This window comes from Aeromonas sp. 1HA1, assembly GCF_029237385.1.
GTDB classification, from domain to species: domain Bacteria; phylum Pseudomonadota; class Gammaproteobacteria; order Enterobacterales; family Aeromonadaceae; genus Aeromonas; species Aeromonas popoffii.
On the sequence record NZ_JAACGC010000039.1, the window covers coordinates 1 to 40,820 of the forward strand.

The window sequence follows — 40,820 nt, forward strand, 5'->3', positions numbered from 1 at the left end:
GATCCCAGTAACGACCACCAGTTTGTAAAAAAATGATTTAGATGGGTCGTTAGCTCAGTCGGTAGAGCAGTTGACTTTTAATCAATTGGTCGCTGGTTCGAATCCAGCACGACCCACCATCATTTCAGAATCCCAGGTCGTTTAGCTCAGCTGGGAGAGCACCTCCCTTACAAGGAGGGGGTCACTGGTTCGATCCCAGTAACGACCACCAGATCGAAAAGCCCGCAACGATGCGGGCTTTTTTTATGGTTGTTGCTCATCAGATTGTCAGACGATCCAGCTGGGTTGCCTGGGCGGTTGCGGCCTGCGCCAGCTCCTCGCTCAGGCGATGGCTGGCACCCAGGGGCGGCGGCATCCCCCATGCGCATCAGGCAGGCTCTGGTTGATGGTATCGCTGACGGTACTCGGCTCCTTGGCCGCCTGGCGACCAGGTTGATGTGAGCGTGGATCCGCTGGATCTGTGCCACCGCCCGGTTGAGTGCCTCGAAGGAGTGCTCTGTGCCCTCGACCGTACTGGCCGAGCGGGTGATGCCGGTGCTCATCTACTGCTGGTTGCCCTGCACCATGCCGCCCAGCTGATCAGGAAGAGTCCCATGGTGAGCAACCGTTTGGTGTTGAGCGGGCGTTGTTTCATTCGAAAACTCCTTTTGGCAAGAATGACAACGAATCACGTGAGGGTATCTGGACACTTGCGTATCACCGGATTTGTTGATGGGTTTGTGGCCAGCTTCTGGTTATAATTTTTGCCTTTCCGAGCCTTGATGGAACAGTCGCAATGAGCAATGCACTGAGCAGTATCCCTCCGGTGGTCGAGATGGACTACCCGTTCCCGGTCAAACCGGCCCCGCTGACCGCCGAGCAGAAAATGACCCTGATCGCAGACATCAAGGCACTGCTTGAAGCGCGCCAGGCTGTGCTGGTTGCCCACTACTACACGGATCCCGAGATCCAGGCGCTGGCCGAGGCCACTGGTGGTTTCGTCGGTGACTCCCTCGAGATGGCCCGTTTTGGCCGGGATCACGCCGCCCAGACCCTGATCGTGGCCGGGGTGCGTTTCATGGGGGAGACCTCCAAGATCCTGAGCCCGCACAAGCGGGTGCTGATGCCGACCCTGGAGGCCGAGTGTTCCCTCGATCTGGGCTGCCCCAGCGATAAATTCTCGGCCTTCTGCGATGCCCACCCCGACCACATAGTGGTGGTTTATGCCAATACCTCGGCTGCGGTGAAGGCGCGGGCAGACTGGGTGGTGACCTCCAGCATTGCGCTTGAGATAGTCGAACACCTCGACAGCCAGGGTCACAAGATCATCTGGGGCCCGGACAGGCACCTCGGCGCCTATATCGAGAAGAAGACGGGCGCCCAGATGCTGCGCTGGCAGGGCCACTGCATCGTCCATGACGAGTTCAAGGCCCGAGCCCTGCGCGAGCTCAAGGAGCAGAACCCGGATGCGGCTGTGCTGGTGCATCCGGAATCTCCGGCCTCGGTCATCGAGTTGGCCGATGCGGTGGGCTCCACCAGTCAACTGATCAAGGCGGCCAAAGAACTGCCTCAGCAGAAGCTGATCGTGGCGACCGATCGCGGCATCTTCTACAAGATGCAGCAGGCTTGTCCGGACAAGGAGATGGTCGAGGCGCCGACCGGTGGCGATGGTGCCACCTGCCGCAGCTGCGCCCACTGTCCCTGGATGGCAATGAACGGTCTGGTGGCGATCAAGGAGGCGTTGACCGATGGCGCCGAGCGTCACGAGATCCTGGTGGATGAAGCCCTGCGGGTGAGGGCATTGCTCCCGCTGGATCGCATGCTCGATTTTGCCGCCGAGCTCAGGCTCAAGACTCAGGGTAACGCCTGACAAGAGTGGCATGACATGCAAAGAGGGCACCCGCGGGTGCCCTCTTTTGTTATGAGTGCCGTGAAGATCAGAGGATCACGGTAGAGAGGCTGTGCTCCTCATCCGGTGCTATGACTACGCCAGCCTCGGCCGTGATGGCTGCTTCGACGCAGAGCATGGTGCGGTAGCCGTCGTTGCTCATGTCAGCCATGGCGGTGGCACCTTCCTGCCAGGGGGTCCAGACCACAATGCTGTCGTGGTTGCCGCTGACCACCTGAGTAGTGCGATCGCCATCCTCAACCCGGATCATGGCCTCGGGTTGGTGGTAGACCCGATCAATGGCCTCTGTGAGTGTCAGCGCACCCTGCTGCTGCGCATCCTGGCCGGTCAGCATGTCTGCATAAGGCTCACCCAGTCCAATCACGCTGACGGCTTCCGGGGCGCCAATCTGCAGATAGGTGTGCAGGGCGGCATTGTAGGCGATGGGGGCCTTGCCCGTGTTGCGGGTCGTCAGTACCAGCGAGAGCTCCTTGCCGACCAGGACGTCCAGTTCCAACTCGAAGGGGTGGGGCCAGAGGGTACGGGTCGCGTTGTTGCCACGCAGAGAGAGATGGACGAGCGTGCCATCGCCGTGATCAGAGACACCGTCCAGGGTCCAGAGGCTGGTGCGGGCGAAGCCGTGGGACGGTTTGCCGCTGCCGACACGGGCGGGGGCCGGGCCGAACCAGGGCCAGCAGATTGGAACGCCACCGCGGATGGGCTTGCTGCCGTCCAGCACTGCCTTGTCGCTGAGCCAGAGCGAGGCGGGTTCGCCGTGGCGCTGGTAGTGCAGCACCTGGGCACCAAATAGGCTGATCTCGGCCTTTGCATCGCCATTGTCGATGGAGAGCAGGGGCAGGCCAGCGGCATTGTGGCTGAGGATACAGTGGGCAGTCAGAGAGCGTGTCGGTTGCATGAGGACTCCTGTGCTCGCGCACATTCAGAAGAGAGGGTCGGAAAATCCACGGTCCAGAATACAAAAAAGCGGCCAATGGCCGCCTTTTTCAAGCTACTTGATTGCGCATCCCAAATTACTTGGAGATGTGAGCGATCAGGTCCAGAACCTTGCTGGAGTAGCCCATTTCGTTGTCGTACCAGGATACAACTTTAACGAACTTGTCGTTCAGAGCGATACCGGCTTTGGCATCGAACACGGAAGTCTGACGCTCGCCCAGGAAGTCAGTGGAGACCACTTGATCTTCGGTGTAGCCCAGCACGCCCTTCATGGAACCTTCAGAGGCTGCTTTCATGGCTGCGCAGATTTCAGCGTAGGTAGCCGCTTTCTTCAGGTTGACGGTCAGGTCAACAACGGATACGTCCGGAGTCGGTACGCGGAAAGCCATGCCGGTCAGTTTGCCGTTCAGTTCCGGGATAACAACGCCAACAGCTTTGGCAGCACCGGTAGAGGACGGGATGATGTTCTGAGCCGCACCGCGGCCACCGCGCCAGTCTTTGGCAGACGGACCATCAACGGTCTTCTGGGTAGCAGTGGTAGCGTGGACAGTGGTCATCAGGCCGGATTCGATACCGAAGGTATCGTTCAGAACCTTGGCGATCGGGGCCAGGCAGTTGGTGGTGCAGGAAGCGTTGGAAACGATGTCCTGACCAGCGTAGGTCGCGTCGTTAACACCCATGACGAACATAGGGGTGGCGTCTTTGGACGGGCCAGTCAGAACAACTTTCTTGGCGCCGGCAGCGATGTGCTTGCGAGCAGTCGCGTCGTCCAGGAACAGACCGGTGGCTTCGGCAACAACGTCAACACCGATGGCATCCCACTTCAGGTTTGCCGGGTCACGTTCAGCGGTAACACGTACGGTTTTGCCGTTGACAACCAGGTTGCCGTCTTTGACTTCAACGGTGCCTTTGAAGCGGCCGTGAGTGGAGTCGTACTTCAGCATGTAAGCCATGTAGTCAACGTCGATCAGGTCGTTGATACCAACCACTTCGATGTCAGTACGCTCAGCGGCCAGACGGAAGACGAAACGGCCGATGCGGCCAAAACCGTTAATACCTACTTTGATAGTCATATTTGGTTACCTAACTGTTCAGTAGTCAAAGAAAATTCCGTTTGTAAATTTACTAGAACTCCCCCATGAGTCAACCAACATTCTGTCTGAAATTGCGCTAAATCATGAAAAACTGTGAAATTTATTTTCGGTTTATGTAACTGACTACCAACTTTTGTCGAAAATGTCATCGGTTGGTTCGCGTCACAGAGATCAACAATAGTGCCTGTTCGGTCACACAACCAGCTAGGCAGATGTGTAAAAATGTGCGCGGTTCAGCATGGCCAAAGAGCCATTGTTCAAGTACCACCCATAAAAAATTAATCAAAATAGTATAGATAGAATCCACAGCGGGAATTCTCAAACTATGACCACCCTGATTGAACATCTGGCTGCCGCCAAAGGCATTGCCAGTGAGTATGTTGACGCCTGGGGCCACTCGGCCCAGGTATCCGAAGAGAGCAAGGCCGCCATGCTGGGCGCAATGGGTTATCGCGTCGATGACGAAGTAGCCCTGACGCAGCAGCTGGAGCAGGAGCATCGCCAGCATTGGCTGCGCGCGCTGGATCCCGTGATGGTGGTTCGCAGCGGTGAGCCCATTACCCTCGACGTACGCTTGCCCATCGATTTCGTCAATGACGCCCTCAGCTGGCAGCTTGCGCTGGAGCAGGGGACTGTGTTGTCCGGCCAAATCACCCCCATCGAGGGTGAGCTGGTAGGCGTCGCAGAATTCGAAGAGATGGAGTGCCAGGCCTATCGTGTGGCGTTGAATGTGCAGCCTGAACTGGGTTATCACCAGCTGACCCTGCTGGAGGAGGGCAACGATGAGCCGCTCGCCAGCATGCGTCTCATCGTCGCGCCCAAATCCTGTTACAAGCAGGCTCCCATCGCCGCTGGCCGCAAAGTGTGGGGCCCGAGCGTGCAGCTCTACTGCCTGCGCAGCCGCCACAACTGGGGCATAGGCGATTTCAGCGATCTCGGCCAGCTGGTCGAGAAAGCCGCAGCCTGGGGAGCCCACTTCGTCGGCCTGAACCCCATTCATGCCCTCTATCCTGCCAACCCTGAGAGTGCCAGCCCTTACAGCCCCTCGTCCCGTCGCTGGCTCAATGTGGCCTACATCAACGTGGAGGTGGTGCCCGAGTTTTTGGCCAACGATCATCTCAAGGCTGAGGTAGCCAACCCGGCGTTCCAGCAGCACCTAAGTGAGCTGCGCGCCAAGAGCAACGTGGATTACACCGGCGTCATCGAGACCAAGATCGGTATGCTGCGCAAAGTGTTTGACCAGACAAAGCCTGGCCAAGCGCGACAAACTGCATTCGAAAAGTTTGTTATCGCCGGTGGCGACAGCCTGCAACAGCAGGCGGCCTTTGATGCCCTGCAGGCCTACTTCTATGGCAAGGGCGAAAACGCCTGGGGCTGGCCGGTATGGCCCGATGCGTACCGCGATTACCACAACCCCGAGGTGGCTACCTGGGTCGCCGCGCACCAGCAGGACGTGAACTTCTATCTCTACCTGCAGTTCCTGGCCGATGAGCAGTTGGCGCACGCCGATGCCCGCGCCAAGGCCGCCGGTATGGTGATGGGGATCTATCGGGATCTGGCGGTCGGGGTCTCTGAAGGCTCCACCGAGATCTGGGCCAACCGGGATCTCTACTGCCCGAAAGCCTCTGTCGGGGCGCCACCCGATATCCTGGGTCCGCTCGGCCAAAACTGGGGCCTGCCCCCCATGAACCCGAACCAGTTGTTCGAGGCGGGCTATCAGCCCATGGTGGATCTGTTCCGCGCCAACATGCGCTCCTGCGGCGCGCTGCGCATCGATCACGTGATGGCCTTGCTGCGCCTGTGGTGGGTGCCGCCCGGAGAGTCCGCCGCCAAGGGGGCTTACATCTACTATCCGGTCAACGATCTGTTGGGGATCCTGGCGCTCGAATCCCACCGCAATCAGTGCCTGCTGATTGGTGAAGATTTGGGCACTGTGCCCGAAGGCATAGATGTCACGCTGAAAGAGAACGGCGTTCACTCCTACAAGGTGTTCTTCTTCGAGCGATCCAAGGTCGATGGGGGCTTCATTTCCCCTGCTCACTACACCGAGCAGGCGATGTCGGCCCTGACCACTCACGACATGCCGACCCTCAAGGGCTTCTGGCATTGCGACGATCTGGCGCTGGGCCGCGAGCTGAAATTGTATCCGGATGAAGACGTGCTCAAGACCCTGTATGCTGATCGCCATCAGGCAAAACAGCGGATCCTCGACAGCCTGCACGCTCATGGCGTCATCTCTGACAACGTCAGTCAAGACGTGAACTGGGTTGGCATGAACACAGAACTCAACCATGGGCTGCAACTGCATATGTCCCGCGGCAGCTGCGCCCTGTTCAGTACCCAGCTGGAAGACTGGCTGGAGATGGACAAACCGGTCAACGTGCCGGGTACCAGTTATCAATACCCCAACTGGCGTCGCAAGCTGTCCACCGATCTGGAGGATATTTTTGCCAATGAAGCGCTCAAGGCGCTGGCAGGCAAGATGAGCCAGGCCCGTGATGAGGCCAGTCGTTGAGCCACTGCCGACAAAACGTGACTCACTTACATCCGCTTCGGCCCTGGCCGGAGCGGATGTTCAGCTATGAAAGGAAATCTCGATGCTCGTTGAACGTTTGGTTGCTGCCCGCTGCGCCGATCCCTTCTCTCATTTAGGCCTGCAGACCAACCCGGATGGGCCAGGCCTCAAATTGACTGTCTGGTTACCGGATGCCCTCGAGATGCGCGTCAGGGATCTCAAGTCGGGCAAAATCGTTGCCACCTTGGCACCCTCCGATGAATCGGGCCTTTTTGAAACTGTTTTCACCCGCCGTAAAAATCCCTTTCCCTATCAGTTGATCGCCGACTATGCCGATGCCAAAGCCGAATTTGTCGACCCCTACCAGTGTCAGGATGCAGGTTGGGCCGGTCTGGCAGAACTGACCTCCCAGCCGGACAACATCTACCACACGCTCGGTGCGCAACTGCGCACCGTGGAGCACCTTGGCGTGCAGGTGGAAGGGGTGCGCTTTGCCGTCTATGCGCCGAGCGCCACCGCCGTGAGCCTGATCGGTGATTTCAACTTCTGGGACGGTCGTCGTCACCCCATGCAGCGCAGCCAGTGTGGTCACTGGGTGCTGTTCGTGCCGGGCCTCAAGGCGGGGGATCGCTACAAGTTCGAGCTCAAAGATCCCATGGGCAATCGGCTGCCCCACAAGAGCGACCCGGTCGGTTTCTACTGCGAGCAGTACCCGTCGTTCGCCTCCGTGGTCTACGACCACGAGCAGTACCAGTGGCAGGATGCTGCCTGGCGCGAGAGTCAGCAGAATGACAAGCGGGATCAGCCGCTCTCCATTTACGAGCTGCACGTCGGCTCCTGGAAGCGCCACCCCAACGGTGACAGCTTGAGCTGGCGCGAGCTGGCGGTGGATCTGGTCGCCTACATCAAAGAGATGGAGTACACCCACATCGAGCTGCTGCCGGTCTCCGAGCATCCGTTCAGCGGCTCCTGGGGCTATCAGCCGGTGGGCATGTTCTCCCCCACCAGCCGCTACGGCAGCGCCGACGACTTCAAATATTTCGTCGATCAGTGCCACCAGGCTGGCATCGGCGTCATCCTGGACTGGGTGCCTGCCCACTTTCCGTCCGATGCCCACGGTCTGGCCCGTTTCGACGGCACCCCGCTCTATGAGTACGAAGATCCGCGCCGTGGCTGGCACCCGGACTGGAACTCCTACATTTACGATTTCGGCCGAAATACGGTGCGCCAGTTCCTGGTGGCGAGCGCCCTGTTCTGGCTCGACAAGTTCCACATCGATGGCCTGCGGGTGGATGCGGTCGCCTCCATGCTCTATCTGGACTATTCGCGCAATGCGGGCGAGTGGGTGCCGAACGTTGACGGCGGCAACCACAACTACGAGGCGATAAGCCTCTTGAAGTGGACCAACGAAGAGGTGTACGGCAAGTATCCCCACGCCATGACCATCGCCGAGGAGTCCACCGCCTTTGCCGGCGTCTCCCGCCCGACCTTCCTCGGTGGCCTCGGTTTTGGCTTCAAGTGGAATATGGGCTGGATGCACGACACCCTCACCTATATGCAAAAAGAGCCTATTCACCGTCGCTACCACCACAACGACATGACCTTCTCCATGGTGTATCACTATGACGAGAACTTCATCCTGTCGCTCTCCCACGACGAGGTGGTGCACGGCAAGCACTCCATGCTCTACAAGATGCCGGGCGACGAGTGGCAGCAAGCCGCCAACCTGCGCGCCTACATGGGCTTCATGTATGCCCACCCGGGCAAGAAGCTCAACTTCATGGGCACCGAGATCGCCCAGAGCAACGAGTGGAACCACGATGCCCAGCTGCCGTGGCACCTGCTGCAGTACCCCAAGCACGATGGCCAGCAGCGGTTGATCCGCGATCTCAACCACCTTTACCGTCATGAGCCTGCCTTGTATCAGGCCGATTATGAGCAAGTCGGCTTCCGCTGGCTGGATCACAACGATGCCGACAACAGCATTTTTGCCTGGCTGCGGGCCGACAAGCAGGGGGCCGATCCGGTCATGGTGACCTGCAACTTCACCCCTGTGCCGCGTATCGCCTATCGACTCGGGGTGCCGGCCGCGGGCCGCTATCGCGTGGTGCTCAATACCGACAGCGAGCATTATTGGGGCAGCAACTATGATGTGGGTCTGGCCTTCGTCGCCGAGCCGACTCCCTGGCAGGGAATGGGGCACAGCATAGTGCTGGATCTGCCGCCGCTCGCGACCTTGTTCATCAAACAGGAGTCTTGATGTTTGCAATGGAAAAGGGGCAGGACCACCCGCTGGGTGCGCTGCTCGATGAGACAGGTTGTCACTTCTGTGTGTGGGCCCCGCAATCGGACAAGGTGGAGCTCTGCCTGTTCGACGAACAGGAGCAGGAGCTGGCCCGGCTGGCGCTGCCCGGCCGTCGGGGTCAGTACCGCTTCGGCTATGTGCGCGGCGTCAAGGCCGGTCAGCGTTACGGCTATCGGGTGCATGGCACGCCCCAGGAGGGGATGCTGTTCGATCCGCAGAAGCTGCTGATCGACCCCTACGCCAAGGCGCTCAGCCGGGCGACCCATTGGGACGACAAGCTGTATGAGGGCGACAGTGCAGAGATGATTGCCAAGTCGGTGGTGGTGGATGACGCCTTCGACTGGCAGGGGATTGGCAAGCCCGGGATCCCATCAGAGCGCACCGTCATCTACGAAACCCATGTCAAGGGCTTCACCCGCCAGCATCAGGGGGTGCCGAGCGAGCTGCGCGGCACCTACCTCGGCATCTGTCATCCGTTGATCCTCGAGCACATGAAGAGCCTCGGTATCACCTCGGTGCAGCTGATGCCGGTGGCGGCTTTTATGTCGGAACCCCGACTGGAGCAATTGGGACTGACCAACTACTGGGGCTACAACCCCATCGCCTTCTTCGCCCCGGAGCCGCGTTACAGCACCAAGGCAGACGAGGCGGTGACCGAGTTCAAGACCATGGTGCGTGAGCTGCACCGGGCCGGGCTCGAGGTGATACTGGACGTGGTCTACAACCACACAGCCGAATCCGGCTCCGATGGCCCCATGCTCTCATTCAAGGGGTTCGACAACGCGGGTTACTACGCCTTCGAGACGGGTGCCCACGGACCCGAATATGGCCGTCACGCCAATGTCACCGGCTGTGGCAACAGCGTCAACCTGGATCACCCCAACAGCTTGCGGCTGGTGCTGGATGCCCTGCGCTATTGGGTGACCGAGATGCAAGTGGACGGTTTCCGCTTCGATCTGGCGGTGACCCTGGCGCGGGAAGCGGGGGAGTTTGATCCCATGGGGGTCTTCTTCAAGGCCATGATGGCGGATCCCGTGCTGGCGCGAGTCAAGCTCATCGCCGAGCCCTGGGATATTGGGCCGTTTGGCTATCGGCTTGGCCAGTTTCCGAGCCAGTGGCTGGAGATCAACGACCGCTATCGCGACACGGTACGCGCCTTCTGGCGCGGTGATGCTGGCAAGATGGGGGATTTCGCCACCCGGCTGGTGGGATCGCGGGATCTCTTCCCCAAGAGCTGGCGTGCGCCCCACACCAGCGTCAACTATCTCTGCTATCACGATGGCTTCACCCTGGAGGATCTGGTCTCCTACAACCAGCGCCACAACCAGGCCAACGGAGAGGACAACCGGGACGGTCATGGCAACAACCTCTCCAACAACCACGGGGTGGAGGGGCCGACTCTGGACCCGCGGGTCAACAACTTGCGCCAGCAGCAGAAGCGCAATCTGATCGCCACCTTGCTGCTCTCTCAGGGCACGCCGCACTTCCTGGCCGGGGACGAGATGGGGCGCAGCCAGCTGGGCAACAACAACGCCTACTGTCAGGACAACCAGATCAGCTGGGTCAACTGGCAATGGCGGCCGGAAGACGAGCGGTTGTTCGCCTTCACCCAGCAGATGATGGCACTGCGGGCAGAATCGACAGTCTTCTCCAATCTGCAATTGAGTGATGACAGCTGGAACGGAACGCCCACCCATTGCCATCAGGTCAACTGGTATCACCCGGATGGCCATCAGCTCACCGATCAGGATTGGCACGCTCCCATGGGGCAGGCATTTGCCATGGATATCGGCATGCAGCTGTGCGAGGGGGAGCGCTGGTACGTGCTGTTCAACGCCAGCGATTACGATATCCAGTTCCGCCTGCCGCCGCCGGGGGAGGGGTTGGAGTGGATCCAGACCATAGACACGGCCACTAACGACGGCCTGCCCTTCCTGCCCGATGACATCAAGCGTCAGGTGGCGGTGGGCCGCGCCCACTCCCTCAAGTTGCTGGAGCGGGTCGCCCTGACGGCGGTGGCGCTGGCCGAAGAGGGGGTCGTTGCCGTGCCGGATGTTGCTGTCGTGTTGTCAACGGGATCACAGTTCCCGCTGGCGGGGTAGAGCAAAGCGGCCTGACTGGCTATGCTGGGCGCCGTGATAAATGGCAAGGAGTCGGTATGAGCAACAACAATTCTGAGCAGTGGCGCAACAAGCTGAGTGCGGAGCAGTTTCGTGTCTGCTGGGAGAAGGGCACCGAGCAGCCCTACAGCGGCGCCCTGCTCCACAACCGCAAGAGTGGTGACTATCTCTGCGTCTGCTGCAAGAGCGTGCTGTTTCACTCAGGAGCCAAGTTTGACTCCGGCTGTGGCTGGCCTTCGTTCGATCGGGCCATCGAGGGCACAGTGACCTACACAGAGGACAGAAGCCACGGCATGAAGCGGGTGGAGATCACTTGTAGCCAGTGCGGATCCCACCTGGGGCACGTCTTTCCCGACGGGCCGACCGAGACCGGGCAGCGTTACTGCGTCAACAGTCTGAGTCTGGATTTCGATCCCGAGGCCTGAGCGACCAGTTTGAACATGAAAAACGGCGCCCCATCACGGAGGCGCCGTTTTTTATGGTGCATCACCCACAATCTGACTCAGGCCAGCAGCATGGCGGCCCCCACCAGCAGTGCGGCAATGGCCAGAATGGGCAGCTTCAATATTCGCAACAGATAGAAGCCGACGGCGGCCAGCGCCAGATCGGTCGGCACCTGTACCGCGCTCTGCCACACCGGTTGATAGAGAGCCGCCAACAGCAAGCCCACCACGGCGGCGTTGATGCCGATCACGGCCCCTGCCAACCGGGGGCGGGCCAGCCAGCCCTGCCAGCAAGGCCCCAGGGCCCACAACAGCAAAAAGCCGGGCAGGAACAGCGCCAGGGTCGCCAGCAGGGCTCCTGCCAGCGGCGTGGTTGGTAGCAGCTGAGCGCCGAGATAGGTGGCCAGGGTGAACATGGGGCCGGGCACCAGCTGGGCCAGACTGTAGCCAGTCAGAAACTGCTGCTCGTTGAGGGTGTGGCCCACGCTCTCTTGCAGCAAAGGCAGCACCACGTGGCCGCCGCCAAACACCAGGCTACCCGCCCGGTAGAAGTCGGCGACCAGCTGGCTGGCGGGGCCAGTGGCCAGCAGCGGCAGGCCGACAAACAGCAGGGCAAACAGCAGCAGGGTGGGCCAATGGGGCTGGCGCATCGATAATGGCTGAGCAGGCGAGGGCTGTGGGCCTTGGGCTTGCGGCTCCCCGACGCGGGCACAGAGCAGGGCGGCGCCGAGCAAGAGGCCGAGCTGGGTCAAGAGCCCGGGTTGCCACCAGAGCGCAGCGGCTGTTGCCACCATGATCCCCTGGGCCAGCGCCGTCTTGCAGAACTGACGACTCATGGTGAGCACAGCATCCGCGACCACCACTAACGCCAGCAACTTGAGGCCGTGCAGGGCGGCATCCAGCCAGAGGTTGGCCGTTAGTTGTCCCACCCCGATGGCGGCGGCCATCAACAGCAGGAAGGAGGGAAGGGTAAAGCCGAGAAAGGCGGCCAGTGCCCCGCCCAAGCCTGCCTTGTGGCGGCCGATGGCGAAGCCGAGCTGGCTGGAAGCTGGACCTGGCAGCAACTGACACAACGCCAGCAACTGGGCGAATTCGGCCTGACTCAGCCAGCCCAGCCGTTCGACGAAGGTGCGCTGGAAATAACCGATATGGGCGGCGGGCCCGCCGAAGCTGACACAGCCCAACCACAGAAATTGAATGAATACCTGCCCCACCTGTTCACCTCCTCGTTGTCTTCATAGACCCGGTTGGGATGATATGACAAAGCGGTGACTTTTTTATGACAAATCGGGGGTGGCTGGCAAAGAGCTGCGTACTGCCAGTCAGCAGGCAATGGTCACTCTGTCGGCTGGCCTGGTTGAGGCAGGTAGCAACGGTCGGCCAGCCAGCAGGCGATTGATTGGCGGCTGGCATCGAAGTGGGGCTCTGGCAGGTCGCGGGGATCGCACCAGACCCAGCCTTCGCATTTTTCCGGCTCCAGCAGTTGCGGCTCCCCTTCCACCCGGGCCAGCAGGGTGACCGAGATGTAGTGCAGCCCGCTCTCGCGCCAGGTCTCCAGGTTGTTGGTGACGGCGATGACGCTGGGATTGTTGATCCTGAACCCCGTCTCCTCGGCCACTTCCCGGATCGCCGCCGATTCGAAGCTCTCACCCAGCTCCAGATGGCCGCCGGCGATGGACCAGTAGGGGGCATGGCTGCCCTTGCGCTTGCCAAGCAACACCTGGCCCTGGCTGTTGGTCAAGATAACGCCGACACCGACGCGGGGATAGGGAGTAGACATAAGAAAAGCTCCTTGCTGAAACGGCGTATTGCACCATAAAAACGGGCCCACCTTAGGGCGGCTGGGCCCGTCATGCAAGTCGCCTGCGGCGTGATGGTTCAGTCCGGTGACTCAGTCCCGCTGGACCCACATTTTGCCGGTGTGACATCCCTCGAACAGACCGAGGAAGGCCTGCGGCATGCTGGCCAGCCCCTGATAGAGAGTCGCTTCAGCCTGGCGTGATCCGGTGTCGACGGCCGGGGACACCTCGGCCAGAAACTCGCCGTAGCGCTGCCAGTGTTCGAATACGATGAGCCCCCGCATGGTGAGGCGTTGGCGGATAAATTCAGGCCAATCCTGAATGTGGAGACTGGCAACTGTTTTGCGTGCAAATTATTCGGTCCCCAATTTTACTGGGGTATACTGGCCCCACTTGTCAGCGAGGTGCCCCCATGAGTGAATTGAAAAAACAGGTCTGTTTTGCCCTCTACAGTGCCTCCAATGCCGTGATGCGCGCCTACCGGCCACTGCTGGACCGGCTGGATCTCACCTATACCCAGTACCTGGTGATGCTGTCGCTGTGGGCACGAGATGAGGTCAGTCTCAAGGAGATTGGCCAGGAGACTGGGCTGGATGCGGGGACCCTGACCCCTATCGTCAAGCGGCTGGAGAGCAAGGGCTGGTTGACTCGCACCATCTCCTGCGAGGATGAGCGGCAAAAATGCATCGGTCTGACCGAGGCAGGGCGCCAGTTGCAGTAGGAGGTCAAAGAGTGCTGTCTGGCGGACAACTTGCGCAATCAGGTGGATTTAGCCGATGCTGAGCTGGCTCAGCTCAAGCAGCTCTGCGATCGTATCTCTGCGCAACTGGGGCGCTGAGTGCGGCCAACCCATACAGTCTGAGGACCTACCCCATGAAAATTCTGTTGCCCCTGTTTACCCTGTTGCTGACAGCCTGTAGTTCCGGCCCCGATACGCCCTTGATGGAGATAGACGATGATGCCTGGCAGGCGATCTGCAAGGACGGTACCCAGGTCCAGGCCCTGGTCGAAGAGGGGATCTGCGCGGAGCATGGCGGAGTGGCCAGTTGGACGAATCAGCCAAGAGGTGGACGGATAGTAGATGATGCCGCCAATCCGTGTGATCCAGACGCCATAAAATGACACCATTGGCCAGCTGACCAGGTTTTTCGCGATCTCGCCTGCACTTTGTCATCTTATTCATGGTGCACTCAGTTTTCTCTTCCCATACTGGCCCCACAGTTCCAAAAGAGGAGAGACAAGATGCAAACATCCTTGGTCGGGCTCTCCATTCTGTGGGGGCTATCCAGTTTTGGTGTTCAGGGGGATTTCATCGAGAGCCGAGATTCCGTAGCGCCATCCTGGCAAGCTGAGTCCAGAGTGGAGATGGAAGGTTATCTGATCGAGCCGCTGGGCGAAGACCGCTGGCTGTTCGACAACGGCAGCGAGAGTCTGCTGGTCTCTCTGCCCCAGGGGCGGAGGGTACCCACTGGCGAGCGGTTGCGGGTGAGCGGTGAGCCCCAGCAGGAGCAGGCAGGCTGGCTGCTGCAGGTGCAGGATGTCAGCCAGGTTGCGGTCTGACAGACGTGCCATCCAGCAAGCAAAAATGAAAAAGAGGAGGCCCTGAGCCTCCTCTTTTTGTTATCGTTTTTGTCGTGATGGCAGAGAGAGTACCGCTCTGCCATCACGGCCGCTGGCGACCCTACCCCATATGATTGAGCGGCAGCGCCGTCTTGTGCTTGATGCGACGCAGTACGAAGCTGGAGCGCACCCCGGTCACGCCCGGAATGTGGGTCAGCTTGTCCAGCAGGAAGTGCTGGTAGTGTTCCATGTCCCGCACCACCACCTTGAGCTGGTAGTCGGCGTCGTTGCCGGTAATGAGGTCGCACTCGAGCACCTCGGGCAGCGCCTTGATTGCCTTGTCGAAATTCTCGAACCGCTCCGGGGTGTGTCTGTCCATGGAGATATGGATATAAGCGGTGAGGGTAAGCCCCAACTGGCGCGCGTTGAGCAGGGTAACGTGGGTATCGATGAGACCGGCATCCTCCAGCGCCTTGACCCGGCGGGAGCAGGGGGAGGGGGAGAGCCCGACCAGCTCGGCCAGCTCCAGGTTGCTGATGCGGCCATTTTCCTGCATCAACTCCAGAATATGCCTGTCTATGCGATCAAGTTTCAGCATTCTCCGTTCCTCGTTGCAATTACTAATTCACTTTTCCTAGATTAAGGGTGAACTATTGCAAAAACAACTGAAAATACATGCTACTTCGCAACCACTCACCGCGCAGGGAGGGATACTATGGTTACATCTTCCGGTGGCAAAGCAGATACCTGACCGGGTCTCTGTGGTGAAGGACCTTACCGGGTCACCAACCCCATCAGCCGTCCGACCTTATCGGGAAACGACGGGCTGGAACGAGAGCACCCCCTCCCCCGAAGGCAACAAAGCAGGCATCCCGGCGCCTGCTTTGTTGTTTCTGGCATTTGGCGATCAAGGGCTCGGCGGCGTGATGCGGTAGAGACAGCGGTGATCCCCGTCCAGCAGGTATTGCTCCCGCTCCACCCCGGCGGGCGCCAGCAGTTGGCGAAACAGCGCCAATTCGCTGCGACAGAAACCGCGGCACGCACGCGCCGCCGCGCAGATCGGGCAGTGGCTCTCCCATAGCAGCCAGCTGCCATCCTCCTCTTGGCGCATGTCCGCCATATAGCCCTCTCGCGTGCGCTGCTCTTTCAGGGCGGCCAGCCTGTCAGCCAGCGCTGGCTGGGTCAGCTGTGCCTGATAACGGCCCAGCTGTTGCTGCTCCCGCTGCTGGATCAGCCGCTCCATGCCCACTTCGCCAAACAGCTGCTGGATATTGTCGATAAGCTGCAGCGTCAGATCGCTGTGGCTATCGGGGAAGCGCTGCCAGGCCTGCTCGGTCAGATGCCACAAGCGCACCGGACGGCCACGGCCGCGCGCCTCATCACGAAATCCCACCCAGCCCTCGGATGCCAGCGCGGTCAGATGCTGGCGGGCGCCCATGGAGGTCATCTGTAATTGCTCGCCCAGCGTGGCGGCGCTCTGGGGCCCGTGACTCTTGAGCAGGAACAGGATCTTGTCGGTGCTGGCGTTCATTGAGGGCTTCCCGTTATCGACAGGTACGCCAAGGATCCGGGGTATCGCAAGAGGATCTGGTCAGTACGAAGGTTCATGGGGCCATTATGGCTAGCCGCTGCATTTAAATCTACTATTCACTTTACTTAATGATGCGCCTTGCTCAGTATAAATAAACAAATAACTTTATTTAATGGGGCTGACATGGAAGGGATCAAGGGACAGGCGACCCTCTGGGTATTGGTGATGACGGTGACGCTGGCGCTGGCGGTGGCGGGTTTCAGCCTGCCCTCGCCCGTGCTGGCGCCACTGATGCTGGATCCGGCGCAGGGTATGCTGACACCAGAGGCGTCTGACTGGAGTCGCAAGGTGTGGCTGGGTGTCATTATGGGGCTTTATCCGCTGTTTCAGCTGGTGGGATCCCCCTGGCTGGGACGGCTTTCCGATCGCCACGGCCGCAAGCCGATCCTGACAGTCTGTCTGGTTGGCGTGCTGGTCGGGTATGCCCTGATGGCGCTCGGGATCGTCTGGCGATCCCTGCCACTCTTGCTGCTGAGTCGGGTGGTAGAGGGATTCTTCAATGGCAACATCGCCATCGTGCAGGCCATGGCGGCAGATATGAGCAGTAGCCAGACCAAGACCCGTAACTTCGCCTGGATCAACATCGGCATGAATCTGGGCTGGGTAGTAGGACCGATGATAGGAGGTTATGCGGCCGTGGTATCGGGGGATTACAGCCTGGCCGCCTGGTTGGCGGTGGCGATGACCCTGTTCAACCTGCTGCTGGTGCTCTGGTTGTTGCCCAATAAGGCCCCGGTTGCCCCCAGCCAGCAGGCGCCATCGCTCTCTTCCCGTCAGCTCTTGCTGCAACCGGCGCTGCTGCCCTACTTCATGCTGACCCTGCTCAGCTACGGGTCGGTGCAGCTCTATTTCACCTACTTCAACGTCTGGCTGGTGGATCGGCTGGCCTGGGATCCGGCCCAGTTGGCGCAGGCCTCGGTGCTGGTGAGCCTACCTATGATGGCGGGCTCCTGGCTCGGTGCCCGGTTCGCTCGCCATTGGCGCGGCAGCTCCCTCGGGATCGTCGGTCATCTGGTGATGGCGGCGGGCATGTTGCTCTTTATCCTGCCCAGCCACTGGTGGGGGCTGGCGCTCACCTTCATCCCGGCCGGCATCGGCATGAGCCTGGGGGAGCTGGCCACTTCGGTGGCGGTCTCCAACCGTAGCCACCCCGAGCAGCAGGGGCAGGCGATGGGGCTCTATCGCGGGTTGGCGGTGGTCGGCTCAATCCTGGCGGTCGTGGTGGGCAGCCTGGCATTGCTGGTGGGTACCGAGTGGCCCTTCTATCTGGCCGCGATCTCTGGCCTGCTCTGTGCCCTCGGTTTCTACGGTCTGCGCAAACAGGCTGATCGACGCCAGCGTCTGGCGAGCTGTGTCGAGCCGGGTTGAGGAGCCGTGGACGCGAGGGACTTGCCGTGTGCCCCAGTCAGATCACAGTTCGGCGATCCGCTATCGGGCAAGGCTTGCATCGGGGCGCCGGGTCTGGGACGGTAAGGCTCTTTGCTGATTTGTTTGAGGCTGGAGGAGCTATGAGTGAGTACAAGGCCATCGCGCTGGATATGGATGGCACCCTGCTGACTCGGGATCACCAGATCTCGTCGGCAACCCGGGCTGCACTGGCGCAAGCTCGCGCCCACGGCATCAAGGTGCTGCTTGTGACGGGGCGCCACTTTATGACGGCACGCCCCTTCCACCACGAGCTGGCCCTCGATACCCCCATCATCTGTAGCAATGGCGCTTATCTCTATGATCCGGCGCAGGATCGGATCCTGGCGGGCGATCCACTGGCCGTCGCGCCGCTCACCGCACTGCTGAGAGAGGTTGAGGCGCAGCAGATGGGGGCCCTGTTTCACCTGAGCGACGGGATCGGCTACCTGGGTTGCGAGGATCACGTGACCCGAATACGCCACTGGTCGGCCAATCAGCCGGATCATCTCAAGATCTCCCTGCTGCCTGCGGACGATCTGGCGAGCTGGCTGAAGTACCCGATCTGGAAGCTGGAGTTGTTCAATCAGGATCCTGCCCGCCTGCACACCTTTATGGGCGAGGTGGTCGAGCAGATGCCCTTTACCCGCGACTAGGCGGCCCCCTATGCGGTGGAGCTGGTGCAACCTGGTTGCAGCAAGGGCAACCGGCTGGCCCGGTGGGCGGCGAGCGAGGGGATAAGGATGGAAAACGTGGTGGCGTTTGGGGATAACAACAACGACATCAGCATGTTCGAGCAGGTGGGGCTGGCGGTCGCCATGGGCAATGCCGCCCCCCATGTCCAGGCCCATGCCGACCTGGTGACCGCCGATCACAACGAGGACGGCATAGCGCTGGCGTTGCAGCGCTGGGTCTTGCCGGCGTAAAGGTCAAGCCGGGCCGGCGCGGCGAACCGTGGCCGAGCCCGCTTGCATTAATTGCCGAAGGAGAACTGGATAACCCGATCCGGGAAACGGATCCGGTTATAGTCGCGGCGCAGCCCCTCGTAATGGCGGATGGCGCGTTCGCGCTGGGCCCGGTAGTAGTCGCGCTGCTTGCTGTCGTTCTCATTGCGGATCTGCCGATCCAGCTGTTCGATATCCCGCTCTGTCCGCTCCATGTCGCTCTTGATCTCGCTGAGCTGCTTCTCCAGCTGGTACTCCTTGCGACCGCGATCGTACTGGGTGAGGAAGCTGGCATCGTTGGGGCAGACCCCCAGATACTCGGCGCCGGACTTGCCTTTGCTGTAAGCGAGCTCGGGAATGCAGTAGAGCTCCAGCCCCTTGGCATAACCCCGCTTCCACTCGGCTTCATCCACCTTGAGGCCATACTCGCCACAGGTCGACACATAGTCACGGGTCGCCTGACGGGTCTTGCCCTGTTCCCCATCCTGATAGCCCAGGTTGTACCAGCTCATGGCACGGCACTCCTCTTCCGACAGCGAGCTGCAACCGGCGAGCAGGAAAGGCAAGGTCAGCAACAGGATTTTGGGGGACATAAACGGGCTCCGGTATGGATGATGGGGGCATTCTAGTGAGGAAGCAGGGTCAGGACAAGGGGTGGGGACGGGTCTTGGTTGACGCCGTTTTATGATGTTTTTGTCACTATTGGTGACGGGCTGGGGCTCACTTTCCTTGTGGTCATGGGCAAGGTAAACTGCGCCACCTTTTAACTGGCCTGTAACAAAAATAATGAAAGTCCTGACCGTCGATTACCGCTCGCCCGATGCGGCGCAGCGCTTCACCGAATCCCTGCGCACCACCGGCTTTGGCGTGCTGACCAATCACCCCATCCCCAAAGAGCTGGTGCAGTCCATCTATGACCACTGGTATCGCTTCTTCATGAGCGAGCAGAAGCAGGATTTCCTGTTCAATCGCGAGACCCAGGATGGCTACTTCCCACCCTCGGTCTCCGAGGTGGCCAAGGGCCATAGCCAGAAGGACATCAAGGAGTACTTCCACCTCTACCCCTGGGGCCAGATGCCGGCAGCACTCAGGGAGCAGGCGATGGAGTACTATCACCTTGCCAACAACCTGGCCGCCGAGCTGCTGGGCTGGGTGGAACAATACACACCGGTTGATATCGCCGCCCACTACAGCTGTCCGCTCTCCTCCATGATCGAAGAGAGCCAGAAGACCCTGCTGCGGGTGCTGCACTACCCGCCGTTCGACGGCACCGAGGCACCGGGCGCCATCCGCGCCGCCGCCCACGAAGACATCAACCTGCTGACCATATTGCCCGCCGCCAATGAGCCGGGCCTGCAGGTGAAGGGAGCTGATGGTGAGTGGATGGATGTGCCGTGTGATTTTGGCACCCTGATCATCAACATAGGTGACATGTTGCAAGAGGCCTCTCGTGGCTACTACCCCTCCACGACCCATCGCGTCATCAACCCCACCGGCGGCAGCGCCAGCAAGTCCCGCATCTCGCTGCCACTGTTCCTTCACCCGAGGCCGGACGTGGTGCTCTCCGAGCGACACACCGCCCACAGCTACCTGATGGAGCGGCTGCGGGAGCTGGGGGTAATCTAGGCCCAAAACGCACACTCATGACAGTCAACACCGGAGCAAACACGCTCCGGTTTTTATTTGTTGGCACGATAGCGCGTTAAATAGAATTTAATTAGGTATTAATGCCAATAAATCGTGTTTTAGCCCGATAAGCGGCGTTGTGATTGCGGGGCCCTGACCGTACTCTGGGTGCCATTTCGGGCCCAGGTTGTGGGCACCTGTATTGGAGTTCTTATGAAGCAGTCCCAATGGTCATCCCGGCTCGGTTATATCCTGGCCGCCGCAGGCTCCGCCGTCGGTCTCGGCGCTATCTGGAAGTTTCCCTACGTGACGGCTGCCAACGGTGGCGGTGCCTTCTTGCTGGTCTTCTTGCTGTTCAGCTTCACCCTGGGGGTGGCCGTACTGATGGGGGAGACACTGCTTGGCAGCCTGAGCCGGCGCGGTGTGGTGGGGGCCTTCGGGGCGCTGATGGGCAAGCGCTGGCGCTGGGTCGGGGCCATGGGGCTGCTCAGTAGCCTGCTCATCTTCAGCTTCTACAGCGTGGTGGGTGGCTGGACCCTGGGTTACACCGGCATGGCGCTGGCGGGTAGTTTGCAGCACGGAGACGGCGCGGCACTGACTGCCCGCTTCAACGACTATGTCGGTGATCCGCTCTGGCCCGTGCTGACCCACCTGCTGTTTGCCGCCCTCACCTGGTGGTTCGTGCAGGGCGGCGTGCAGCAGGGGGTGGAGCGCACCCTGCGCTGGATGATGCCGGCCCTGTTCATCATGATACTGCTGCTGGTGGCCTTCGGCCTCACCCTGCCCAATGCCATGGCCGGGGTGCGCCACTTCCTGATGCCGGACTTCAGCAAACTCGGCATGTCCGGGGTGCTCGATGCCATGGGGTTGGCCTTTTTCTCCCTCTCCATCGGGCTCGGTATTCACACCACCTATGGTGCCTACTTGCCTTCCAGCGACGGGGTTGGCCGTTCCAGCCTCTGGGTGGTGCTGCTGGCGAGTCTCATCGCCGTGCTGGCGGGCTTGATGATATTCCCCGTATTGGCGGCGACCGGCATAGATCCCGCTGCGGGCCCGGGCCTCACCTTCATGACCATGCCGGCGGTGTTCCAGAAGTTGCCATTCGGCCAGGGGCTGGCGGTGATCTTCTTCTCCCTGCTGGTGGTGGCTGCGCTCTCCTCTGCCATCTCGCTGTTGGAGCATCTGCAGTGCTTCCTCTGCGAGAGCTTTGGCTGGTCACGCCGTGCGGCCTGCGGCCTGATCATCGCGCTGGTGATGGTGAACGGTATTCCCGTCAGCCTGTCGTTCGGCCCCTGGGCGGATGTGACCCTGTTTGGCAAGAACATCTTCGAGCTGCTGGATTTTGTCACCTCCAACCTGATGATGCCCATGTTCGGGCTGGCGCTTACCCTGTTGCTGGGCTGGAAACTGGGTCAGCAGGCGTTGCCCCGGGGATTGGCACAACACTGGCGTATCCTAGTGATGGGTTGCTGGCGCTGGCTGGCACCGTTACTGATCGGCGGGATCCTGCTGCGCGGCTTGATATGAGGTTCGATCTTGATGGGGGGGGAGCGAGCCCTTCCCACTTTTCAACCTGACTCTGTCGAGCGCGGACTGCCAACGGGCGATGACTGCATCATCCTGATCCCTGGAAAAGGCGAGATAGAGCCATGATTCGTGAAGCACTACACCTGAGTTTGTCACGATGCGATGTGATAACCCTCGCTGTTCCAAGGTGGCATCCAGCACCATTTCGCCGACTGGAAATGCATCAATTTTGCCCAGTACCAAGCGCTGCAAGGCTTCGTCCACGGTTTGGTAGCGCACCAGATTGGTATATCCCTCGCGGGTGAGTCGTTCGTCATCGGCATTACCCAGCACAACCCCGACCCTTGGCAAGTGACGCAAGCCGTCGAGGCTCTTCAGTTTGTGTCTGGGTGACGGGGGTTGATAGATGATCACTTTATTCAGAAACAGTGGCCCTACCCATTTAAAGAGGGGCTCTCTCTCGGGTGCCCAATGGGTGACAAACAGCGCATATCCTGGCTCAAGCCTGGTCAGTGCCAGGGCCCGTTTGAAGGGATAAATCCGGATGGGATATGTTTCTCCCAGTTCATCTTGTATTTGCTGGATCAGGCGAACGGCGACCCCATCGAGCTGGCCATCATGGTGGTAAGTAAAGGGCACGAGTTCATGGCTGAGCAGGGTCAGCGAGGGTTGTGCCGACAGTGTCAGGCTGAGGCTGAGGAGTGTTCCGATGAGCAGCGTTCGTTTCATGCACTGTCCTGTTGCATAGGCTGAATCAAGTGGCCGAACCAGGCGATCTGCCTGATCGGTGACGGGAGGTCACTGACGCATCAAGATTAAACCAAAGGGCTGGTCACAGGGGCATTATCATGGTCAATCGGGAGCCCGTGATTGATGAATATAGGTTTTTCAATGGAAGTTGAAAATTTTTACTTCTCATTGTGTCAATTTTTCTTTCCATAGTTTAGGCTGTGGCTCCTTTTTGGCGTTCAGGCCATCCTACTCATGTCATCCGTTTTCGCGCTGTCAGGCCGATTTTTCCGCTCGCAGGAGAGGTGACCTTGTACGTGCAGTTTGTCTGAATGTTCATTGCAAGGGTCGCCGACAGGCGGCCTTTTTTGTGGTTGCCCGTTTGATGTTTACCCATGGAGTATCGATTTGATGTTGCGTTCCCCGGAGGTTGTATGAGCCAGGTTCAGTGGTCTTCCCGTCTTGGTCATGTGTTGGCTGCGGCCGGCACGGCGATCGGTCTTGGCGCCATCTGGAAGTTTCCCTATGTGACGGCCACCAATGGCGGTGGCGCCTTCCTGCTGGTGTTCCTGTTGTTCAGCTTCACCCTGGGGGTGGCCGTGCTGGTGGGGGAAACCCTGCTCGGCAGCCGTAGCCAGCGCGGGGTGCTCGGCGCCTTCAACAAGCTGGTTGGACCGAACTGGCGCTGGATGGGCTACATGGGGATATTGTGCGGCTTCTTCATCTACAGCTTCTACAGTGTGGTCGGCGGCTGGACCGTGGGTTACGCGGCGCTTGCTGTGATGGGCAAGCTCAACCTGAGTGAGGGCAGTGCCCTCACCGCCCTGTTCAACGGCTACGTCAGCGATCCCTGGTGGCCCGTGCTGACCCATCTGGTGTTCGCCGGGCTCACCTGGTGGTTCGTTCAGGGTGGCATTCAGAAGGGGATAGAGCGGGCGTTGCGCTGGATGATGCCGACCCTCTTCATCATGATGTTGCTGCTGGTGGGGGTGGGGCTCTCCATGCCCGGCTCCATGGTCGGGGTACGCCAACTGCTGCTGCCTGATTTTTCCATGCTGACCGGCCAGAGTGTACTGGATGCGCTGGGGCTGGCTTTCTTCTCTCTCTCCATCGGTCTTGGCGTGCACACCACTTATGGCGCCTACCTGCCCAACAGCCAAGGTGTGCTGCGCTCCGGGGTCTGGGTGGTGACGCTGGCAAGCCTCATCTCTGTGCTGGCGGGGTTGATGATCTTCCCGGCGCTGGCCTCGACCGGCATAGATCCTGCCGCAGGTCCCGGTCTCACCTTCATGACCATGCCCGCGGTGTTCAACCATCTGCCGTTTGGCCAGGGACTGGGGGTGGTGTTCTTCCTGTTGTTGCTGGTGGCGGCGCTCTCTTCCTCCATCTCCATGCTGGAGCATCTGGTGCGCTTCACCACCGAGGAGTGGGGCTGGTCCCGCCGTGGCGCCAGCCGGCTGCTGACTTTGCTCATCATGGCCTCCGGCATTCCAGTCAGCCTGTCGTTCGGCCCCTGGAGCGAGCTGACTCTGTTTGGCAAGACCCTCTTCGACTTGCTCGACTACCTCACCTCCAACCTGATGATGCCGCTGTTCGGCCTGGTGCTGACCCTGCTGCTGGGCTGGCGACTGGGGGACAGCATATTGCCCGCCGGCCTGTCGCCCGTATTGCGCTTCGGTCTGCTCTGGTGCTGGCGACTGGTGGCGCCGCTGTTGATCGCCGGGATCCTGGTACGGGGTCTGCTGTAAATTGTGCTCTGCCTGGGGGGCTGATAGCAAGGCCCAGCCTGTGCCGGGCTTAGTTGGGGGGAGTGGCGGGCAATTGGGGGTTCAGGTGTGACCTGATCTGCTTCAGCGTCTTCTGGTACAACTCTGCATGGTGTTCCATGAAGGAGGTGCTATGGGTCAGACGCCGCTCCAGGCGGTCAACCAGCAGTGCCACCTTGGGGGCTGGCATGCCGGCGGGCCAGCACAGTTGCAGCAACTCCAGCAGTTGCCAGGCATCGCCGGGCAGCGCCGGAAACTCCTCCTGCAGGATCAAGGCATACTGCACCGCGAGCTGATGCTGGTCGGCCACAATCGCTCTTTGCCGCTCCTGGCGCAGATAGGTCAGGCGCTGTTCACGGCGCTCCAGTTGCAGCATCTGGTCGGTGACCACCTGCTTGAACAGCTGCTGGATCAGGGGGGCCGGGGCCACCTTGGCCTCATATTGGCTGAGCTGTTTCAGGTAGCGCTGGGCGTGGTGGGGCAGGCCTGAGAATTGGCTGACGGCAAAACCGAGCAGCTGGTTGAGATGGTTGTCCCGTGCTGTCTCCGGCGGGTGTCTGGCCAGCAACACCAGGGCTTCGTCGAAGCGGTAATCCAGACTCAGCATCAGGGCCTTCAGCAAGGCATTCTCATGGGCGCGTAGGGCCACGGCATGACTGAGGTACTGATACTCCTGCTGCAGTGCGCTGATCCGGGCGGCCGTGGGGTAGTGCCAGATCACGGCCAGGCTGGCGTTCAGAATGAAATTCTCGATAGATATCCGGAGTTTGTGTTCAGAAAAGAAGCGCAAACTGATGCCGTTGGCCTGCTCAAGCGCCTTCCCCTCGTCTTTGAGTAGCAGGGCCAGCAGGATAGCGGCCTGGCGCCACTCGGGCTGCCTGGGTTGCTCGTGCAGCAGCTGGTTGAGCACCTCCCAGGCAGATTCCCACTTTGACTCGTGCAGCAGGCAGGCCAGCTTCAGCTCCAACTGTATGCTAGGCGGCAGCCGCTCCTGATAGCGGGCCAGATCCTTGTGCGCGCTCTCCAGCTTGTTCAATCCCAGCAGTGAGTGGATCAGTCCCTTGCGCGGCCACCAGGCGTCGTATTCCTTGGTGCACATGGCATAGTGCTGGGTGGCGTGGAAGTGATTCTGCTGCTGCAGCAACATGTAACCCTTGACCCTGTCCAGCAGCGGGCCCAGCCCTTTGTGCTGCTGTTGCTGATAGAGCAGGTCTTCACACAGGGTGCAGCCGATATGCCACTCTCTCAGCTTCATCGGGGCCGGTAGGGGACGGGTCAGCCGGGTCAGCAGCACGAAATCGCGCAGGCAGAGCGTCAACTGCTCTGTGGTGAAGGGCATGGGCAGGTGCAACGGGAAGTAGAGATCTGAAGGGGGATACTGGAGCAGATCATCATCCTCATCCAGCAACAGCAGCACGCAGCCCGGTTCGAGCAAGCCCAGATAGTGCGCCTCTTGCAGCAAGCGGATCCCTTCATGAGCCTGATGGTGATATTGGCGGCAGATGATGGCATCGAACGACTGCTGACGCAGCAGGGTGGGCAGGGTGGCGAGCTCCTTGCAGTGGATCAGTTGGGATGGCGTAATACCGTGCTCATTCAGCCCCTTGTAGAGGACTGAGCTGAGCATGGCATCGTCTTCGATCAACAGGATCTGCATCTTTGGCACTCCTTCGCGGGATCACATTACGAAGAAGTATGGTACGCGGATGGATTCAAAGAGATCTAGTTTTTATCGCCCAGCCACGATCCTGGGTCAATCTCTCCTCCGGTCAAGATCGCGGAGGATTGATGAGAAAGACCACAGCTCCCCCATAGGCGGGCGTCTGTGCCAATTTCGTTTCCCAGGCGGGATCCCACTCTCCCCCCTGGGCCAGTCCACAGCTCGCCCACCGGCAGCTTGCTCGGCGCTATGCCCTGCCCCTGAAAACGCAGGGGCAGGGCCGGATCCAGAGGGCCTGTGCCCAGTGCGGGGGCATAGGCCACCACAGCGCCATAGTCGTTGGTGAGGTAGTCGCGGCTGGCCTGTTCCAGGCCTGGACCTTTGGCGGAGAAGGGGCCGTCGTTCTGGCGGATCAGGCGGGGCCCCACAGATCTGGGCGTATAGGGCCAAACAGTGGCTTATAGCAGGGGATTGGGGGGCGGGGAGCCCCGCAGCAGCTGTGCCAGCCGCTCCAGCCCCTCGGCGACGCGGGCATCCGTGGCCGGTTGGCTCAGGCTCAGCCTTACCCCTTGCGGCGCGGCGAATTGGCCGGCGGCGAAGTGTTCCCCGCTCGCCACCCCGACGTCAAGGGCGTTGGCGGCCTCGGCGAACGCCTGGCTGCGCCAGGGTTCCGGTAGCGGCAGCCAGGCGTGCATGGATCCCGCCTGCCAGTGTGCTCCCGGCAGCAGGTGGCGCAGCAGCTCGCCGCGACGTGCCAGGATCTGCCGCTGCTGCTCGACCAATGGCATGATCTGGCGCTGGCTCACCAGCTTGCAGGCCAGCTCGATCAAGAGTGGACTCACCATCCAGCTCGACAGTCGCATCGCCTGGGCGAAGGCGTTGCGCAGGGCGGGCGGCGCCAGCACGAAGCCGACCCGCAGGCCGCCGCAGGCGATCTTGGCCAGGCTGCCCAGATAGATGATCCGCTCCGGCGCCAGGTTGATCAGGGGCGCCACCGGGATCTGGGGCAGCAGGCCGTTGACGTCATCCTCGATGATCAGCAGATCGTGGCGGCGGGCGATGGCGACGACGGCTTCGCGCCGCGCCTGGCTCATGATGGCGGTGGTGGGATTTTGCAATGTGGGGGTGAGGTAGAGCAGCTTGGCTCGCCGCGTGCGACAGGCGGCCTCCAGCGCCGCGGGGATCAACCCCTCCTCGTCCATCGCCAGTCCCACTACCTGATTCTGCAACTGGCGGGCATTGCCCAACATGCCGGGATAGCTGAGCCCCTCGCATAAAATGGTCTCCCCCACGCAGCCGGTGGCCAGCAGGGAGAGCATGATGCCGTGCTGGGCGCCGTGGCTGAACAGCAGGCGCTCCTCGCTGCCGTGTACCCCCTGCTCGGCCAGCCAGTCGATGAACAGCTGACGCTGACCGGGCTGGCCTGCCTCCTTGTCGTAGCCGAGCAGGGCATTGAGATCCCCGTTGGCCAGCTCCCCCAGCATGGGACGTATGATGGCGGCCCTGTCCAGCTGCACCGGCAGGTTCTGCCACAACTCGATGCGGTGCCCCTCCTCCTTGCGGATCACCCACTCGTTGGCCGGATCCATGCCCGCTTCCTTGACCCAGGTGCCGTGTCCCACCTTGGCGGCCAGCAGGCCGCGTCGCTCCGCCTCGCCATAGGCGCGGGTGACTGTGCCGACCGTGACGCCCAGCCGATCCGCCAGGGCCCTGTGGGTAGGCAAGCGGGTCTGTGGTGACAGGGTGCCATTCTGAATGGCCTGCTCTATGGCTTTCACCAGTTTGAGATAGAGGGGGCCATCGAAGGAGGTCAGGTCCGGGGTCCAGATTGTCATGGTGACAATAAATCCATTGATCCAAATTTGTTCGCAATATAGCGTGAATAAACACTCAATAACAATCAAGAATGGCACATTGTATCGATACAATGTGTGCAATTCAGGAGTCATGATGACGATCGAATGGTATGCCACCCTGTTTGGCTTTGCCGTGCTCACCTGCGGTACGCCAGGCCCCAACAACCTCATGCTGACCGCCTCCGGTGCCAACTTCGGGGTGCGTCGCACCCTGCCACACCTGATCGGTGTGGCGGTGGGCCAGCCTGTGCTGCAACTGGTGCTGGCGCTGGGGCTCTATCCTCTGTTCGAGCGTTGGCCCCTGCTGCGGCTGGGGTTGCAGATCTTCGGCAGCCTCTATCTGCTGCTGCTGGCGTGGCGTATCGCCGTGGCTGGTACACCGGGTGATCCGGCCCGACGCGCCCGTCCGCTGACCCTGCTGGAAGGGCTGGGTTTTCAGTTTCTCAATCCCAAAGCCTGGATGATGGGGATCTCCGCCATCAGTCTGTTCAGCCTGACCGGGGCCAGCTACTGGCCGAGCCAGCTCGCCGTGATGACCATGTTTGTGCTGGTTGCCCTGCCTGTCTGCTTTGTCTGGGTCTTGTTCGGCCATCAGCTGAGCAACTGGATCAGCACGGATCGGGGCTGGCGCCGCCTCAACGGCTCCCTCGGTGTGCTGACTGCGCTCTGTGTCGTCATGCTCTGGTATTGAGCCGCGCTGTGCTGGCGGGCAAGAAAGAGCCATTTCTGACTTGTCGCCACGGGGCTGGCTCTGCATATTAGAAGGCTTGCCGCCGAGCCGGCGTTTGTATCATCAAGAGGTTGAGATGGATCTGAACTGGGTGTTTCCCCTGGCGGGCTTTGCCCTCATCACCTGCGCCACGCCGGGCCCCAACAACATGTTGCTCACCAGTGCCGGGGCGGCGCAGGGGTTTCGCCGCACCATTCCCCTGCTGGTAGGGGTCGTCGGGGGGATCAACCTGATGATCCTGGCCACGGCGCTGGGGCTGGGCGTCATGTTTGAAAAGGTGCCGCTGCTGCACGACGGCCTCAAGCTCATCGGCTCGGCCTACCTGCTCTGGCTGGCCTGGAAGGTGGCGACCGCCAGCGGCCCGGCGCAGAGCAACCGGCCGCTCATCCCTGCCCATCAGGGCGCCATGCTGCAACTGCTCAATCCCAAGGCCTGGATGATGGCGCTTTCCGCCATCAGCGGCTTCACCCTGGCGGGAGAGGCCTACTGGCCCTCCGCGGTCTGGGTGCTCGGCATCTTTTTCGTGACTGGCCTCTATACCGGTGCCTTCTGGGTGCTGTTCGGTGCCCAGGTGCGCCGCATCATCCGCACTGCCCGTGGCTGGCGTCGTTTCAATCTGGGCATGGGGCTCGCCACGGCGGCCTGCGTGCTGATGATCTGGATTTAGTTCGGGCCAGACTGTGAGCCCGGGCCTTTACCGGCTGTCTTGTTGGCCCTGCGGGGCCTTTTTTATTCCATTGGCGGTGCGACGTGACGCGCGCCGCCTTCTGCTCGGTTTGTACAAGGAGATCACATGAAATGCATCGGTCTGTTGGGTGGTATGAGCTGGGAGTCCACCGTCAGCTACTATCAGGCGCTCAACCGGGGCGTGCGCGCTCGGCTCGGCGGCCTGCACTCGGCGCGGGTGTTGGTCAATAGCGTCGATTTTGCCGAGATAGAGCGTCTGCAACACGCCGGCGACTGGCCCGCCACCGCCCGCTTGCTGGCGGCGGCCGCGCGGGATCTGCAAGCAGGCGGTGCCGATTTTCTGCTGATCGGCACCAACACAATGCACAAGGTGGCGCCCGAGATTGAGGCTGCCATCGATATTCCGCTGCTCCATATCGCCGATGCCACCGCCCGTCGCCTGCAAGCGGGCGGGATACAAAGGGTCGGGCTGCTCGGCACCCGCTTCACCATGGAGCAGGATTTCTACAAGGGGCGGTTGCAGGATCAGTTCGGGCTGACGGTGCTGGTGCCCGGCGAGGCGCAGCGGGAGCGGGTGCACCGCATCATCTATGACGAGCTCTGTCTGGGGCAGATCCGTGCATCGTCGCGGGTCGAGTACCTGGCCATCATCGCCGAGCTGGCCGAGGCGGGTGCCCAGGCGGTGATCCTCGGTTGCACCGAGATTGCCCTGCTGGTGGGGGATGCCGAGGCTGCAGTGCCGCTTTATGACACCACGGCCATCCACGCCGAGGCGGCGGTCAGCCTGGCGCTGGCCTGAGGGGTATGATGCCCTGCTGGCAAGCGGACAAGTTGGCGTTTGTCCGTCATCCTGCCCGATAGGGCTTGACCTTGCCATAGGGGGGCTGCTTAGGCTGAAGGTCAGCTTCTGCCAACGAGGATTGACTCATGCAGCGTCGCGATTTTCTCAAACTCTCCACCGCGCTCGGCGCAGCCGGCGCCCTGCCCTGGTGGGGCCGGGCCTTCGCCGCCGAGCGGCCCGCCCTGCCCATTCCCGCCGTGCTCGAACCGGATGAAAGCGGGGTGATCCAGCTGATCGCCCAGCCTGGTCAGATGCACTGGCGGCGTCAGCCGACCCACAGCTGGGGCTATAACGGCAACCTGCTCGGCCCCACGCTGCGAGCCCGGCAGGGGCAGGCGGTACGGATCTGCGTCAGCAACCGGCTGGCCGAGACCAGCACGGTACATTGGCACGGGCTGGAGGTGCCGGGCACCGCAGATGGCGGCCCCCAGGCCAGTATTCCCCCCGGCAAGCAGTGGCGAGCGGCATTTCGCATCGAGCAACCCGCCGCCACCTGCTGGTATCACCCCCATACCCACGGCCAGACCGGTCATCAGGTGGCCATGGGGCTGGCGGGGCTCTTCATTCTCGACGATGAGGAGAGCCTGCGACTGCCGCTGCCGCAGCGTTGGGGGCTGGACGACATACCGCTGGTGTTGCAGGACAAGCGGCTGGACGGCCAGGATCAGCTGGATTACCAGCTGGACGTGTTGAGTGCGGCGGTCGGCTGGTTTGGTGATCTGATGCTGACCAATGGCGTCGAGTATCCGAGCCATGCCGCTCCCCGTGGCTGGCTGAGGTTGCGGCTGCTCAACGGCTGCAATGCCCGCTCCCTCACGCTGGCGGCCAGCGATGGGCGAGCACTCTATGTGATCGGCAGCGATGGCGGTCTGCTGGCGGAGCCGGTGGTGCTAAGCGAGCTGGCGTTGCTGCCGGGGGAGCGGTTCGAGGTGATGGTGGATGCCCGCAACGGCAAGCCGTTCGATCTGATCTCTCTGCCGGTGCGCCAGATGGGGATGACGCTGGCGCCGTTCGATGCCGCCTTGCCCGTGCTGCCCGAGTGGCAGGGGCTGGCGAGCCGTACCCTGACGCTGTCGATGGATCCCGAGTTGGACCGGCAGGGGATGCAGGCGCTGATGAGCCGCTATGGTCACGCTGCCATGGCGGGCATGAGCATGGATCATGGCAGTGCCGAGGCGGGCATGGCGATGGGGGCGATGAAGGGAGCGCAAGGCGATGCCGGTGGTATGGCGGGGATGGACCATGGTGATATGGTCATGCCTGCGGGGGAGATGCAGCACGGCACCATGGCTGGGATGCAAGGCACCATGGCCGGGATGCAGGGTGGCAAGGGCAGTGCCAAGCCGCTGGATCTGCACAGCGGCAACCGGATCAACGGTCAGCCCTTTGCCATGAATGACCCGCAGTTTGCGGTCAAGCTGGGCCAGACCGAGCGCTGGATCATCTCGGGGGAGGGGGACATGATGCTGCACCCCTTCCATATCCATGGCACCCGTTTCCGGATCCTGAGCGAGAACGGCCAGCCGGTGGCGCCCCACCGTGCCGGCTGGAAGGACATTGTGAATGTCGAGGGTGGGCGCAGTTAGGTGCTGGTGCGTTTCGATCACCCGGCGCCCAGGGAACGCGCCTACATGGCGCACTGCCACCTGCTGGAGCACGAGGACACAGGTATGATGGTCTCGTTCACAGTGGAAGCTTGAAAAAATGGCCCGAACGGGGCCATTTGTTCATTTCACTGGTCAGATCTCACTATCTGCGCACATCACATACCCCTTGGCATAAAAGCGTGTAAAATTGCGCCCTGAATTTCCCGGCCAACTCGGTTGGCCGCGGCTCCTTACACGCAAGGCTGACATTGTGACTGAAGTAGATAGATTCGCGGACATTCGCCCCTACCGCGATGAAGAAGTGCCGGCAGCCATAGAACGGCTGATCCAGGATGATGAATTTATCGGCGCCATCGCCAAGTATCGTTTCGGCTCCCTGATGAGCTGGCTTGGCTGGGCCATTCGCCCGCTGATCCGCCAATTCCTGCGCTACAAGTGGTACAAGGTGACCACCATTCATCAGGTGCAGATGGGGGTGACCCATTACATGTCCCGCATGATAGCCACCTCCACCAAGGGCGTGACCTTCTCCGGCCTCGAACACCTCAAGAAAGAGCAGGGCTATCTGTTAGTCTCCAACCACAGGGACATCGCCATGGATCCGGCGTTCGTCAACTGGGGGCTGCACACCCATGGGTTTGATACGGTGCGCATCGCCATCGGTGACAACCTGCTGCGCAAACCCTGCGCCACCGAGTTGATGAAGCTCAACAAGAGCTTCATCGTCAAGCGCTCCGCCAAGGGGCCGCGGGAGATGATGAAAATGCTCGGCGAGCTGTCCGCCTATATCGGCCAGTCGGTGCACGAGGGTCACTCCATCTGGATCGCCCAGAAGGAAGGGCGCGCCAAGAATGGCGATGACAAGACGGATCCGGCCATCCTCAAGATGTTCTATGTGGACGGCAAGAAGCAGAAAATCGACTTCGTCGACTACATGCGCAGCCTCAACATAGTGCCGGTCAGCATCAGCTACGAGGTGGATCCCACCGACAAGGCCAAGGCGCGCGAGTTGTACGAGAAGTCAGTCAACGGCAGCTACGAGAAGGGCGAGTTCGAGGACATCGAAAGCATAGTCGCCGGCATCGTCGGCCAGAAGGGGCGGGTACATGTCTCCTTCGGCGCCCCCATCACCGAGGGCTTCAGCGATCCGGACGAACTGGCGGCGCTGATCGACAAGGCGATCTGGGGCAACTATCGCCTCTTCCCGGGCAACTATCTGGCTGCAGATGTGTCCGGCAAGGCCAATACCATAGAGCAGGCGGCCTTCCTGACCCGTCAGTCAGAGGTACCTGAAGAGCACAAGAGCATCTGGCGCGCCATGTACGCCAAGCCGGTGGAAAACGCCCGCAAGGTTTGAATGACACCGGTTGTGCGAAAAAAACGGGAGCAGATGCTCCCGTTTTTGCGTCTGGTCAAAGTCGACGGCGATGGAGTAGTGAATAATATTGTTTCAGCTGGTACGATCACTGGGCGAATACGCTTGCGCCTCTTGGCAAGCTGCGGATGAGTGTGTAACAGTGCCCTCATCACGCTCGGCACGAGCACATGCTCGACTCTTGTCTGCACGGATTGCAGACGGTGTGACACAAGGACCTGAACAGGGTCCTTTTTCATTTTGCGGCAAAGATGTTGCCGGAATACACCTAAGGATCCGCTCGCCATGATTACCGGCAGTCTGAATACCCTGCAGCGCACGCCGCTGCCCACCCCGCTGGATCGCATCATGGTCGAGGTGGTGAAGAGCGTGGAATAGTGGCTGAATGCGTCGCTCGGCAAGACAGAGATCGACGGCCTCACGCTGTTCTGTCTGGTGAGTGAAGAGCTGACCGAGCCGGCAGCGGATCGCCGTGGCGAGTTCCATCAGCAGTATCTGGATATCCAGCTGCTGCTGCGCGGTGAAGAGTGGATAGGTGTCGGGCCTCATGCCTATGTCAATGCAGGCGCCGATCATCCCCATCCCGATCTCTGGTTCGTCGACGACGAACAGACCAGTTATCTGGCGTTGCAGCCCGGCGACTTCGCCATCTTCTGGCCGGGAGAGCTGCATCGCCCCCTCTGTACCCCCAACCAGCCGGCTCAGGTGAAGAAGCTGGTGGTCAAGGTGCACAGGGATCTGCTGGCTGGCCTGTAACCGCCGGCGCAGCATGGCGAAGATGAGTGCACGGCATCATCAGAACCTGCACTTAACGTATTGAAAAATTGGGCGCACTTTCCTGCGACCATAAGCCCCCGGCAGGGGAATCCCATCCACTTCTGGATGACACGACACTGTTGGCACAAAGCCGAAGCACAGGAAGATGTAGAACATGAGCAAGTTGGTATTGATCCTTAACTGCGGTAGCTCTTCCCTGAAATTTGCCGTAATGGACGCCGAAACAGGTGAGGACATGCTGTCCGGCCTGGCCGAATGCTTCAATCTGGATGATGCACGTATCAAATGGAAACTCCACGGGGTCAAGGGCGAAGCCATGCTGGGAGCGGGCGCCGCACACCAGGCTGCCCTCGACCACATAGTGGGTCATATCCTGCCCCAGGATCCCTCTCTGGCCGAGCAGCTGGTGGCCATCGGCCATCGCATCGTGCACGGTGGCGAGCAGTTCTCCCGCTCCGTTCGCATCGATGATGGCGTGATCGCCGGCATCGAAGCCGCCATTCCGTTCGCTCCCCTGCACAACCCGGCGCACCTCATCGGCATCCGTGCCGCGCTCAAGGTCTTCCCGGCCCTGGTCGAGAAGAACGTGGCCGTCTTCGACACCGCTTTCCATCAGACTCTGCCGCAGGAAGCCTATCTCTACGCACTGCCCTACAAGCTCTATACAGAGAATGGCATCCGTCGTTACGGCGCCCATGGCACCTCCCACCGCTTCATCGCACAAGAGGCCGCCAAGGCACTGGGCAAGCCGCTGACCGAGCTCAACATCATCAACTGCCACCTGGGCAACGGTGCCTCCGTCTGCGCCATCAAGAACGGCGAGTCCGTCGACACCTCCATGGGCCTGACCCCGCTGGAAGGGCTGGCAATGGGCACTCGTTGTGGCGACATAGACCCCGCGATCGTCTTCTTCATGCACGACCAGCTCGGTTACAGCGTGGACGAGATCAACCACACCCTCACCCGTGAGTCCGGTCTGCTGGGCCTGACCGAAGTGAGCAGTGACTGCCGCTATGTCACCACCCACTATGCGAGCGACGCTGGCGCCAAGCGTGCGCTGGATGTCTTCACCTACCGGGTGGCCAAGTATGTCGGTGCCTATGCCGCCGCCATGGAGGGTCGTCTGGACGCCCTGGTGTTCACCGGTGGTATCGGTGAAAACGCCGCCATGGTGCGCGAGATGGTGCTGGATCGTCTGGCCCTGTTCGGCTTCAAGGTCGATAAAGAAGCGAACAATGCCGCCGTGCTCGGTGGCGAGGGTCCCATCACGGCCGAAGGCAGCCGCTTGGCGCTGGTGATGCCCACCAACGAAGAGTTGGTGATCGCACGCGATGCCCTGAGCTTGGTCGGCTAACGCCACCTACGCGCTCAATCAACGCCCGGCTCATGCCGGGCGTTGTCGTTTCCGGCCTCTGGATGAGCAGCTTGTCATTTGACATGGGATAGTAGATACGTACCCTGACGACTGTTGCACGCATTGGAGGTAGGGATGAAGGAGATATTTTTTCACTGGCTGACCGACATGGGGATCGAAGTCAGCGGTCTGATGGCACTGGTGATCGCTCTGGGCTTTATCGTCCTTACTGCGCTGCTACTGCACATGCTGTTGCACCGGGTGCTGCTGGTACGGCTGGTCGGCATCCTCGGCAAGACCCAGCAGGTGTGGCTGCCGCCTCAGCTGCAGCAGCGCCTGTTTTTCCGGCTCGCCCTGGTGTTTCAGGGGGTCGTGCTGCTCGGTCAGGCCGAGATCTGGCTGCCGCGCAGCTCAGAGAGCCTGCACTGGATCGAGATGCTGGCCCAGTTATGGATCCTGTTGTTCCTGCTGCTGGCGCTGTTTGCCCTGCTCGACTGCATGCTGTTGGTGAGCCGCTATACCCCCCGCCTCGGGCGGGAGCTGCCCCTGCGCGGTATCTTCCAGGGGGTCAAGCTGGTCGGCAGCATCATGGTCGGCATCCTGATGATCTCCATGTTGCTCGGCAAGTCACCGCTGTTCCTGTTCAGCGGCCTGGGGGCCATGACAGCCGTGCTGATGTTGGTGTTCAAGGATCCCATCCTCGGCCTGGTCGCGGGGATCCAGCTCTCCGCCAACCGCATGCTGACCGTTGGCGACTGGCTGCAGATGGACAAGTACGGTGCCGACGGCGAGGTGACCGATATCGGCCTCACCACCGTCAAGGTGTCGAACTGGGACAAGACCATCACCACTATTCCTACCTATGCGCTCATCTCCGACTCCTTCAAGAACTGGCAGGGGATGACAGAATCCGGTGGCCGTCGCATCAAGCGCAGCGTCAATATCGACATGACCAGCGTGCGCTTCCTGACCGTGGATGAGCAGATGCAGCTCAAGCAGGCCCAGCTGCTGGCGCCCTATCTCAGCCGCAAGGAGCAGGAGCTGAGCACCTATAACCAACAGCTGAGCGAAGCCTTGAGCTGCCCCATCAACGGGCGTCACCTCACCAACCTGGGTACGCTGCGCGCTTATCTGGATGCCTACTTGCGGGCCCATACCGGTATTCGTAAGGACATGACGCTGATAGTGCGCCAGCTGGCACCGACCCCTGACGGTCTGCCGCTGGAGATCTATTGCTTTACCGCGACCACCGCCTGGGCCGATTACGAAGGGATCCAGTCCGATGTTTTCGACCATATCTTCGCCATCATTGATCAATTTCATCTGCGGTTGCACCAATCTCCCACAGGTTACGATATGCGCACCTGGCAGAGGGGACAAATGGAGTGAGGAAACGGGTCGAGGTGGCAGGGGAAACGCCATATTAATCATCGACCCGTATCCAGTTGCCAGTTGAAATTTGGTGTGCAGAGGAGAAAAATGGCGGCCTTCTCTTCGCGCCCCTGATCCCTCTTGAATCAGCTGTCAGCCCTGAGACGTCAATCAAGTCATCATCATGGGAAAGTTATGAAGCTCCTTCGCAATCGTGCGGCTGCTCTGTGCTGCAGCCTTGTTCTGGCCGCCGCGCCAGTGCTTGCTGTTGAATATGCCCTGCCTGCGGCCAACAGCCGTCTGGTGGGTGAAAATCTGGAATACGTGGTGCCGGCAGAGGAAAATGGCCAGCCGCTGGAAGCCGTTGCCGCCAAATTCCAGTTGGGTCTTACCAACATGCTTGAGGCCAACCCCAAAGTGGATCCCCTGCTGCTGCAGACCGGTGAGACGCTGATAGTGCCGCATCAGCTGATCCTGCCGGATGCCCCGCGCGAGGGCATAGTGCTGAACGTGGCCGAGATGCGCCTCTACTACTACCCGAAAGGCAAGAAGGTGGTGGAAGTGCTGCCCATCGGCATCGGCCAGCTCGGCACCGACACCCCGGAAAACTGGGTGACCAGCGTGCAGCGCAAGAAGGCGGGCCCGACCTGGACCCCGACCGCCAAGATGCACGCCGAGTATGCCGCCCGTGGCGAGCGCCTGCCAGCAGTCTGGCCCGCTGGCCCGGACAACCCCATGGGGCTGTTTGCGCTCTACATCGGCAAGATGTACGCCATTCACGGCACCAATGCCCAGTTCGGCATCGGCCTGCGGGTGAGCCACGGTTGCGTGCGTCTGCGTAACGAAGACATCGAATACCTGTTCAGGAAGATACCGGTCGGTGCGCGGGTGCAGTTCGTCAACCAGCCCATCAAGGCCACCGTCGAGCCGGATGGTCGCCGTTATCTGGAAGTGCATCAGCCGCTCTCCCGCAGCCAGGAGGAGTTCAATTCCAGCCTGCCTGCTCCGCTGCCCATGACCCAGGCCGCGACCCGCTTTATCGCCCATGCCGACAGCGACTCCCGGCTGGTCAAGCAGGCGCTGGAGCAGCGCAGCGGCATGCCGATTGCCATCAATCGCTGATCCTGTCGTTCATCGTCTCAAGCCCCGATCGTTGGTCGGGGCTTTTTTTACCGCCATGCCGGTAGGAGCATGGGGCAGGGCGACCCGATAAGCGTTTGCTGCATCAGGATAAAATCTGGCGTACTGCTCCTTGAGTGGTTCGTTAGTTAAAGATGAAACGTTTATATTGTGTTTTTTATTTGTTAAAAGTGGTTGAGGTCATGGGATCTGCTGATTAAGCTAGGGCGGTTTTTTAAGGAAGAGCCCGTCGTCAGAACGGGTACACACGTTACCTAATGGAGTTTTGAATGACAGCCAGCACCCCAATGCTTATCACCTTTTTGGTGTATATCCTCGGGATGGTCCTGATAGGTTTTATCGCCTATCGCGCCACCCGCAACTTTGACGACTATATTCTCGGCGGCCGCCGCATGGGGAGCTGGGTCACCGCCCTCTCCGCCGGGGCCTCCGACATGAGCGGATGGCTCCTGATGGGCCTGCCGGGCGCCGTCTTCATCGGCGGTATCTCCGAGAGCTGGATCGCCATCGGCCTCACCCTGGGGGCCTATCTCAACTGGCGCTGGGTTGCCGGACGGCTGCGGGTTCACACCGAGAAGAACCGCAACGCCCTGACCCTGCCGGACTACTTTACCTACCGCTTCGAGGACAAGAGCCGTGTGCTGCGCATCCTCTCCGCCCTGGTGATCCTGCTGTTTTTCACCATCTACTGCGCCTCCGGCGTGGTGGCCGGTGCCCGCCTGTTCGAGAGCACCTTCGGCATGAACTATGAGACGGCCCTCTGGGTCGGTGCCGCAGCGACCATCACCTACACCTTCTTCGGCGGCTTCCTCGCGGTGAGCTGGACCGATACGGTGCAGGCCACCCTGATGATCTTCGCCCTGATCCTGACGCCGGTATTCGTCATCATTGCCGTCGGCGGCATCGACACCGCCATGGTGCAGGTGGCGGCACAGAACGCCAGCAACCTCGACATGTTCAAGAACCTGGACTTCATCGCCATCATTTCGCTGATGGCCTGGGGTCTGGGCTACTTCGGCCAGCCCCACATACTGGCGCGCTTCATGGCGGCGGACTCCCACCACTCCATGGCCAATGCCCGTCGTATCAGCATGACCTGGATGGTGCTCTGCCTTGGTGGCGCCGTGGCCATCGGCTTCTTCGGCCTCTCCTACTTTGCCACCTTCACCGAGCACGCAGCCGGTGTCACCGGCAACCCGGAGCGGGTCTTTATCGAGCTCTCCAAGATCCTGTTCAACCCCTGGATTGCCGGCGTGCTGCTCTCCGCCATTCTGGCGGCCGTGATGAGTACCCTCAGCTGTCAGCTGCTGGTCTGCTCCAGCGCCATCACCGAAGATCTCTACAAGCCGTTCCTGCGCAAGAATGCCTCCCAGAAAGAGCTAGTGTGGGTCGGCCGCCTGATGGTGCTGGCCATCGCCGTGGTCGCCATCGGTGTTGCCATGAACCCGGAGAACCGGGTGCTGGGGCTGGTGAGCTACGCCTGGGCTGGCTTCGGTGCCGCCTTCGGTCCCGTGGTGCTGCTCTCCGTGCTCTGGTCGCGCATGACCCGCAATGGCGCCCTGGCGGGCATGTTGGTCGGTGCCCTGACCGTCATCATCTGGAAGCAGTTTGGCTGGCTGGGGCTGTATGAAATCATCCCGGGCTTCCTCTTCTCCGGGTTGGCGATCCTGGTGTTCAGCCTGCTGGACAAGGCCCCCTCCAAGGCCATGGTGGATCGCTTCGACGAGGCCGAGCGCGAGTTCCAGACTCCGCTACCCGCCAGCATGAGCGAGCCGGTCGCCGTCAACTGAGTTGGCTACTGTCGATAACAAGCAGCCCCGCGATGCGGGGCTTTTTCATGGCAGCCTGGCTGGCTCGGCCTGCACCCAGCACGGCTGGGGTACAGATAACCCCGGCTGGGCGGGAAGGATCCCTGCTTATCGCTGTGTGGTGAGCCAGCGTTGCAGATGCTGTACAAACAGCGCGGGCTGCTCGATAGGGTAGAGGTGGCCTGTGTGTGGCACCAGCAGGCGTGTGCAGGCGGAAATGGCGTTGCCAAGCGCCTCGCAGACCAGCGCATACAGTGCTCTGGTATCTGCGCCCTGCACGATGCAGGTGGGCACGCTGAGCCCGGCAAGGCGCTCTGGCGACCAATCCGGCCGCTCGCGCTGGCTCAGTTGCTTGGGCAGGCTGGCGGCCTCTGCCAGCTGCGCCTGCTGCCACTTGAGCGGCTGCGCTGAAAAATAGCCTGCATGACCGCCCGAGCCATCGATCAGGGTCGCCACGGCCTCTTGCAGCAACCCTTCCCCAACCTGACCAAACACGGGGCCAAACATGGCTCCGGCATCGGCCATAAAGGCAGCCATGGCATGCTCATCCAGCGTTCCCGGGCAACCCGGCTCCACCAGATAGAGGCTTTGGAATCGCTCCGGTGCCATCAAGGCGGCGGTCAGGGCAACATCCGCCCCGTATGACCAGCCCGCCAGATGCACTGGCCCGCACGGCAATTGTTCCAGCAGGGCAAGCAGATCGCTGGCGTGAGTCTCAAGACCGAAAGGCCCCTCTTTGCCCGCCTCGCCAAAGTGACGCAGGGTCGGGGTATAGACGGTGTAGTGGGGTGAGAGTTGCTCGATATGTTCGAGCCAGAGGGTATGGTTGGCCAGTGCGCCGTGGATCAGCAGTAGCGGCTCGCCCGATCCGGCTCGCAGGCAGGGCAGCGGGCTGCCATTGATAAGAAAAGTGTGAGTCTGTGACTGCATATCAACGCCTCCCCGGCGTGTCATTGAAGCGGAAGAGTATATGACAACCGCCTTACTGCGGGGGAGAGGCTACCGTTGCACTCTGATTGGCATGGGTCTACACGATATAAGTGCCATTTTTGGGAAATTCATAAATAAAACTTATAGTGGGCCGAATATGTGGGTGACTACCTTTAAGCTGCCAATACGGGCTCCCCAAGAGGAGCCCGACCCTGAAGGACTGTGGCGAGTCACTCTCTTTTGTAGGCCTGATTAGCGACGTGTAATCAGGCGATCGCGGTGGAATGAGCGTTTGTGGGCTGGTGATAATCAGTGCCTGTCTCTTGATCAGATCTTGATCCCCGAAGCCATCATCTCTTTGGCGGCAATAAAGCCGTCCAGTTTACTTTGCAGTGTTTGCCAGCCTTCCCAGAGTGAGCTCCAGCCTGCAATCCCTGTTC

Annotated in this window: 31 protein-coding genes, 2 tRNA genes and 5 pseudogenes; 25 read left to right on the forward strand and 13 right to left on the reverse strand. The window is 60.8% G+C overall.

The window, feature by feature from the left end; genetic code table 11:
• Positions 1–43: 43 nt before the first annotated feature.
• The 3 genes from GWQ22_RS12955 to nadA all read left to right on the forward strand — a co-directional run bounded on the left by GWQ22_RS12955 (position 44) and on the right by nadA (position 1,849).
• Positions 44–119, forward strand: a tRNA-Lys gene (locus GWQ22_RS12955).
• A gap of 16 nt (positions 120–135) precedes the next feature.
• A tRNA-Val gene (locus GWQ22_RS12960) sits at positions 136–211 on the forward strand.
• A gap of 564 nt (positions 212–775) precedes the next feature.
• Entirely contained in the window at positions 776–1,849 is a 1,074-nt protein-coding gene (gene nadA, locus GWQ22_RS12965) for a quinolinate synthase NadA (RefSeq protein WP_275930555.1), read from the forward strand.
• A 67-nt stretch (positions 1,850–1,916) separates the two neighbouring features.
• Here nadA and GWQ22_RS12970 read toward each other — a convergent pair whose 3' ends face one another.
• The gene (locus GWQ22_RS12970) at positions 1,917–2,783 is read right to left on the reverse strand and encodes a D-hexose-6-phosphate mutarotase (protein ID WP_275930556.1); all 867 of its coding nucleotides are present in this window, start codon (positions 2,781–2,783) and stop codon (positions 1,917–1,919) included.
• Positions 2,784–2,898: 115 nt separating this feature from the next.
• The gene (gene gap / locus GWQ22_RS12975) at positions 2,899–3,894 is read right to left on the reverse strand and encodes a type I glyceraldehyde-3-phosphate dehydrogenase (RefSeq protein ID WP_042038563.1); all 996 of its coding nucleotides are present in this window, start codon (positions 3,892–3,894) and stop codon (positions 2,899–2,901) included.
• Between the two features lie 346 nt (positions 3,895–4,240).
• On the opposite strand from gap, the gene malQ reads away from it, so the two are divergent.
• The 4 genes from malQ to msrB all read left to right on the forward strand — a co-directional run bounded on the left by malQ (position 4,241) and on the right by msrB (position 11,280).
• Positions 4,241–6,430, forward strand: coding sequence for a 4-alpha-glucanotransferase (gene malQ, locus GWQ22_RS12980; RefSeq protein ID WP_275930557.1), 2,190 nt, complete (start codon positions 4,241–4,243; stop codon positions 6,428–6,430).
• Positions 6,431–6,512: 82 nt separating this feature from the next.
• Positions 6,513–8,690, forward strand: a complete 2,178-nt coding sequence (glgB, locus tag GWQ22_RS12985; RefSeq protein WP_275930558.1) for a 1,4-alpha-glucan branching protein GlgB — start codon at positions 6,513–6,515, stop codon at positions 8,688–8,690.
• A complete protein-coding gene (glgX, locus tag GWQ22_RS12990) occupies positions 8,690–10,837 on the forward strand; it encodes a glycogen debranching protein GlgX (RefSeq protein WP_275930559.1) in 2,148 nt (715 codons plus the stop codon). The genes glgB and glgX overlap by 1 nt, the downstream gene beginning before the upstream one ends.
• A 56-nt stretch (positions 10,838–10,893) precedes the next feature.
• On the forward strand, positions 10,894–11,280 hold the full coding sequence (msrB, locus tag GWQ22_RS12995; protein ID WP_042038556.1) for a peptide-methionine (R)-S-oxide reductase MsrB: 387 nt from the start codon (positions 10,894–10,896) through the stop codon (positions 11,278–11,280).
• A 77-nt stretch (positions 11,281–11,357) separates the two neighbouring features.
• Here msrB and chrA read toward each other — a convergent pair whose 3' ends face one another.
• The 3 genes and pseudogenes from chrA to GWQ22_RS13010 form a co-directional block, all read right to left on the reverse strand.
• The gene (gene chrA / locus GWQ22_RS13000) at positions 11,358–12,512 is read right to left on the reverse strand and encodes a chromate efflux transporter (RefSeq protein ID WP_275930560.1); all 1,155 of its coding nucleotides are present in this window, start codon (positions 12,510–12,512) and stop codon (positions 11,358–11,360) included.
• A gap of 122 nt (positions 12,513–12,634) precedes the next feature.
• Positions 12,635–13,078: an NUDIX hydrolase gene (locus GWQ22_RS13005; protein WP_275930561.1), complete on the reverse strand. Its 444-nt coding sequence runs from the start codon at positions 13,076–13,078 to the stop codon at positions 12,635–12,637.
• Between the two features lie 111 nt (positions 13,079–13,189).
• Positions 13,190–13,399, reverse strand: a pseudogene (locus tag GWQ22_RS13010) (NADP-dependent oxidoreductase); the annotation flags it as partial.
• A 110-nt stretch (positions 13,400–13,509) separates the two neighbouring features.
• Here GWQ22_RS13010 and GWQ22_RS13015 point away from each other — a divergent pair.
• From GWQ22_RS13015 to GWQ22_RS13025, 3 genes are all read left to right on the forward strand, one after another.
• Entirely contained in the window at positions 13,510–13,818 is a 309-nt protein-coding gene (locus GWQ22_RS13015; protein ID WP_275930563.1) for a MarR family transcriptional regulator, read from the forward strand.
• Positions 13,819–13,970: 152 nt separating this feature from the next.
• The gene (locus GWQ22_RS13020; RefSeq protein WP_108535377.1) at positions 13,971–14,219 is read left to right on the forward strand and encodes a hypothetical protein; all 249 of its coding nucleotides are present in this window, start codon (positions 13,971–13,973) and stop codon (positions 14,217–14,219) included.
• 120 nt (positions 14,220–14,339) lie between these two features.
• Complete coding sequence (locus GWQ22_RS13025; RefSeq protein WP_275930564.1) at positions 14,340–14,657, forward strand: hypothetical protein; 318 nt, start codon at positions 14,340–14,342, stop codon at positions 14,655–14,657.
• Between the two features lie 121 nt (positions 14,658–14,778).
• Here the strand turns inward: GWQ22_RS13025 and GWQ22_RS13030 are convergent, their stop codons facing one another.
• Together GWQ22_RS13030 and GWQ22_RS13035 are read right to left on the reverse strand one after the other, a co-directional pair.
• Positions 14,779–15,255 carry an Lrp/AsnC family transcriptional regulator gene (locus GWQ22_RS13030; protein WP_275930565.1) on the reverse strand — a complete coding sequence of 159 codons (477 nt, stop codon included), beginning with the start codon at positions 15,253–15,255 and terminating at the stop codon, positions 14,779–14,781.
• 309 nt (positions 15,256–15,564) lie between these two features.
• A complete protein-coding gene (locus GWQ22_RS13035) occupies positions 15,565–16,188 on the reverse strand; it encodes a metalloregulator ArsR/SmtB family transcription factor (protein WP_042038547.1) in 624 nt (207 codons plus the stop codon).
• Between the two features lie 183 nt (positions 16,189–16,371).
• On the opposite strand from GWQ22_RS13035, the gene GWQ22_RS13040 reads away from it, so the two are divergent.
• Both GWQ22_RS13040 and GWQ22_RS13045 read left to right on the forward strand, forming a co-directional pair.
• A complete protein-coding gene (locus GWQ22_RS13040) occupies positions 16,372–17,616 on the forward strand; it encodes an MFS transporter (protein ID WP_275930566.1) in 1,245 nt (414 codons plus the stop codon).
• A 140-nt stretch (positions 17,617–17,756) separates the two neighbouring features.
• Positions 17,757–18,578: pseudogene (locus tag GWQ22_RS13045) on the forward strand (Cof-type HAD-IIB family hydrolase).
• 47 nt (positions 18,579–18,625) lie between these two features.
• Here GWQ22_RS13045 and GWQ22_RS13050 read toward each other — a convergent pair.
• On the reverse strand, positions 18,626–19,189 hold the full coding sequence (locus GWQ22_RS13050) for a DUF2799 domain-containing protein (protein WP_042038543.1): 564 nt from the start codon (positions 19,187–19,189) through the stop codon (positions 18,626–18,628).
• Positions 19,190–19,382: 193 nt separating this feature from the next.
• Between GWQ22_RS13050 and GWQ22_RS13055 the strand changes: the two genes are divergently transcribed.
• Complete coding sequence (locus GWQ22_RS13055) at positions 19,383–20,222, forward strand: 2OG-Fe(II) oxygenase family protein (protein WP_275930567.1); 840 nt, start codon at positions 19,383–19,385, stop codon at positions 20,220–20,222.
• A gap of 213 nt (positions 20,223–20,435) precedes the next feature.
• Positions 20,436–21,749, forward strand: a complete 1,314-nt coding sequence (locus GWQ22_RS13060; protein ID WP_275930568.1) for a sodium-dependent transporter — start codon at positions 20,436–20,438, stop codon at positions 21,747–21,749.
• Here the strand turns inward: GWQ22_RS13060 and GWQ22_RS13065 are convergent.
• On the reverse strand, positions 21,711–22,478 hold the full coding sequence (locus GWQ22_RS13065) for a transporter substrate-binding domain-containing protein (protein WP_275930569.1): 768 nt from the start codon (positions 22,476–22,478) through the stop codon (positions 21,711–21,713). The genes GWQ22_RS13060 and GWQ22_RS13065 overlap by 39 nt on opposite strands.
• 434 nt (positions 22,479–22,912) lie before the next feature.
• On the opposite strand from GWQ22_RS13065, the gene GWQ22_RS13070 reads away from it, so the two are divergent.
• Complete coding sequence (locus GWQ22_RS13070) at positions 22,913–24,226, forward strand: sodium-dependent transporter (protein ID WP_212512791.1); 1,314 nt, start codon at positions 22,913–22,915, stop codon at positions 24,224–24,226.
• Positions 24,227–24,275: 49 nt separating this feature from the next.
• Here GWQ22_RS13070 and GWQ22_RS13075 read toward each other — a convergent pair whose 3' ends face one another.
• From GWQ22_RS13075 to GWQ22_RS13085, 3 genes and pseudogenes are all read right to left on the reverse strand, one after another.
• On the reverse strand, positions 24,276–25,901 hold the full coding sequence (locus GWQ22_RS13075; RefSeq protein WP_275930570.1) for a hypothetical protein: 1,626 nt from the start codon (positions 25,899–25,901) through the stop codon (positions 24,276–24,278).
• A 112-nt stretch (positions 25,902–26,013) separates the two neighbouring features.
• A pseudogene (locus GWQ22_RS13080) lies at positions 26,014–26,121 on the reverse strand (DUF3142 domain-containing protein); the annotation flags it as partial.
• 241 nt (positions 26,122–26,362) lie between these two features.
• The gene (locus GWQ22_RS13085; protein ID WP_212512793.1) at positions 26,363–27,739 is read right to left on the reverse strand and encodes a PLP-dependent aminotransferase family protein; all 1,377 of its coding nucleotides are present in this window, start codon (positions 27,737–27,739) and stop codon (positions 26,363–26,365) included.
• Between the two features lie 115 nt (positions 27,740–27,854).
• Between GWQ22_RS13085 and GWQ22_RS13090 the strand changes: the two genes are divergently transcribed.
• The 10 genes and pseudogenes from GWQ22_RS13090 (at position 27,855) to putP (ending at position 39,432) form a co-directional block, all read left to right on the forward strand.
• The gene (locus GWQ22_RS13090; RefSeq protein ID WP_042038533.1) at positions 27,855–28,451 is read left to right on the forward strand and encodes a LysE family translocator; all 597 of its coding nucleotides are present in this window, start codon (positions 27,855–27,857) and stop codon (positions 28,449–28,451) included.
• A 115-nt stretch (positions 28,452–28,566) separates the two neighbouring features.
• Complete coding sequence (locus tag GWQ22_RS13095; RefSeq protein WP_042038532.1) at positions 28,567–29,157, forward strand: LysE family translocator; 591 nt, start codon at positions 28,567–28,569, stop codon at positions 29,155–29,157.
• 126 nt (positions 29,158–29,283) lie between these two features.
• Positions 29,284–29,976 carry an aspartate/glutamate racemase family protein gene (locus GWQ22_RS13100; protein WP_275930571.1) on the forward strand — a complete coding sequence of 231 codons (693 nt, stop codon included), beginning with the start codon at positions 29,284–29,286 and terminating at the stop codon, positions 29,974–29,976.
• 128 nt (positions 29,977–30,104) lie between these two features.
• A pseudogene (cueO, locus tag GWQ22_RS13105) lies at positions 30,105–31,718 on the forward strand (multicopper oxidase CueO).
• Positions 31,719–31,875: 157 nt separating this feature from the next.
• Positions 31,876–32,982, forward strand: a complete 1,107-nt coding sequence (locus GWQ22_RS13110) for a 1-acyl-sn-glycerol-3-phosphate acyltransferase (protein WP_042038528.1) — start codon at positions 31,876–31,878, stop codon at positions 32,980–32,982.
• A 303-nt stretch (positions 32,983–33,285) separates the two neighbouring features.
• A pseudogene (locus tag GWQ22_RS13115) lies at positions 33,286–33,756 on the forward strand (YhcH/YjgK/YiaL family protein).
• A gap of 175 nt (positions 33,757–33,931) precedes the next feature.
• On the forward strand, positions 33,932–35,131 hold the full coding sequence (locus GWQ22_RS13120; protein WP_275930572.1) for an acetate kinase: 1,200 nt from the start codon (positions 33,932–33,934) through the stop codon (positions 35,129–35,131).
• Positions 35,132–35,266: 135 nt separating this feature from the next.
• The gene (locus GWQ22_RS13125) at positions 35,267–36,520 is read left to right on the forward strand and encodes a mechanosensitive ion channel domain-containing protein (RefSeq protein ID WP_275930573.1); all 1,254 of its coding nucleotides are present in this window, start codon (positions 35,267–35,269) and stop codon (positions 36,518–36,520) included.
• A gap of 177 nt (positions 36,521–36,697) precedes the next feature.
• Positions 36,698–37,624 carry a L,D-transpeptidase family protein gene (locus tag GWQ22_RS13130; protein WP_275930574.1) on the forward strand — a complete coding sequence of 309 codons (927 nt, stop codon included), beginning with the start codon at positions 36,698–36,700 and terminating at the stop codon, positions 37,622–37,624.
• 287 nt (positions 37,625–37,911) lie between these two features.
• Positions 37,912–39,432 (forward strand): sodium/proline symporter PutP, encoded by a 1,521-nt coding sequence (gene putP / locus GWQ22_RS13135; protein ID WP_042038522.1) that lies wholly within the window; start codon positions 37,912–37,914, stop codon positions 39,430–39,432.
• 126 nt (positions 39,433–39,558) lie between these two features.
• On the opposite strand, the gene GWQ22_RS13140 is transcribed toward putP, so the two are convergent.
• Complete coding sequence (locus GWQ22_RS13140; RefSeq protein ID WP_275930575.1) at positions 39,559–40,380, reverse strand: alpha/beta hydrolase; 822 nt, start codon at positions 40,378–40,380, stop codon at positions 39,559–39,561.
• Between the last annotated feature and the right edge of the window lie 440 nt (positions 40,381–40,820).

What these genes read in the sequence shown, in the direction of transcription:
- nadA (WP_275930555.1), top strand. Translation starts at nt 776, where the DNA reads ATGAGCAATGCACTGAGCAGTATCCCTCCGGTGGTCGAGATGGACTAC.
- GWQ22_RS12970 (WP_275930556.1), bottom strand. Translation starts at nt 2,783, where the DNA reads ATGCAACCGACACGCTCTCTGACTGCCCACTGTATCCTCAGCCACAAT.
- gap (WP_042038563.1), bottom strand. Translation starts at nt 3,894, where the DNA reads ATGACTATCAAAGTAGGTATTAACGGTTTTGGCCGCATCGGCCGTTTC.
- malQ (WP_275930557.1), top strand. Translation starts at nt 4,241, where the DNA reads ATGACCACCCTGATTGAACATCTGGCTGCCGCCAAAGGCATTGCCAGT.
- glgB (WP_275930558.1), top strand. Translation starts at nt 6,513, where the DNA reads ATGCTCGTTGAACGTTTGGTTGCTGCCCGCTGCGCCGATCCCTTCTCT.
- glgX (WP_275930559.1), top strand. Translation starts at nt 8,690, where the DNA reads ATGTTTGCAATGGAAAAGGGGCAGGACCACCCGCTGGGTGCGCTGCTC.
- msrB (WP_042038556.1), top strand. Translation starts at nt 10,894, where the DNA reads ATGAGCAACAACAATTCTGAGCAGTGGCGCAACAAGCTGAGTGCGGAG.
- GWQ22_RS13005 (WP_275930561.1), bottom strand. Translation starts at nt 13,078, where the DNA reads ATGTCTACTCCCTATCCCCGCGTCGGTGTCGGCGTTATCTTGACCAAC.
- GWQ22_RS13015 (WP_275930563.1), top strand. Translation starts at nt 13,510, where the DNA reads ATGAGTGAATTGAAAAAACAGGTCTGTTTTGCCCTCTACAGTGCCTCC.
- GWQ22_RS13020 (WP_108535377.1), top strand. Translation starts at nt 13,971, where the DNA reads ATGAAAATTCTGTTGCCCCTGTTTACCCTGTTGCTGACAGCCTGTAGT.
- GWQ22_RS13025 (WP_275930564.1), top strand. Translation starts at nt 14,340, where the DNA reads ATGCAAACATCCTTGGTCGGGCTCTCCATTCTGTGGGGGCTATCCAGT.
- GWQ22_RS13030 (WP_275930565.1), bottom strand. Translation starts at nt 15,255, where the DNA reads ATGCTGAAACTTGATCGCATAGACAGGCATATTCTGGAGTTGATGCAG.
- GWQ22_RS13035 (WP_042038547.1), bottom strand. Translation starts at nt 16,188, where the DNA reads ATGAACGCCAGCACCGACAAGATCCTGTTCCTGCTCAAGAGTCACGGG.
- GWQ22_RS13040 (WP_275930566.1), top strand. Translation starts at nt 16,372, where the DNA reads ATGGAAGGGATCAAGGGACAGGCGACCCTCTGGGTATTGGTGATGACG.
- GWQ22_RS13050 (WP_042038543.1), bottom strand. Translation starts at nt 19,189, where the DNA reads ATGTCCCCCAAAATCCTGTTGCTGACCTTGCCTTTCCTGCTCGCCGGT.
- GWQ22_RS13055 (WP_275930567.1), top strand. Translation starts at nt 19,383, where the DNA reads ATGAAAGTCCTGACCGTCGATTACCGCTCGCCCGATGCGGCGCAGCGC.
- GWQ22_RS13060 (WP_275930568.1), top strand. Translation starts at nt 20,436, where the DNA reads ATGAAGCAGTCCCAATGGTCATCCCGGCTCGGTTATATCCTGGCCGCC.
- GWQ22_RS13065 (WP_275930569.1), bottom strand. Translation starts at nt 22,478, where the DNA reads ATGAAACGAACGCTGCTCATCGGAACACTCCTCAGCCTCAGCCTGACA.
- GWQ22_RS13070 (WP_212512791.1), top strand. Translation starts at nt 22,913, where the DNA reads ATGAGCCAGGTTCAGTGGTCTTCCCGTCTTGGTCATGTGTTGGCTGCG.
- GWQ22_RS13075 (WP_275930570.1), bottom strand. Translation starts at nt 25,901, where the DNA reads ATGCAGATCCTGTTGATCGAAGACGATGCCATGCTCAGCTCAGTCCTC.
- GWQ22_RS13085 (WP_212512793.1), bottom strand. Translation starts at nt 27,739, where the DNA reads ATGACAATCTGGACCCCGGACCTGACCTCCTTCGATGGCCCCCTCTAT.
- GWQ22_RS13090 (WP_042038533.1), top strand. Translation starts at nt 27,855, where the DNA reads ATGACGATCGAATGGTATGCCACCCTGTTTGGCTTTGCCGTGCTCACC.
- GWQ22_RS13095 (WP_042038532.1), top strand. Translation starts at nt 28,567, where the DNA reads ATGGATCTGAACTGGGTGTTTCCCCTGGCGGGCTTTGCCCTCATCACC.
- GWQ22_RS13100 (WP_275930571.1), top strand. Translation starts at nt 29,284, where the DNA reads ATGAAATGCATCGGTCTGTTGGGTGGTATGAGCTGGGAGTCCACCGTC.
- GWQ22_RS13120 (WP_275930572.1), top strand. Translation starts at nt 33,932, where the DNA reads ATGAGCAAGTTGGTATTGATCCTTAACTGCGGTAGCTCTTCCCTGAAA.
- GWQ22_RS13125 (WP_275930573.1), top strand. Translation starts at nt 35,267, where the DNA reads ATGAAGGAGATATTTTTTCACTGGCTGACCGACATGGGGATCGAAGTC.
- GWQ22_RS13130 (WP_275930574.1), top strand. Translation starts at nt 36,698, where the DNA reads ATGAAGCTCCTTCGCAATCGTGCGGCTGCTCTGTGCTGCAGCCTTGTT.
- putP (WP_042038522.1), top strand. Translation starts at nt 37,912, where the DNA reads ATGACAGCCAGCACCCCAATGCTTATCACCTTTTTGGTGTATATCCTC.
- GWQ22_RS13140 (WP_275930575.1), bottom strand. Translation starts at nt 40,380, where the DNA reads ATGCAGTCACAGACTCACACTTTTCTTATCAATGGCAGCCCGCTGCCC.